This window comes from Arthrobacter sp. UYCo732, assembly GCF_040547265.1.
Taxonomy (GTDB): Bacteria; Actinomycetota; Actinomycetes; order Actinomycetales; family Micrococcaceae; genus Arthrobacter.
Genome location: NZ_JBEPPJ010000002.1, coordinates 109,285 through 157,350, shown reverse-complemented (window position 1 = coordinate 157,350; position 48,066 = coordinate 109,285). Strand labels below are relative to the sequence as shown.

Here is a 48,066-nt window from a genome sequence, read left to right as displayed (position 1 = left end):
GTGGATGAGATCCATGCAGCCGACCGGGATGAACTGGCAGCGCTGGCAGCGAACGTCCAGCACTTTATCCAGGACCGCCTGCCGATTGCCTTGATCTTTGCCGGTCTACCATCCGCAGTGTCAGATCTGCTCAACGAGGGCGTCGCGACATTTCTCCGCCGGGCCGACAAAATCGACCTCCACGCAGCTGCTGTCCGTGACGTCGAGGTTTCGTTCACCGAAACATTCAAAGCCGCGGGTATTGCTGTCACACCGGACCTGATCAGTCGGGCGGCCACGGCAACCGGCGGCTACCCCTTCCTCATTCAACTGGTGGGTTACTTCCTTTGGAGGGAGGCTGAGATACATCAGGACTCCCTCACCCCGGATGCCGTTGACCGGGCGATCGCCGCGGCTATCCGGCGCAACGAACGCGTGGTGATCGAAGCCGCCCTTGCCAATGTTTCCGGCAAAGACCTCGAGTTCCTTCACGCCATGGCTGTGGATGAGGGCACCTCAAGTGCCGCCGACCTGATACATCGGACAGGGTCAAGGCCGACGCTGGTCGCCAAGTACAGGACGAGGCTCCTGGCTGCTGGGCTCATCGAGTCAGCCGGCCATGGAAGGGTCGACTTCGCCATCCCCGGTCTCCGGCAGTATCTCCGCAAAAACCCACTGGACTGACGGGCCTCCGGGCACCGATCCGCTACCGTCCGCACACATGACGGGCATGGAAGCTACCGCACCTGTCTCAGCCGACCTCGAAGCCGTCACGGACCTGGTGATGAAACGCCAGCTCATCGATGTCCAGCGAGACCATGCCAAGGGCATCGTGAAGATGGTTCTGGAGTGCGCCGCAGAGGCGGCCGGCCCTGTTGTTCCCGCGTATAGGCCAACCGTCCGCCGGATCAATGTCACGGTCCAGGACATTTCCCTCATGGAGATTGGCCGCGGATTCTGCGATCACGTGGGCTATGTGACTGGTTGGGACGGCGGGCTCGTCCGGAGAGGCAGCGCGTATAGTGCGCCGAGCAATACCTCCGAGCCGAATCCGCCAAGCAACGAACTAAGCCACCTGATCGGGCACAATGTCGCCCTCTGGGTCACAGACGATGAGTTCTTCGCCATGCCGACGATCATCCAGTTCAACGACCTGGGGAAGCCGGAATGAAGCTGACCCTGACCGAAACGACCTGGGACCGGTCACTGGAACGCCGCTGGGACCTCAGCGACGCGGAACCCGTGCTGACCCACCCGCTGTATCCGACCGTGGAATTCATTCCCGTTGACCTGCGGGTGTGGTGGCAGGTTAGCAGCGGCCGATGGCCCTCCTCCTGCCGTTCGCATGCCTGGCCAGCCAAGGATAAAGACCGGGACCACACATTCGCTTCCTGGGACTCTTCCGGCGGCGGCTACCCAGCAGCCATGCCAGAGTGGGTACGGGAACTGGCCAAGGAAGTTCGGGCCGACCTGGACACCAACCGGACAACCCCGGACACCGGAACCGCCGACTTCTGGGGCTACGGCCTGGACCGCCGCTGGATTCTCGAGGAGGCCGCCCCGGTCGCCGACAGGCAGGGCCGCGCGTTTGTCCCCGTCGACCTGGACATCTCGTGGAATTACTACCCGGACCGGCCCGAGCGCGATCACCGGTACAGCATCTACGCCCATTCAGCTGGCCGCAGCGACCGGTCCACTGCGCAATGGGGCGGCACCCGCGCCTGGCACGACACCTACCTGCCTGGGTGGATCCGCGACCTCGCCGACGCCCAATACGAGGAGCTGGCGGCAACCGCGAAAGCCTCAACCGAAGTGCGGAACGCCGCGTGAGTCTCCCGCACCCGGACCGGTCCAGGGAAAGCCCCTGGGCAACCTGGCCTGACTCGATGCCCGAACCCGTCGCAAGTCATGAGTTTGAAAACGTTGGCGACGAAACCCGAAACCTGTACCGCGCCACCATGCCCAACGGCGCAACTGCCGAATGCTGGACGGTCCTCAACTCCTGGGACGGGGGACGAAGAGTACGGCTACACGGGAGACTGGGCGCCCTACGGACTCGCATACAACCCTGCGCTGGAATTCCTTGACGGCGAGGGCGCATCAGCCATCTTCTACTGTCTGGAACAGTGGCTTCTTATGGACCGCGGGGAAGCCTGCGAGACCTGCCGCTGCTCAGGACGAGTAGCCGCCTTCTTGTTCATGTCGGTCCAGGATTCATGGCAGTCATGTCCGACATGCCTGGGCACTGGCCGGATCCCCCACCAGCCCGATCAGCGCCCGATGGAATGCTGAGCCGCCCCGTCATCACCGGACTGACTTGCGGGCACTTTGATGGGTAGGTCCGCACACATGGTGAGACAAGCACCAGCCACAACGGAGGACCTTTGAGTATCGCCATGAACGACATCACCAGTCAGTACCGCACCATCGCGTCGACCCGTGACGTCATCGAACTGGCTGCCATCCTGCTCCATCCCGAACGTGAGCGCCCGGCCGTCGTCGTCTCGACCACGAAGAACGGCCCAATCATCAACCCGGCAGCCCTGGCCGCACGGCTAGGCAGCGACGTGGACGTCTACCTGCTCAGCTCGGCCAGCCTGGCCTATGACTTCCAGGACGCCATGCCCTTGGACACCTCGGTCTATGGAGGGGCGGCCCGCTGCTACCCGCCCGGCAACGGCTGGGCCAAGAACTCCGCCAAGTCGATGGTCCGCCTGGCCTACACCGAAGAGGAAGGCCGCTCGGCGATCTCCTTGCTGGTCGATGACGTCGCCGACATGGAGCCGCTGGTTCCAGTGAAGGCGACCACCTCCAGTGCGCCACGGCCCGCCACCGCCAGCCCCGTTGAAGGCATCGTCTCGGTGATCCTGGAGCCGGACGGCGTCCTCATCAAACTCGAAGACGGCATCGCCCGGATCGACACTTCGGTGCTTGCGCCCGGGATCAGCCCCGAACGCCTGTTCAGCCCCTCCCAGAAAGTCACCGGCACCGTCCGCGACGGCGTCTTCACGATCACCGATGGACTGCACACGCCGGCAGACGCGGCCGACCATGCCGATCGAGGCACAACTCAGCCGGCCCTGGTCATCTCGCAGAAAAGGGTCGTGTTGTTTCCCGGTCTGTCAGTGCGGCACGCCAATAATGAGCCGGTCGGATCGGTCATCGCCGTCCACGTCGGGCTCTCCGGGCGTGCGGACGGGAAGGCCTGGAAGCTGAGCACCGTCACCGACCCCGAGGAAGTCGCGGAGGCACTCCCCTTCATGATCGGCGGCGACCCGTGGATCCGCTTGGGCCAGCCCGCTCCCGCAGCTGCGACAGTGTCCACGGAACTGGAGACTTCCGAACTGGTGGCGCCGCCGGCACACCAACCGGCGACCGAAACAACCCCTGATCCCGCTGTCTTCGACCCGTTCTCTGCACTCGACGGGGTACGGTCCCGGCTCGAACATCTTTCCGCGGAAAACGCACGCCTGAGCCGCGAGCTCGAGGATCTCCTGATGGACTCTGCCGAGGAGCCTGACGGAATCCCACTGCCCTCCCCGGCCATGGCCGGCGTAGAAACGGAACGTCTGCGCGCCCAGGTTGCTCTACTGACCCGGGACCGCGCCGACAGGATCCGGGACCACCGCCGCGCCATGTCTGACGCCGATGATCTGGCCACCGAGAACGCCAGCCTGGCCCGGACGGTCAAGGGGCTGCGCGAGGACGTCCGCAAAGAACGGGCACGGGCCGACCGCGCCCGCCAGATGTCCCGCGACATTGATGACCTCACCGATCCAGGCCCACTCTTCAGCGATCCCGAGGACCAGTTCCGGCACGAGGTCTACCTTGAATGGGCCACCCGCATTCCGGCCGGCGCGAAGGCCGAAACGACACTCGCCGAGTACGGCCTGGCCGACGGGTTCCTGACCGCTGTCGATGACATCCAGGGCATTGACCGGGCCAAGATCATCGCGGTCGCCGTTGAGGTGCTGACCGGCCTCGCCGATTCACTCCCGGGCCGGGACATGCACCGGCTCCGGGACGGCGTCGCCGGCACGTCAACAGTAGAAGACCCGGTGCTGGGTACCGCCTGGCGGGTTGCTCTGCAGGTGAAAACCGCGTCGGCCCGTCGCATGCACTTTTGGCGCGGGACTGACGGGAAGATCGTGTTCGCCACTGTGGGGCTGCACGACGATATGGACATTTGAGCACGGGGAGGGGCCGGCCGGGTTCCGCACACATGAGGGGTACAACCAAGTCTTCCCCGGAAGGAAGGAACCCCCATGGACCAGCCCGATTTCGACAAGGCAGAGCGCACGATCGTAGGCCTGCTTTACGAGATGACCGACGCGCAGCGCGAATCGATCCTGTACACAGTCAAAGCCAAGACCAGCACCGTGAAGACCGTGCTGGTGTCCAGATATGATCTCAAGCGCGCGGTCAAGAGCGAGCTGAAAACCGACCCCACCGAGCCTGTCCTCGAATTGATGGAACGGTCGGCGATCTGGAAGGGCCTGGAGGAATCCCTCGCTGCTGCCGCGGCGCGAGAGATCAACGAAATGCTGGCAGGCTTCCGGCAGGGCTGACACCGCCCCGCCGCAGAGCAGGCGGAATGACCCCCTTCCCGTTGCCGGGGAGGGGGTCTTTCCTCTCCGCACACATGAGCTGCATGAGAACTCTTGATCGCAATTACCTGGCCGCCCACCCCACCGGTGAAGAGCCCGCCGTATTCACCCTGAACCTCACTCTCCCTGAGTCGATTGACGTGCCGAACAACCCGGACGGCACCCGTCCTCAGGTCACGCTCAAAGCCACATCAGACACCTACGGGAACCTTCTGGGGCTGCTCGGCTACATCCACGACGAAGAAGTCCACGACAACGTCTGGGCCATCCTTTTGGAGAACATCGACGAAGCGAAGCTGGAAGCGTTCGACACGCTTGAGGGAGCGGCTCCGTTCATGCGTGAGGCAGCTTCGGAAGTTGTGACACCGTTCCGCACCTTCACGCTGTCACTCGCGCTGGAGGCCGAGGAATTGTCAGTGGTCAGCGGCGTTCTGGAACTGACGGCACCGGACATGGTCAGCGCCGCAAAGGCATTGAAGTCCATGACCCGTCCGCACGTCCTGTCCGAGCTCGCCATTTCGTTCTCACCGGAGACTGAAGATTACGACGACTACGCAGGCGGCAACGAGGTCCTCGTCGTCTCCTGACCGACCAACGCTGAGAACCCGCCCACCCCTCTATGGGAGGCGGGTTCTCACGCGTGTCCGAAGACGGAGAGGGACTCTCCAAAGTCCGTACACATGAGGTGCATGGCAAAGATCAGCACCCCCAAAGATCTCCGCAACCTCGTCAAATTAGCCGAGTCCCAGGGCTGGGAATTCGACCGCACCAACTCCGGACACGTGAAGTTCTGCTCCCCCTACCGGGGGGAATCGCCGGTGTTCTACTCCGGCACCCCCGGTGATCGCCGCGCCCACAACAACCTCCTGGCCAAGCTTCGCCGCGCCGGGCTCGACATCCCCCGCTCGTTCGCATCCTAGGTGTGCGGCACTCCATGCCCCAAAGGTGGTTGAATCAGACCCGGCACCCTGGACTGAGGACGCCGCCGCCGAGAGGACCTTTTCTAATGACCCACAACCCCCGCTCCATGACCTGGGAGGAACGCTGCGCCCACCTGGCGACGTGGGTCAACCTCAACGGCCGCACACCCAGCCAGTTGAGCGAGGATGCCCTCGAGCGCAGTTGCTACGGCTGGCTGACAGAAAACCGGAAAAAGCTGCAGGCGGGGAAGCTCACTCCGACCCAGGAGCAGCTGTTCAGAGCGCTGCCAGTCTCTGTCGTCTCCCGCAACACCATCCACGACAGGATGGACGAGCTCGAGCGCTTTTACACCGCAAATGGACGCCTCCCGCTGACCACTGCTGTCGATTCCGAAGAGAAGTCCCTGGCGACTTTCCTCGTCGCCAACCTTCGCGCAAAGATCAAGAAGGGCGGCCTTGGCGCGGCGCTGCTCAAACGAGCAGAGGCGATCCCGGGCGTGGTGAGCTTCGCCCTCATCCCCGATCAGGAACAGACTCTGCATGAGCTGTCTGAGTATGCTGCCCGGAACGGGCATCTGCCTCCGTTCGGGGTTTCGGACAACAAAGAGGAATACCGGCTCAGCAGCTGGATTCGCAACAACACCAGGGGCAGGCCGGAAGACAAGTCGCCAACCCTTAGGGCGCGGCATGAAGCAATCCTGCTTCTGATGGACCGCTACCCGGCGGCTGCCGACATGGAACGCGAACGGGCGATCCGACGGCGTGAAGAGTGGCTTCGCGATCTGGAGGCTTACACCGAGGAGCATCAGCACCATCCACCCGGCACCAGAGGTGAGGGCGAGCACTTGAAGCGCCTGACCGCGGCCCTGACCGCCTTCCGTAAAGACCTGGGTGCGGGAAAACTCAGCGTCGAAGAGGAGGTCCGGGTCAAGGCGATCCTTACATTCCCAAGCATCCAGGACTACGAATGGCAGTCAAGCTTCGAAGCCCTCGTCGAATACGCCGCCTCGCACGACGGGCGGCTCCCTGGAACATGGGGCGAAGGAAAGCTCTTTTCCTGGCTGACCTTCCAGCGCCGCCAATACCGAAAAGGCACACTGGCTCGGGATCGGATTGAGAGGCTGCGGGTTATCGAGGGCGCCCTTCCCGCCGGCACCCATGCCGCGGAAGCCGGGGAACTGTAACTGCCGGGCGGCAACAGGATGGTCACCCTTCCTCAGCGGGTCGACTGATGCGGGCCGCCGCACACATGAGCTTCATGACCACTACCGTGACCGTCCATGACAGTGTTGCATTCCTGCTCGGCCGGGCCCGAGGGCACCTGAGCGTGGCAGCGATCCACCGGATGACCTACTACGCGCAGGGCTGGCATCTTGCCTGGGCCGGGACTGCGCTGTTCCACGAGGAGATCCGTATCCGGAATTCCGGTCCAGTGGCGCACGCCTTGTTCCCGTTCCAGAAGGACGGTGCCACCGAGACTGAGTGGCCCGCCGGCAACGCCGCGGCAATCACCGGACATTCTGCCGAGGTACTCAAGTACGTCTTCAACTCCTACGGCCATATGACCGGGATCAGCATGGGCGAACTTGCCCGCAAGGAAGCACCCTGCATCCTGGCGCTGGCTCGAAAAACCTCAGAGGACACCGAGCCGGTGATCGACCTGGCCGAGATGAAATCCTTCTTCAAAGCCCTCGATGACGCCCCCGAAGACCAGACGGCGTACGCGAACCGGTTCATGGCTCAGTACACCGACGAAACCTTGCGGGTCTGGCCGTGACCGCCGCCCCTGGCTCCCCAACCACCGGGCACACGCTGATCGGTCCCCGCTACGCGACCGCGTCGCTGCCCGATGACGACTACGCCGGCTGGCACTGGAAATGCAGCTGCGGCGCCGAAGCCAGCCCGTGGATCCAAAACTGGCCGGAGTCACGGGAAGAAGCCCAAGGAGAGTGGCGGCTGCATCTGGAGTAGCGGAACGGCTGATCTTGCGGTTGGCCTGCAGCCGGGTCCACAATGATCGGAAAATCCTCAGGAGATCGCCATGTGGTGGAGTTTCTGGATTGCCGTCGTGATTGGGCTTATATCTGCCATCCCGATCTGGAACCATCCCGACCACGAAAATTTCTGGATCATCCTGGGTGGCATAGCCACCGCCATCCAAAGCTCGGTGCAGACGGCCATGGCACCGCCCACGATCGTGCAGAGGTGCATTAGCGGTCCGATCCCCTTGTGCTACAAGGACAAGGCCAGGGCCGATGAGCTTCTCGGTAGCCCCTCGGAACAATTTTGGGGATTCATCGGCGGGATACTCGCTGACGTCGCCGGTGCCCTTACTGCCGGGGTTCTTGTCATCCTCGTCCTTTCGGTCTTCGTCGGAGGCTCAGCCGGCAGAAAGAAGCTTCACGAAGTCTTCTGGTGAGGTAGCCTGCCCGCTCCGCACACATAGGCGGCATGGAAACTCTCGAAGCCGTACGCGCGCTCGTCACCATAGAAACCGTCACCTCGCTCACGGAGATCGAAAACGCTGACTTCATCGCCATCGCCAAGGTGCGCGGATGGAACCTGGTTGTGAAAAAAGACGAGGTAGCCGCCGGCGACAAAGTGGTCTACTTCGAAATAGACAGCCATCTTCCCCTGGGAGACCCGCGCTTCGCGTTCCTGGAGCCCCGAGGCGCCAAGACTTTCAACGGGGTCCACGGCCACGTCCTCAAGACCGCCCGGATGCGGGGCATCTACTCCCAGGGCCTGGCCATGCCGGCCACCCTGTTCCCTGAATTGGAAACTCTGGCCGGCAGTGAAGACCTCGCCACCGCCCTCGGCGTCACCAAGTTCGAGAAGCCGATCCCCGAAGAAATCGCCGGGAAGGTATCAGGCGAGTTCCCGACCCGGTTTGCCCCCAGGACCGGCGCTGAGCGGGTCCAGAACCTGACAGACGTCTACGCCGACCTCCGCGCCAACTACGACTGGATCGCCACCGAGAAGATTGATGGTGAGTCCACAACCTTCATTAACCACGACGGCACCCTGCGGGTCGCCGGCCGTGAATGGGAGTTCTCCGCCCCGGCCAGCCCCGCTGAGGCCACTGCCCCTTGGAGGATCGCCGCCGAATACAACATCCTCGAACGCCTGCCGCAGGGCTACACCGTCCAGGGCGAGCTGTACGGCGCCGGAGTCCTCGCCAAAAACACCCTCAAGGAGGCTGGCAAGAAGTTCCTCGCATTCAACGTCCTGCGCGACGGTGTATTCGTCCCCCGGTCTGAATGGCCTGCCGCGATCGAAGAGATCGGCACCCCGGTCCTGGACCTCGAATTCCCGGCCACGGTTGATGAGGCACTCGCCCAGGTCGAAGGCATGAAATCCCTTCTGAACCCGGATGTCATGGCCGAAGGCATCGTCTGGCACAACACCGCCGGCGCCCGGATCTCCGAACTCCAAGGCCGGACCGGAATGAAAGCCATCAACAACAAATGGCTCGTCAAGAACTCCTAACGAAAGGCTCCACCATGTCCCAGTCACACGAAGACCACAACAAGCCCTTCCGCAGCCCCATCGACCTCACCGTCAGGCTTGTCGTCGGGTCGGTCGTAATCATCGGCGTTGCCGTCACCTTCGCTGTCTACGAGATCTTCTTCAATGGAGCCATCTCCTGACCTGAAAGGCTCCAAGATGCCCCAGCACAAAGTCACAACAGAAACCTCCGGGGACTCCACCCAGGTCACCGTCGACGGCGTCCTCTGGATGAGCATCGTCGGCGGTGTGATTACTGTCCGCCTGGCCAACGATGGCGTCCACATTGAGCGCGACGAGTCGGTGAACGGCATGACCATCACCCCGTACCACCCGCGGCTCGCGTACGTGGCCCCCGAGCTCCGCGACCAGATGCGCATCGAGCTCGGCCTCTAGCCCGGACGGGGAGCAGCTCTGGCGCCGCCGCACACATGACCGGCAGAACAGCTCTCCCGGCTCGAAAGGCATCACCATGGCACACCCTCAAGTCACCGTCGAAACCGTCAACGGCTCAACCCAGGCAACTATCGAAGGGCTGCTCCAGCTGACCGTCCTTTCCGACGGCTCGGTCCAAATAAACCTCGCCGGGAAGCACATCGAGGTCGAGCGGACCGGACTGCAGTACGTGGTCCGCCACGAGACCGATTCATCCCAGTACGGTGCGGCGATGGCATGATCGCCACCATCGTCGTCGCCACGGTGGCAATCACCACTCTGCTCACCTGGTTCATCATCGGCCGCCGGCAGGCGACCGATGCAGCCAGCGCATTTGCAGCTGTCTGGCGTGAAGGGTACCTGTCCGGTGTCGCCGACCAGGAGTACGCAGCGATGATCGACTTCAGCCATGACGGCTACGGCCGTGTCGGCCCCAACAGGGCCAACCCGTACCCCGGTGACGAGGAGCTCGCCGTCCATGCCTGACCCTCTCGTTCCGCGTCAGTTCGTACACCCTCGGAAGGTCCGGGGACGACAGCCCGGTCGTCCGTACACATGATTGGGCATGACATCCGTTGCAACCGAATCCCCGTCCTCAGCAAGCTCCTTCCAGTTCACCTCCGACTCCGAGGACTACGATTCCCCGACCAGCGGCGAAGTAGCTGTAGCCCTGATCGGCACAGCACTCCTGGCAGTCCCCGCCGCCATCATCGGACTCGCGGTCGTTCCCTTCATCCTTGGAGCCCGGGCGCTGCGGGACCTGGCCTCGCGGTGACCGCCTACCGCTTCGTCACTCTCACCTGCGATTCGTGCGGCGAAGTCTTCGACGACGGGGCTTCTTTGCGCATCCCTGAGGCACGCAGAAGAGCTGCATTTGAAGGAGGTTGGGCGACGGGTGCCGCCACCCGGCTCGGCAAGACGGATTACTGCCCCCGGTGCAAGGGCGAGGCGCCCAAGGAAAGCTGACAAGCGCGGGAACAGCTATCCTGGCCGCCGCACACATGATCGGCATGACAACCGACGCATCCCCCGCCAAGCCCATGTTCGAGCACTTCGTTCCCGAGGCGGAGCCACCTATCGGGACGGTCGCCTCTTTCCATTACAGCTTCCTTTCCGGCGGCGGATCATCCACCGGCTACCTGATGCGTGGACCCTCAGGCTGGTCAGCCCGGCCCAACCCCCAGCGGCATGACCTGAGCACCTGGGAAGGACTGACTGATCTGGAGGCACGCAACGCCGACATCCAACAGCGCAGGCCAGGAAGCACCGCGGTCTTCACTACCCTCGATGTCCGCATCCACGCAGCCCCGCCCGAGGACCGCGTCGGCGTCAAGGCGCGCCTGGTCAAGCTCCAGCACACCGTCTACTCGGCCGCCGAACGCGTCGGTATCCAGACCGAAGGCGCCTCGCATATCGACCTGGTCACCGCCATCACAAACCTCGCCGAGGTGAAGTCATGAGCTTCGGCGTGGGATCGATCGAGAAAATCGACGAGAAGGGCAGCCCCTTCGGGGCGACATGCCAATTCGGGTGCGCTCACACAGTGACTCCAGTGACCCGCCGGTCCATCACCATCGTCGAGGCCAGGAAGGTCCGGGACCTCTTCTCCGAGGGCTGGTCCAACTCCGGTCCGAGGGCAGCCAGTCTCGAGGCGTACCGCGCCGTCGATGCCGACGGGACCGAATGGCTGCGCGACTGGGAAGGGTGGACCGGCGACCGTCCCGGCTCCTGGAAGACGGCAGACGGCCGCCGCGCCGAGAGTGCCTCCGTCGCGGACCCCGGAAAAATCTATGGCAGCAAGGCCAGCGGCTACACGTTTACCGACCTGACCACCACTACGGAGACATGATGCAGACCGACACAGACACACCGCACCGGCCAGCCTGCGCCACAGGCAAAGACATCATCGCCCAAACTCTGGTGGTTCACTGGCCCCGACCCGTCGTCGAAGGTGGCCGGGCCGTCATCGTCGACTGCATGGGAGAAGGCTGTGGTTTCCAGTCCAGCCACGCGGACCTGGTCGGTGAGGACGCTATCTGGGGCGAACATGCCTGCCATGTCGCGGATCTGCTGGAGCAGGCCGGGATCGCCGAAACTGCCGATGTCGCCAAGACTGAACGGCTACGCCTGGCCGACAAGCTGGAGGAGGAAGCCGCCATTCGGAGCTCCATGCACTGGCTCCGCTGGAGCGCCGAGACGAACATCGGCTGGACCCAGGCGGCCAACCACCTCCGACACCCGACTGCCACGGCCGGGTAAGGCAGCGCTGTCAGGCCAGAGATGTATGAAGTCCAACGCGTCTGAACTTCCCAGTAGGTAGGCCTGGGCAGGTTACTTCGAGCCTATAGGCGATCAGGCAGGCCGACCACAAGCGTCCAGGCCCGGAGAGCTTCCGGCCAAGCTCCGCACACATGATGAGCATGGAAACCTCCACGAGCCTGCACGCCGCCCTTCGATCAGCGATCGACGCGCCCGGCGCCGTCACCAAATCACAGCTGGTTGCCTTGCTGGCGAAGTTCCCTGCACCCGAACTGCCCGCCGAGAACGACCTGGTCATTCGGGACGGCATTCTCTCCGTCGACCTTCGCGCATGCACCTGCGCTGCGTCCGGATGGAACGCCCCGGAAGGCTGCTCCCACGAACATCACTGCGGGCTTGAACCAATCATCGACATCAGCCTCGCCCTGAAGAGGGGAGGCTACCGTGCCTGAGCGCAGCGACCTTTCAGCGGCCTGGGTGAGCGGTGCCGACATCAACGCCGACATCTTCGGCGACGTCGATTCCACCGATTGTCCGTACGATGACCCCGAACTGGCCGCCGCCTGGCGCGACGGCACCGAAGCCCTCCGCGACTGGGACGGCAAAGCCGACCTGTCCGCGAACCCCCATGAAGACTGACCGAAGGAACGCCATGACCATCATTCCGAACGCCGACAACATCCTGCACCTCGACTTCGAAACCACCGGCTTTATGGACAACCCGAACACCGTTGTCCTTGAGGGTGCAGCCATCATCACCGATGGTGAGCTCAATGAACTCGCCGTCCTGGAAGGCATCGCGATCCACGCCACCGAGGAGGAGCTTTCCCATATGGGCCAATTCGTCCTGGATATGCACACCAAGACGGGACTGCTGGACCGGGTCCGCGCCTCCGATGTCTCCCGCACGCACTTCGACGACGTCCTGCACGCGTTTGCCGCCCCGTACTTCCCTGATAAGGGCACCACCCTCCCCGATGGGTCCAAGTATCGTGGCATCGTCATCAGCGGCAACTCGGTGAAATTCGACTTCGACGTCATCTCCAAATTCTTCATCCGGACCCGGAGCACCATGGACTACCGGGTCATCGACATCTCCGGTCTCGGTGAGCTCGCACACCGCTGGGACCGCGTCGGGTGGGAGGCAATGCCGGCCAAGCTCAGCGACCACACCGCCTTGACGGACATCCGCGAAGGCGTCAAGGAGCTGCGCTACTACCGCACCCGCCTGGGTCATATGACGGGCCGCCTCTGATGACCGGGCTTTTGAACACTCCCATGAGGAGAATAGGTGCCGTCGTAGCTGTTGGCTTGGTCGCGATCGTCCTTCTGTCCGTCCTGCTGGTTTTCCAGGCGACCCAACAGAACGAGCTCATCCGCCTCACGGGCAACTACGTCACCGACGGTGTGACAGTCGACGAGAGCAGGATCAACACCAGCTGGAGTGACGGCTTCACACTGTCGATTGCCAAGAACGGCGTGATCCACACCTGCAAGCACGTCCGGGCGGACGACCTCCACCAGGGCAAACCCATCACCTGCGAGGACGGGGCGGTAATCAATGCGAAGTGACCCATCAGGGTTCAGCCCGCTGACAGTCGCCGGGGACGGGTTCTTCGACGTCTACATCACTCTGGATCCGCCGCCGCATATGCGGTTCCCGCGCCACACGGACCGGGACCGGGTTCCCCAGGCGGTGACGCTGAAAGGGGCCGATCTGGAAGGCGGGCCGCGCGACGGCCGGACCGCCTTCGAGATCAATTCCTACGCGCCGCCCGGCGTCGTCGAATCAGACGGGGACAGGTGCCTTCTGGCCAGCCTCGAATTCCAGGCGGTCAACCTGTCCTCGTCCGCCGGCGGGCGGCTCTATCTGTGCGGGTTTCTTTCCGGTGCCGAAACGTACGACCAGGACGTCCACGACCGGATCATGGCAGGCACCCCGCTGCCGGAGATCGAGGAGCTCGCCGGCGACTACGGCGACGTCCGCTACTTGCCGCCCCGATACACCCCGCTGGAGGAATACTTCGGCTGGGAGGCAACGGTCCGACTCGTCCCCAGGACGGCCAGCGAAACCGCATGACCCGCCGCCGCCGGTGCAAACCGGCGGCACCCAACGGCCCATAGTTCAATCAGGTGTGGGTGAAGCAGGGCACAGGGCCGGATTCTAGACACTCCGGCACGCCGACATGCAAGCTCCAGAACACCGCGAGTGGTCGCGGAGATGAGGTTCAAATCCTCGAAGCCGACAATAGAATGTGCGCCTAGTGGGCGCTGTAGAGGAAGGCGAGATCGTTCAGCGTCTGCAGGGTCAGCTCCTGCGCGCGCTCGGCCGTTAGCTCTGTTGCGGTGAAGCGCTTGGCGTGCTCCTGGTCAAGTCCTGTGCGGACCATCTGAGCCCTGAAGAACACCTGGGTCACCGCCAGAAGTGCAGAGATGAGGTCTCTGCGCTCACGCCACATTCCCGACTGCCAGGCGAGCCGAACGTGCGCCCTGGCTTCATGGGATGCAGGGGCGGTGCGCGTCCCCACAAAAACCTCAGGCAACCAACCCAGTTGCCGGTTTTCAGCCCATCGGTAGCCGATGAGAAGAGGTCCCCGAGCTGAGCGGTAGGTGGCGGTGACGTTGAGAATCTTCCGACCGCCGTCCATTCCCGTGTAGCCCAACGTGATGTCGCCCAGCTTCTCGTGCTTGCACGCCTCGATGAACTCCTGGATGTCCTTGTCCCAGAGCCTGTCCGTTACACCGTTCTCCATCTGCCTCACCCCGGGACAACGCTACCGGGGCGAAGGCCTGCGCTCTCGGCGGCACGCTGCAGGTATTTCCAGATGCAGCGGGGACCGGCGCCTGCCCCGCCGCACACATGACCTGGCATGAGCATCCGAATCCGCAACATCCCCAACGACGACCTCGTCGCCCTGGCACCAAGACTGTCCGGACTGTACATCCAGACCGGGTCCACCGACCACAACGGCCGTCTCGTCTCCGGAAACATCCTGGACGCCAAGGTCATGGACGACGGCAGCCGCATCGCCATCAAGCTGACCCGCTACATGAACGGTCAGCACGTGCCCGACAGCATCACCGTCCCGGCCGGCACGGACCCTCTCGGCCGCCCCTGGCACACCGCGGTCCACGTCCGTGAAGGCAGCGACTTGCTCGCAGCTCTCGAAGCAGCCTGAACACCATGGATGTCACGAAATTCATCTTCCGCATAATCTTCAAGTCCGTGGCTTTCCTGGCTCTGGCCGCCGCAGCGTACTCGCTTTATTCCAACCCGGAGCACGAACTTCACGGATGGTACGTCGGCGCGATCATCTGGGCGATCCTTGTCGCGATGGACATCGGCGATGATCTGCAGCCGGAGAGCCGGGCACCCTGGAACCGCAGCTCCTAGTCAGGCAGCTTTCACGACCAGCAGCTCATCCCATTCGGTGGTGTACCGAGGGGACAAGGCCTGTCGCTTCATTCCCCAATCCGGTGCTTCGACCATTCCGGCACGACCCAGGCCGATGGCTCCGGTCCCGAAGCGGTCCATGATGTCCCCGAGCAGGGCACCGATGTGTTTTTCCTCGTGGGCGGTGGCGAAAACCGGCAGCTGCGGGGCGGCGCCGGCCGGCGAGAGCTCCGTAAGCATGACACCGGCGCGGGCGTAAGGAACCCCGTCGACCAGCAGGCCCTCCAACGCCCCTGTGGCGGCCTTGGTGAGCAGAACCGGGTCAGCGGTCGGCGCAGCCATTTTGACGGTCACAGAGGGGAACGAGGCGGCCTTCTCGTTGAAGTGGGAGGTGCCGGCGAAGCACGTCATCAGCTTCGCCTGCTGGTGGTCCTTCGCGAGCCGGATAGCGGCCTGCTGGGCGTAGATCGCCATCACCTCGTGCATCCGTGCCGCGGTGGTAACCGGCTTTGAAAACGACCGGGAGAAGATCAGCTGCTGCTTGGTCGCGATCTCGGTTTCCATCGGGATGCATGGGATGCCGTTGAGCTCCATAATTGTCCGCTGCATGAGCACCGAGAACTTCTTCCGCATCACCACCGGATCGGTGGCTTTCAGGTCGGCGATGGTGAAGATCCCGAGGGCGTTCAGCTTCTTCCCGAGCCGGCCGGCAATCCCCCAGATACCGGTCACCGGAACCTTAGACATGATCGCCTCGGCGTGGGCGGCCGGCAGCGTATCCCAGCTGCAGACGCCCTGGAGGGCAGGGTTCTGTTTGGCCACCCGGTTGACGAACTTGGCCAGCGTCTTGGTCGGGGCAATGCCGACGCAAACGGGCAACCCGGTGTTCCTGGCAATGGCAGCCTTGATCTCCACCCCGGTCTTCACGAGCTCCTCCGGGGTGCCTCGGAGTAAAGCAAATGCCTCGTCGATCGAGTAAATCTCGGTGACGGCTGCATACCGGCCAATGATCTCCATGACGCGGCTCGACATGTCGCCGTAAAGCTCGTAGTTGGAGCTGCGGTGGATCAGGCCAGTGCGTTTGGCGTCACCAACCAGTTTGAACCAGGGGTCACCGTTTTCGATGCCCAGCGCCTTGGCTTCGTTCGATCTGGCGACCACGCAGCCGTCATTGTTAGACAACACCACGACCGGCTTGTTTTCAAGGCTCGGGTCAAAGGATCTCTCGGCCGACACATAGAAGCTGTTCACATCAATAAGGGCCGTCCGCTCCACCCTGGATTGAGGATTTCGCATCGGATGCAGTTCAGCCATTTTCAGACGTGGTGCAGGCATCGGGTGACGACACCCCACACCGTTACTTCAGACAATTCCGGGACGATGATGTCCGGGTAGTCGGGGTTCTCCGCAGCCAGCCTGACACGGCCATGTTCAAGCCGGAGCCGCTTGATGGTCAGTTCCCCGTCGATGACCGCGATGACAACCTGGCCGTCAGCCGGAGTGATCGACCGGTCCACGACGAGTTCGTCGCCGTCGGCGATGCCGGCGCCGTCCATCGAATGTCCCGACACCCGGACCAGGAAGGTGCTGGTGACGTCGCGGATCAGGTGTTTGTTCAGGTCGATGCGGCCGGTGAAGTAGTCCTGTGCAGGTGACGGGAAGCCCGCCGGCACCGAGACCGGAGACACGAGCGGACCCTTGAGATCCGATGCAAAGACGTCCAGAGACGACAGGACGACGACGCTCATCGACGGCTCCCTCCTTGCTTTAATCGAATCTTTGTTCTCAACAGGCTTTTCCAAATGTGAACATCTCTTCGAACAAAATTATACGGCTGATGGCCTACTCCGGGCCCCGACCGTCCTTGATGCGGGTGAGCGGAGGACTGCGGTCCGCACACATGGGAGCAATGATCTCTGCTACCGATTCCCCCAGTCCGCCCCGTACTACCGACGCCGGTCCCCTGGAAGCCGAAACCAACCCCGCGCCCCAGCATCTCGGCACCTGTAACCGCTGCCACCACACCTACCTGCTCGGCACCAAATGCGGCACATCGGACCACAGGCAGTGAAGCGCCGCATCATGGTCCCGCTGCTGGCCTTGGCCGCCACCGCGGCCCTGATGACCGGATGCCAGTCGGCCGCCCCGGAATTCGACCGCGCCCTGGACGTCACCGCGCTTCCCGGCGACGGTGGAGATCGAGTCCGAGCCACCGAAGGGCAGACCCGCGGGCACTCTGCGGGCTTTGACCTCCATTTCGGGGCCGCCGCCTTCGGCCTGACATGCTCCACCGACGCCGACGGCGACAGTTCCCGCGGCATCGCCGCCGTGGTCTGCACGTGGACCAATGAGCCGCGGTGAGCCCGGAACCCGTCTCCGCACACATTACGGCCATGACTGCACCCACCACCCAGCTCACCGTCCGTCAGCTGATCGATGCCCTGAGCGCCATCCCGGACAACCCCCTGGTGATCATCGCCGGCTTCGGCACTGCCAACGTGCCCGGCAACCTCCGCCGGCACCGCGCCCACCTCCCGGATGTTGGAATCGAGGTTGTCTACGACCGAATGAACTCGGTCACCGTCAACCGCCTGACATTCATGTTGCACCAGCACGCCACCCAGCCGGTCAGCAAGTTCAACCCCAACCCGACCACCTTGGACTCACCCGTCTGGATCCGACCCAGCATGGAACACGAAAAGTCCTTCTTCGCGGTGACCCGGGTCGATTCATTCAAGGGCCATGCTGTCATCCGGGCCGAGAACGTCGCACCGGTCCAAGGGCCGTCCATTCAGCGCGTCAGTGATGAGGAGCTGCTGCGACGGAACTCCGAATTCACCCGTTCGCCGGACAAGGAACCCAACCTTGACGTCGAATCACCGGTGAACCGCTGGATCTTTCGCGCCATGCCGACGGAGCGGACTGCAGCCCGACTTCGTCTTGAAACAGCCCGTGCCGATCTTGAAAAGCTCGTGGCTGAGATCCCACAACTGGAGGCTGAGTGCGCCCAGTTCGACTATGTTCTCGGCGTCACCGACACACCGCCGGTTTCAGAACGGCCCGCCGCCGGCGCCTGATTCTCCCGCATGGGATCCTCCGGTGACGGCAACCTGACGACCCGCACACATCAGGACCATGCTGATCACCGACCTTCTCCTGACCTACGTCTCCTGGCTGTTCGCCGCCGTCATGTTCATCTGGCTGGGCTCCTACCTGTACAGAACCATCAGGAACACCTTCGCCCCCGACTGGGAGCAGACCATCGAGGGGGTCGGGGTCCCGACCCCCGTGCTCGTCAACATCCCGGCTCGCCCAATCCGCAAGCCGCGCATTCCGCTCACCCCCGCGGCCTGACCCCCACGTTCGGTGTCGGCGCCTAAGCGGTGAGCTGTGGCGGAGACTCCGCACACATGACGGCCATGACAACCACCTTGACCCGTCCGCGCCGCGCCGAAGCACTCCCCTTGACCGTTGACACCGCTCAGGTCTGGGGCGCGCTGCTCTCCTCCTATTCGGAAGACACCGGCGGGATCTCCGTGTGGTCCACCGAAGACGGGGCGCTTCGGTATGTCGAGCGTGTTCTTGGCGCCCAGCCGGGCATCGAGTTCGAGCTGATGACCTGCACCGGCTACGGTGTGTGGCGCTCAGTAGCCGATGGCCTCGGCATCCGTGAAGTCATCGCCAAACGCTGGTCAGCGTGAAGCCATTGTTCGCCGGCGTGCTGATCCTGTCAGCCCTGGCCCTGACCGGCTGCGCCGTGCCCTCCGGAACGGTCGAGGAGGAGGCTCCGGCCCCGGACAGCGTCAACATCCCAGTGGAGGAACCCCACAGCGCTTACCTCACAAAACCGATTGTCGAAGGAACCGAACTGCTGTGCCTCTCAAGAGGCAATTACGGCTCGACCTCCTGCAATTGGGAACTCTGGAACAAGGTACGGGAGAACCGATGAGCGGCACTGACCGGGACCAGCGCGGCCGACCGCATTCGTCTAAGTGCTGCCCGGAATCCGCCAACGGCGGCTGCATCTACTGCCACACCGGGGACCAAAAACCCATCCTTCGGCGCCGGGCCCGCCGGAGCGCAAAGCGCGCCACCCGAACCGAGGACCGATCATGAACTACGACAAGCTTCTTGTCGTCACCAGCGCCAGCTGGCTTGCCGAGGACCTTGCCGCCGCCGGCACCATCGACGTCGAACACACCCTCGGTCTTGAGGCCCCGATCCTGGACGGCAGGACAGCACTCTGGTGCTCCGGCATCTTCGCAGTCCGGATGTTTAAGACAGGGACCACTCATCCTTTCTTGTCCGCCGGCCCCGGCTGGCTGCCGACCGTTCCGGCCGGGTTCCTGCGCCGTGACGTATGGGCCGGGACTGTCGGGTACATGCCTTACCGTGGCGAGGACCCGATGTTCTACAAGTTCGCCGAGCATAAGCACGCCCGGGTACCCGCTGGTCTGTATCTGGTTGAAGACACTTTCCAACGCCATGTCCGTAACGTCTTCACTGACGCAGACCATATCGACAGTCTCCACTTCGTCGGGTCCGCTCCGATGAACTATGTCCGCGAATACCGGTGCTTCATCGCCCATGGAAAGGTGACCGCCGCGTCCTTCTATGTGGCGACCGTGCCCGGCATCGACGACAGCGCCGTCACTATCACGTGGGACGCCTACGAACCCGACCGCTCCCCCGACGCCTCCCTGGCCGCCGCATTCGCCCAACACGTCGTCCACGCCATGGGAGACAATCAACCTCCCGGCTACACCCTCGACGTCGGTGAAGACGAGGCCGGCAACTGGTCCGTCATTGAAGCCAACGCCGCCTGGTCCTCGAACATCTACCATGCGCCGGCCACCAGCGTCATCGAATCCATCCTGGCCTCCCAGGAACCCGGGAATGAACGATGGGCCTGGAAGCCTGACCAGTTGTTCCTGTCCCGATCCCGCCCCCTGCCGACAGGGGCGCCGCTCCGATGACACCCGCCACGCCCCGGCGTACCGCGGCCGAATCGCTTGAGGCGCTGCACTGGTTCCAGCAGGAGCACGGCAGGCTGCCCAAGGCCAACGCCACAGACCGAGCCGAGAAGACCTTGGCGAATTTCCTGTTCGGCACAGTCCGGTCACGGGAAAGACGCGGCACCCTCCTGACGGACCTTCGCGAACAGGCCGCCAGGATCCCCGGCGCCCTGACCTTGGACACCCATCCTGACCAGGACGAGGTCTTCGCAGACCTGAAGTCCTTCATTGCCGACACCGGACACGCGCCGCGGCACACCCGCACCGGAGTCCCGGCGCGGGAAGTGAGACTGCGGGCCTGGATCAGCAACAACGTTTACGGCGACCCTGCGACGAAGACGCCACGACTGCGCGCCCGGCACGAGGCCATCGTGAACCTCCTGACCGCCACACCGTCCTACGCCGAAAAGAACCTCGACGAGAGAATCACTGCTGCCGAGCAGTTTGTCAGGGAAAACGGCTACCGCCCGTCGGGTCGAGACATGTCGTGGTTGACCGAGTACGTCCAGGGAAAGTACCTGTTGAGCGGCCCGTTCGGTGCAGAGTCACAGCTCAACGACATCCGCGCCGCCCGCCTCAAAAGCATCATCGCCTCCCCCAGCCTTGTCGAACACCGCTGGAACGAGAACCTCGCCGCACTCACGAAATACGCCGCCGGCCACAGTGGCACCCTACCCGGGAACTGGAGCCATCCCCTCTTCGGATGGCTCACCGTCCAGCGACGCGAATACCGGCACGGCAGGCTGAGCCAGGCACGTGAACGAGTCCTCCGCGGGATTCCAGGGGTCCTGCCACAAGAGCGGCGCCTCGCGGAAGCAGCCTAATCCCGGGCGGAGAGAACCGGCAGTGTCTCCGCACACATTAGGGTGGACACGAACACCGACTGAACGGGGAACCTGATGGACACCGAAATTGCTGACGTCATCGACCACGACGTAGCCAGCCTGACCTGCGTCTGCGGCAACTCCGCATCCGACGAGGGCCTCATTGCCGCCAACTCGGACGGCTTCCCGGTCCACCTTGAAGAAGGTGAGGTCCCTGCCGGACTGGCCGCGTGGCCAGAGGATGAAGACATCCACACACTCTGCCCCGTCTGCGGCCGTGTGTACCGCAACTTCGACATCGAGCACGACAATGAGGCCCCCGTGGTCCTCACCGTCGATGTCGCCAAGGGCCCGATCGCTGAAGCCATCAAAGTCCACTGGGCCCTCACGTAACCGCGACATAGCAAGAACAGCCCATGCCGCTCCGGTGACATGGGCTGTTCGCACGTCCCCGTGTGGTGAGTGCCGCCCTCAAGTCCGCACACATGACCCGCATGGCAAGCCTTCGTACTGACCTGCGCAACCTCATCAAGGACCACCTGCCCTCGAAAAACCAAGAGGCCCAGGACATTCTGATGGAGCTGACCATACTCCTCACCCGGGAGGAACCGACCTACCAATACCGTCATCGCCCCGGATGGGACACCACCTGGTTGGACCTGGACGAATCCCAGGTCGCCCACGTCCTGCCGAAGGGCCACAGCGTCGAACGCCGCCTGGTGGCTGGCGACTGGGAGACCGTAACCGAGGTGCCCTCATGACCTGGAAAGCGGCCATCGCCCGGGCATGGAAGCTCCGCGGCCGCCGTCACATCATCCGCGCCATTGTCGTTGCGTCGGTCACCGGCATTGGCATCGGCTTCGCGACGGAACTTTCCCGCGGACTGCTGATCTGGGCTGCGCTGTCCGCCGTCATGTTCGCCATCAACATCGGCGACGATACCCGGTTGCAGCGCAAGGAAGCCCGCAAGGAGGCCGCCCGTGTTTCCGATTGACACCGACGCGCCGCGCCCGGAAATTCCGCACGCGGAACGGATCTTCGCAGCCTCCAAAGAACTCCATGACGCCTACGCCCGGGACGAAGAATGGACCCGGGACAAACCTCTCCACGAGGCCTACGTCCTCTTCTTCCTGGAGACCCTGAACGACGCCATCTCGGCCCTCAACGACCGGTGGAACCAGGCCGGCCGAATCGGCCCCTTCCCGGACTCCCTGGCCGTCTCCGACGAGCTGAAGCGGATCATCTGCCTGGAGGATGCCCAAGAACACGACTCGGCCCAGACAGGGGTGACGCCATGACGAAGGCGAAGGGGACTGACCCGCTGGGTGCACTGCACGCTGCGATGGCCCTGAGCTCGATGGACTGGGGCTCGGCCGCGGACACTGCCTGGATCTACGGCATCGCCGTCGGATGGGACGGGCCAGCCATGGCTGAACTGGCCGGCAAATTCGGCTGGACCGAGCAGAAGGTGACCAACCTGAGAAAGCTGCGCCGCTACTACCGCGCCGCCGAGCTCGCCGAAGAACGCCGGCGCGGCGCCGCCTCACCACTAACGAAGAAGGAACGACCGTGAGCCGTGCATCCAACAGCAAGATCCGTGAGTCGCACGAACAGGACCGCTGGAGGCCGGACTTCAAGGTCGTCGGCGTTATGGTCGCAGGATTCTTCGGGCTCGTCAGCCTCCTCGTCCTGGCCAGCTGGGGATCCAACGCTTTCGGGCTGCTGGCGATCATCATCGACAACGACGAGCACGGATAACCCCATGCCTACTAGAAGCGCTGGTGCCTGATCGGCGGGCAGAGGCTGAACCGATGGTTCTGCACGACCGACACCGACTGGCCCGAATCCTCCGAACGGCTCCTGCGCGAAGGCGCCACCTACACCACGATCTGGCTCCCGAAAGGCTCCTCATGACGTATACCCGACTCCTCGTTCTGGGCGATTCCCACGCCCCTGAGAAAGCTGCAGCTCACCTCGCATCTGCCGGGGTGCTCCCGGTCCAGGCAACCACTGGACGCATCCCTTCCAACCTGGAAGGGACCGCGATGTGGGTGGCCACGGGCAACGCCACATCCATCCGCAACGCAGGGGTGGACCTTCCGCTCCTCTCCCCCGGACCATCGTGGCTGGCCACAGTGCCCGGCAACCTTCTGTGCCGGAAGCTGATCTGCACCACCGTCGGCCAACTCGTGAACGAGTGGCACGGTCCCGGAGTGATCCGGCTGGCTGAACAGCAGTACGGAATCCTCGGGTTCGAGCGGGTCTACAACGATCCCAGGTCATTTATCGCCCAGGTCGGGAAGTACCATCACCGCGTCTCTGACCTCGTCGCCGGCGTCCACGTGGTCGTCTCAACCCCGGTCACCTACACGGACCGGTACCGCGTCTTCATCGCCAACGGCGAGATCTCCGCCTCGACCCGGATTGCCGCCTCACCGAATCCGGGCAAGCGGACAGATGCCTATGAAGGGAACAGCCCGGACCGGACGGCCGCAGCCCTGCATTTCGCGCAGAAGGTTATCGACGCCACCGTCTGGTACCAGCCACCCGGATTCCGAATCGATGTCGGCGCCACCGAGGACGGCGCCTGGCAGCTCATCAGCTCTGGACCGTCCTGGAGCGCGGATTTCCACGAGGCCAATCCGACGGGTGTCGTGAACGCGATCCTTGCCGGACAGGCCACCGATTACGACCACTGGAAGTGGACCCCGGACGACCTGTTCCGGCGCACCATCTTCCGCGCCTGGCCGGCCCCGGCTAACGCCGTCTGAGCCCGCACGACGATGATGATGACCACGATGATGACGACGGCCGTAACGACGACGACAACGACCATTACCGAATTGTTCCGTAGACGGTACGATTAATTTCATGGTGCTCAGCTCAGCGGAAGCCGCCGTCCGGCTCAACATTTCAGAACGAAGGGTTCGGGCCCTCCTGGAAGAGGGACGAATGCCGGCTCAGCGTGTCAGCGGCCGCTGGGTGATCGACGAGGCGGATGTCGCCAAGTATCAGCCGGGCCGCCCTGCCGGAAGACCGCTTTCGGAGCGCAGCGCCTGGCAGTTTGTCATCAAGGCCTGCAACAACGCGGACAGCTCCCTCGAGCAGGTCCTTTCCCCCATCGAAAAGCACCGGGTGAACGCTCGGCTCGAACGCCTGAAGGAATCCGCGGACCCGTTGAACCTCGTGCGTTCTCTGCTGTCCAAACGGGCCGAGAAGGCAGAGTTCTCCTCCAGCCCTGCGGACCTCGCCGAACTGCGGGAGGACCCGCGCCTTCGCCTGTCCGGGGTTTCCCACCCTGATTCGGGCCTGCTGTCCAACTCCGAAGTTGAAGCCTATGTCTGCCGCGAGGACTTCGACTCGCTGATCAAGGACTGGCTCCTCGTCAGGCCAAGCCCCGGCCACCGGTCCAATGTGGTCCTCCATGTGGCCGAGGAAGTCCCCGAGGAACTGCCTCCGCTGGTGATCGCGGCAGATTTGGCCGAACGGCCCGGGGTCCGCGAGCACGAAGCTGCACGCAATATTCTGGTGCGCGTCTATGCCGATTGAGCTTCCCGCGATGCTCGCCGAACAGCAGGAAGCCTGGCAGGCGGTATTCGAGATCCACGCAACCATGCCGCGCGGCTGGGTGCTGGTTGGCGGCCAGGCCGTGTACCTGCACGCGGTCGAACGCGGCGCCCCGATCGTCCGGCCGACCAAGGACGCCGACATGGCCCTGGACATCCGCGCCCGCCTACCCCACGATGCTTCGCGACTTCACCGCCCTCCTGGTCAGTCTCAACTTTGTATCCGCCGGCGAATCCCTCGAAGGACATCAGCACCGGTGGCTCCGAGGGGAAGCCATGGTGGACGTGCTCATTCCGAGGCACCTGGGCGAACGGGCCGACGGCCGGCGCGGCGTCACGGGCGGCACAACAATCGCCGCCCCGGCAACCCAGCAGGCCCTGGACCGTGCGGAAACCATCGACGTCAGCGCCGACTCAGCATCGGGGAACGTCAACCGCCCGACCCTCCTCGGATGCCTGCTCGGCAAGGCTGCCGCCCTCGGAATCATGAACGACCCCGGCCGGGAGCGGCACATAACCGACTTCCTCACTCTGGCCGCCGTCATCCGCGCCTCCGACCTGCGCGGCGTCACCTACAAGCCGGCGGAGCGCGACCATCTCGCCAACATGCTTGGCCACCTGGCCAACAACCCCCCCCCAAGACATTCGTCTGGTACCGGAGGGTGCGCCAGGGGTCGAGCGCTTACGCATGTCGCTGAACTGACGGACGGGGAGCGGTCGTTGTCTCTCCGCACACATGATCGCCATGACCTCGATAGACACGATCCTTGAATCCGTCGGCATCAACCGACAGGACCTCACCACCCAGGTAGACGAGCACCGGCGGATGTCCGGCGAGATGCGGCTCGTTCTGGCCAGCCATTTCCCCGTAGAAGACCTCGCGTGCGCAGTCGAACAGCTCGCCGCCCGCCTGACGGCCATCTCCGATGAAATGACCCACAACCTGGGGGACTACTACGTGGGCGGCCTCGCCGAGGATGTCATCGACATGGTGAACGACGCCGACCGCAAGGACGTTCTCGAGATTATGCGCCTCCATTTGGACCTCCCGACAGCTGACGGGCAGGGTTCGGCGCCGATCCTCAATACGGTCCCGATCTTTGGCTACCCTGACCTGAAGTGCGTCACCCACACCGTCCTGAACCACGCCGTGCGCACCTTCGACCACGCCAGCTACCTCGTCAACGTCAACACCGGCGAGGTCAGCACTGTCCCGCCGGAACAGACCGCAGTCCAGACAGCAGCTCTCCTCGCGCAGGGGGCTTCCAATGTCTGAGGCCGTCAGCGACATGCTCCCGTGCACCGAGATCGGATCCCTGGATGAGCTGTCCTCGCTCCCCCAGTACTCGGTCGTTCTCGTCCGTTCGAAAGCGCAGTCCAACTTCCGCACCGCGTGGACCCTGTCCATTACTTACGGCACCCGGACATGGCACTCATCAGCATGGCGGGCCGACCCCAGCGACAAGCAGTTGTTCGAAAACGCCAGCGAGCCCATCATCCTGCTGTACAAGCCGCTGGAACAGTTCGGCATCGGAACGCAGTTCGAAAAGGGATGGCTGGACAGCAAGAAACCGGTCACGGTCCATGACAGCCTCGCCGCCGCCGTCGGCGCACTCGAAGACGCATTGGGCACCGACCCGGACGCCGTGATCACGCACCGCATCCACCCGGGCCGCTGGAACCTGCACGAGTCCTGACTCTCTACCCCCACCGAAAGCGAGCAAGCCACCATGCCAGCAGATTCTGAAAACTACTACGCTCAACAGTCCAAGTTCACAGGCAACACCGTCATTGAGATTTCAGTTCCCTCAGGACGCCTGATCGCCACCGATGACTTGCGTTCGACAAATCACTTCGACATCGAGCCGCCATTTTCCATCAACTATGGATCCGGACTCGACGCTTGGGCGAAGGCGTTCGCGGCTCGCACTAACGCCGCTTACGCCTTTGTCGGCAACACCTGCCCCAGCGTCACCCGGAGGAACGATGGTTCGATCCAGGTTGTTACTCCCGCCTGGAGCGAGGACGAGGGCGGGGCTTTCAACGATGACGAGGTCGTCGTTGCGAAGATCTGCACCGACCTCTGGGCAACAATGCTCACTGACTACCAGAACTGGTTGGATCACGGCGGTCCGGAAGTCGCTGTCGCCAACGCCGACTTTGCGTTCGACACCTACACGGTCTTCGAGGTCACACCCGGCAAGTACCGCTGGACGGTGTACTCGCACAACGACCACTTCGACAGGGATGCCGAGGGCCGCATTACCTACGCCCGGCTGGAACTCCTCGACACCTACTGAGGAAACTCACGGGAGTGTGTGGTTGAAGGGTCTCCTCGCAGTTGGGACCGGGTGCCGGACTAAGTACCACGCGTGGCCGGTGACGCCCGAGACGCCAGCCGCACACATAGCCGGCACAGGAGTACCACCCGTTAGGAGTAAGCATGACCGTCATCATCGAATTCCCCCGTCAGGCCACGCAACCCACAGCAGCATCTGACATCAGTGATGCCGTCCTGCACGAGCTGCTCCGCAAAGCCGTCGTCGCGCACCGGGCCGGCGAGGCTAGGGTACCCGGGTCCCTCGGGCACCGGCATCACCTCGCAGTCGCCCTGGCCGTGCTGGAAGCAATCGAAATCGTGATGGAAGGCTGCAGTCTCGCCAACGAGCTCGAACAGACCATGACGGCCGGTATCAAGGACGTCAAGGTGTTGGCCCGTATCGCCCGGGAGTACGACGGTCCGGAGTCAGCCTGATCCAGAGATGCTCCACCTACCCCCGTCACCGGCCCAACCGGCGGCGGGGGTATTCTTTGCCCGGTGAGCTTCCCGGCCATTTCCGCACACATGACCTCTATGCCCTCATCCCACCTGCCCCAAACACAGCAGGCCCGCACCTTCAAACCGGGGTGGGCCGACGCCGGTCTGGCCCGCGAACGTCTTGCCCTGCTCCTTGACGCCGGGCTGACCATGGAGGCTGTCGCCGATCTGTGTGCCGTTCCCGTTTCCCAGATGTACGTCATCCGAAGCGGCCGCCGTGGAAAGCCCATGGCCAAAATCAGGCAGGTCACACTGAACGCGCTGCTGGCCATCCGGTCCAAAGACATTGCCGCCTACGATCTTCCCGCCGGGTCCAAGGTCCGGGGGGACGACGCCCGGCGCCAACTCCAATTCCTGTACTGCCTGGGCTGGTCCGTGGACGCGCTGCATGAACGAAGCGGCCTGGCCAAGAGTGCCCTTCGCGGGCTCCGCGACGGCGACGGCACCACTGAAGGTTTCCGGCACAAGGTCGATGCCCTTTACCGCACGCTCCGAGGCCAGGAAGCCCCGAGAGTCACGGGGATCGACAGAACCCGCAGCGACAACGCACTCGCCCGTGCCGCTGCCCAGGGGTGGAGCGCCGATGACGAAGAGCTGGCCGCATGATCCTCCCCATTTGTGATTGCCCGCGCACCAGACACGAGCACGGCACCCGCATCATGTACAACAAGCACCTCTGCAAGTGCCCGGCCTGCACCAAAGCAAACCGTGACTACACACGCGAGAACAACCAGAAAAAACGCGCAGCGGCTTCCGCGTTGCCCGTCTGCGCGTGCCCTATCGCCCGACACGAGCACGGAACCCGTGACATGTACGGATACCACAAGTGCCGCTGCACCCCCTGCGGGGAAGCCAACCGGGACTACAACAGACGATCGTCGGCGCTCAAACCCAAGCGTGAGATGGCCGATGCGAACCTGGCCCGCGCCCGCATCAACGTTCTCCGGAACGCCGGCATGACGACAGCGGAGATCGCCCACCTTTGCGGTGTCCACGCCAAGGTCATCGACTTCGCCCGCCTCGGACACAACGGCCGAAAACCCCTGAAAGTCAAGGCGAGCACCCTGCGGGCGCTGGAGGCAATCTCCTACCGCGACATCGCGACCTTGCCGAAGCCGGCCGGCCGAAAAGTCGACGGAGACCTGCCCCGGCGACAGATCCAGTCCCTCTACAGTCTCGGGTGGTCCGGCCGGGCCATCTCGGAATGCGCCGGCACGGCGCACACCAACATCAGCTGGCTGCTGACTGGGCGGGGAACCTCCGAGGAGGTGCGGGCGGCAATTGACTACGCCTACAACAAGCTCCGGCTGACACGTCCGCCAGAGGATACTCCCGTCGCCCGTTCCCAGGCCAACCGGGCGCGGAGCCGCGCTGCCGCTGAGGGCTGGTCAATTGACACTGCAGGGGATCACGAGTACGCCACGGCGGCCTGACCGGCGGGGAGGGGCCGGGGCCTCTCCGTACACATAAAGGGCATGACGACGACAACAACCCCTGCGCCCGCCGACACCGCGACCTGCGACAAGGTCCGCGACCCGCTCAAGGAACTGCCAGAGTTTGCCGGCAAGGTGTTGTGGACGTGCGAGAAGCCCCCCGGACACGACAACCGCGGCGCCCACCTGATGGTCAACGACAAGGGCCAGAAGACGCACTGGCGCGGCGCCGACAATGAGTAACCACGAGCTCGTGCCAGTCCAGTCGTTCAGCCGACACCACGTCATCGGAGCCCCCGAGCCTGAGGTGTCAGTCCATTACTTCACCGCTGTCGCGTCCATCGATGCCGATGTGTTGGCCCGTCACGGAACCAAACTCAGGGTGACCGGCCTGCCCGCCCCGACTGTTGAAGAGGTGCTGAAAGCAAGATCCGCAGTCAAGCTCTGGAATGCCAGCCGCTGCACCGCCGTCCGCGACCTGCTTGAAGGAACCCCGGACGCCGGCCAGGTCATCCAGTTCTGCGAGAAAGAGCATCACATGGATGTCCTCGCACACCGCATGACCAACGTGGACGGGAGCACAACTACGTGGCGACGGTAAGCCAACTGGACCTGGAATGCCTCGAGTATCAGACCGGGTTCCTCGGCGGTCTCGTTCTTTCTTCCTGGGGTGAGCCCGAGCAGATGAACCGCTACGCCAGCCGGTACGCCATCGTTCTGGCATCCCTTGGCCGCGTCAAGGAGAGCGACTACCAAGCCGGCATCGCCGCCACCGCTGCACGCTTCATCGGCCGCTCCGCCAGGAAAGCCTGGACCGAACGCCCCCGCCACCTCAGGCTCCTGGCCCGCCCCGGGGACCAGCATCGGTGGGAGCAGGCGCACACCGATGGGCTGTTCCTCGAAGCCGACGACCACCTCCGCCGAATCAGCGACGACGTTGCCGATTTCAGGGACAATATCGCGAATCACTTCGGCCCGTCGTCACCAGCCGCCGATGAGGTCGAGGAGGAAGTCCAACACCGCCGCACACATGACGGCCATGGAAACCATTGACCCGCGCATTGAAGAGATCTACGAGGCAGACCCCCAGTTGAGGTTCGTCGGAGCCGGCACCATCGCTGACGTCCTCAAGGCCGCAGCCACCGCTGGAATCATCCCGACCGCCACCGTCACCACCGAGTACGCCGCCGACATTCACCAGCCAGGCCTCCGGGTCCAGGAGGTCGGCAGCGGAACTCTCCGCGAAGTCGAAGCCTTCGTCAAAGTCCTCTCCCCCGTTCACAACCCGACCCTCCTGGCCCGCACCAAAACCAGCTACCCGGCACACACCACCGAATGGCAGCCCGTTCCTGAAGGCGCCCCGGAAGACTCCAATGACTAACGCCCGCGTCGAAGCCGCCGCGCGCGCAGACTTCAACCTCAGCCGGGGTCTTGCGGCCGATGACAGCTCCTGGGACGAAATCTCCGGGCCTACCCGCGACCAGGCCCTTGCCCGGGCCGAGACACTGTTGGCAGCCATCGACGCCGCAGATGACCGCGTCCGCCTCACTCTCCCCGAATTCCACGCCATCAGGGCCGATACCGCCCGTGACCTGAGCATGTCCCTCCACAGCAGCTGGGATGCAGACCAGCGTGCAGCCGCCCAAGCCGCCGGCGTCCCGGAATTCATCCAGGACTACACGGCGAAGTTCGAGGACCACTACGTGGAACCGGCTAACCACGAAGCGGCGATGGCATCCCTGATCCGTGAACGCCTCGCAGCCGCCCTCCGCACCACGGCCGACCACTTCGACCATGCCTCCCTCTCGGACATCGCTGCCGACATGGACCTTGACCCCGGCGTCTCCCCACGGTTCAAACGCATCATGATCCGAGGCTGCGCCGAGTGGCTCCGGACCCGCGCCGATGAGCTCAACGAAGGATCCCGGACCCCCTATTACCGGGTCAACACCCGGGCCGTCATTGACGAGGACTGCCATGCAGCGCTTCTCCGGGCTCTCGCGGAGGTCATCAACCGGTCCTTCCGGCTCGCCAGCATCGGCAAAATCGAGTCGTCGTTCATCATGACGGACCGGCTCATCGACGCCATCGAAGGCGCCGGTGCAACCATCCCCACAGAAAGCTGAGGTAAGCAACATGGAACGGTGGCCTTTCGGTGAACGTGGCGGCATGTCCGTCGCAGCGTTCTCTTCCGATGACCCCCTGATCTGCGCCCACCAGGCAGTCAGGCTCCAAATCCTGCTGAGGATGTGCGCCGGCCGGTACGAGGAAACCTGCATGATCCTGAACCGGCTCGAGATCGTCTACCTCTGCGCCGGCCGCCGCGAGGACGCCGACCGGGTCCACGCCGACAAGATCAAGCTCGCGCCACCCGCTTCGGGCGACTTCGGGGACGGGTTTTTCGACCGGATCCGATGGTGGTGGGATGTCCGCCGGACGGAGGCCCGCTTCCAACGCGGGCAGCTGCTGGTAGACGAACACCTCGCGGACCTGCAACGGCGCGCACCCTGGAAATCAGGACAGGACGCGGACGCTGTCTGGGGCATGCTTTGAGGCGCACCATTACAGCCGAGCCCCGGGAACCCGAATCATGATGCTGGTGGAGCAGGCGGTCCTGCCGCCGATCGTCCTTGATCAGCAGACCGCCATCAGCGCCGCCCTGGAACTGGCCTCCTCCTGGGAGACCCAGGCTGCCGGCCTCCACCGCACCGCCGACTACACCCGCACCCACGGAAGCTCCACAGTGGCCGACCGCTACGCCAAGCGTGGCCACAACCTGACCGGCATGGCCGCCGAGCTTAGGGCTGCGCTGAAAATGACCAAGGAGACTCCGTGAGCCAGAAGGCCTGGCGGTACGAAGTACTCGATGACGATGACCGTTGGGGCCTGAGAGCGGGCGACATCCTGATCGGTTTCCCGTATGTGCACGACCCCGGGAGCCGGTCCAACCCCGACGGGAAGGTCTCCATTCTCTGGCGCGAAGGCGACAACCACCGACCCGAATGCAGCCAGTACTGGTACAACCTCCGACAGCTCCGAGGAAGGGTGCTCATCGAATGGGACCCGGCAACCAAGGAATGGCGGGCCGGCTCCGCCCGGCGCCCGCTCTCACGGGCCAAACGCCACCGTCACGCATCCGCAGTGCGGACCACTACCCGCTAAACGTTGACGGTGAGCAGACTGAACAGCCCCGCACACATGACGGACACGGACACCACCCACTTAAGAAGGAATCCATGAGACTCTCCGTTCGCGGCGTCGCAATCGCTGCCCCGCTATCCCTGTCCTTCCTGGCCATCATCCCCGCCGCGGCACTTGCCGCCGACGCCCCGGCCCGGGCACTTGAACTGATGAGCATTCCTGCTTTCGGCATCGTCGTCGGCGCCCTGCTCGTCATCCTCACCGCTCGCATCGACCGTCGGGCAGAACCGCCGAACCATCGAAATAGAAAGTGAGCACATGAAACCCGGAAACCTCCTCTCATCATTCACTTTCGCCAGCGGCGCCCTGGCCGCGATCTCCCTGTTTGCGACCGCCGTCCGGAAGCTTCCCGGATCAGCTGAGGGTGGTTATGGCAACTGAGCGCGACATGTTGGATCTGCTCCTGGACCGGTACACGGCGATCCGCCGGGGCACCATCTCTGACCGCTGGGTCCGGGCCGAACACGTGAAGAGTTCGCTGGGCTATTCCGAAGGCGACCGAATCGCTGACTTCGTCGCGGGCGATAAGCACGGCGGCAATTCCTTCGGAGACAAGCTGGCCCTGCACGGCCACGAGGTGAAAGTCTTGAGGGCGGACTGGCTCAGCGAACTGCGCGACCCCGCCAAGGCCGACGCCATCAAGCGGCACATGCATCACTGGTGGCTGGTTGTTCCGGACGCCAACATTGTCAAACCCGGGGAACTGCCGGAGGACTGGGGCCTGCTGGTTCCCGGCGCAAACGGCAAACTCCGGGCCAGGAAGGGCGCGCCCAGGCTCACCCCGGAAGCGCCCCCACTGGCGTTCATCATCTCCCTGATGTCCGCCGCCGCCCGGACCGCCCACCGGGAGCCGCTCCGCCGGGACGCCCCGATCACCTACGCGCGCTCCGCCAACCGCTGTGGAGTCTGCATGGCGGTCTTCCCTTGCTCCATCCATCAGCCCCGCGAAGCCGCGGCGGCCCACACCCTGAAAGCAGCCTCATGACCGACGATTCGGACGACATGGCTCCCATCATGCTTTGGACAGGAGGGGGCCGTTCCTTGCGCCTGTACCGCCCGCTCACCCCCGAGCAGTGCCTCGTAAGGGACGTCCGCCGCGGCGGCTTCCCACTGCTCCGCAAGGAAACCTGCCGAGCCGATCAGCGATGCTGGACCGGCGTCCACACCTATCTGAAAACCCTCGTGGGCCAGCAGGTCGCCGACCTCATCCAGCCACGTCCCGTCGCCCGGCGGGCCGCCACCGCCTGAATGTCAGGCACCTCTGAAAGGATCCACCCATGACTACTCCCCGCATTGACGACATCATCTCCTCGCTGATCACCCCCGAGATTTCTGAGGAGATCCGCGGCCAGCTGCCCGAAGTGGACGGACTCAGCCACGGCCTGGCCAAAGCTGAGGACTTCCACAGCCTGCGGTCCTGGCCGGTCGGCGGCGCCCGGTACTACCTGGTGCACAACGACGACTCTGCCGTGCTGTTCCTGAACGAGACCCTGGTCGGTGTCGCCGAGTTCGACCGGAAGCTCCTGTCCAAGAAGCACCCGGAGAAGAGGTTCACCAGGGCCCTGGCCCCCGCGTTGGCAGAAGGCGGCCTCTAAGCGCCACCGCGTCACAGGGCCCGTTCACCGATGGTGGGCGGGCCTTCTGCGTCTCCGGCGGGGAGCGATCCCCCAGTTGCCCCACACATGAGCCCTGCGGGTGCTCATACCCCGCACCCGCCGAACAGAAAGCCGTCCATGGACAACCCGATCGTCTTGATCCTCCTGATCGCCCTCGCATGCGCAGCCGTCATCACCGGCGCCGTGCTCGCCGCCAACTTCTACCGCCGCCGGGCAGCAGCCACGCAGCGGGCAGCAGCCAGGACTACCGAACGCCCCACCTACGTCCCGGAACGGACGCAGTACGCTGCCACTCCCGCACCCCAGGCGGCCCCTGCCCGCTACGAGGCCCGGCCGGCCCAGCGGGCGATGCACGACAACTCCGGAGCTGACCTGGTCAACATCCTCCTCATGCAGCAGGCGCTAAGCAGTATCAACCACCACCACGAGCCTGCCGCTGACCGATCCGAAGAGCACCACGAGTCCCGTCAGGAAGAGTCGCCGGAATACACTCCGGAACCGGCCTCCAACTCGGCCCCGGAGCCCGCGTACACCGCACCTGAACCTGTCTCGTACACCCCCGACCCGACCCCCAGCGACAACAGCTCGAGCTACAGCGATTCAGGCAGCTTCAGCGGCGGCGACAGCGGAAGCTTCTAACGATGACGGAGAACCCATCCGGGCCGGACGACTACTACGGCATCCGCATCGCCGCCGGAGAAAACCTGGTCGACAGGTTCCCGCAAGTCGCCGTCCGCGCCCGGCTCTACCGGCTGGAAGACGACGGCGCTTCAGACCTGGCCCGCCGGAAACGGGCCGCCAAGGACAGTGCCGCCAACAGCAGGATGGCGATTGCGGCCATCGAAAAGCGGCAGGCCGGGAATGGAAAGTACCCGCCCATGGACCAGGAAAAAGCTGACCGCATGATCGCAGGCCATCGGAAGCGGATTGCCGAGCATGAGCAGGGCCTCAAACCCGCGGGGCCAGACGTCAACGTCGTCGCACCGGTGGCACGCAGGGTTGCACGTGAAGACCGCCGCCGAGCCAGGAAGCAGCGGGACTGACGACACAGGGGCTCTTCTCCCACGGATCGTCAGCGCCCGGTGCCACCATCGAAGTATGAGCGCTCCAACGGTGGATGCAGCAATTTGCGATCTCATGGACTGGGCCTGGAACTCGGTCGAGGAACTCCTCAAAAGACATGGGCTCCTCGGGGACGGTCTGGTCGTTGAGGACTACACCGGCATGATGTCCTGGCTTGAAGGACCGACCCGGTACACCGTGGTGCATTCCACCGTGATTGCCATCCTGTTCATGGACACCACCCCGGTCGATGCCATCGCGTTCCGCCGCGACCTCCTCGGTTCCGCTGACCCGAAGGTGTTCTTCGGCGCCTGATTCTTTCCGAGCGATGAGCCCGGAACGTGACGCCGCACACATTAGTGGCATCAGATCCATCGGCACCATCGGAAGGTCCGGGCCATGACACTCGAACACACAGAACTCAGCACCCTGGTCAGCACCGCGGACCTTGCTGACCTCAGCTCCCTCGCCGCGGTCGTTCACGACGCGACGGCCCGGATCAAGGAATACCACCCGGCCTACAGCTGGAAGTGGACCGATGAGATCGTCTGTCGTGGCTGCGGCGACTCCCTGGAGATCCCGTTCCTGACCAGCACCAAACCTGTCGCGGACCGGGTGTTCGCAGACCACCAGCAGTTCCATCTCCAGCACATGCTCAACGACGACCAGCGGTACGACGCCTAAGCGGCCGCCGCCGGGACACATGTCCCTTTGGCAGTCCGGCATCGGCGCCCGGACTCTATACTGGGTCCGGCTGCGCTGGGCAGCGCAAATACAGTCGTGTGGATTGGGGCCGATATGGGATTCAGGGTACGGAAGTCGTTCAAGATCGCACCGGGCGTCAGGATGACGGTCACTCCGAAGAGCCTTGGCCTGAGCGCCGGTGTCAAAGGCGCCAGGATCTCGACGAACACTTCCGGCCGCGTGACCCGGACCCTGAGCGTCCCCGGCACCGGAATCTCGCACGTCTCTTCCACCACCAGCCGGTCCGGAAACCGGACGCCGGCCCGCACTGGTGCCCGTTCCGCAGCGATTGCTGCCCCGGCCGTCTCGCCTAAAGCCCCGGTCCCCGGCCTTTTCGCACCCAAATGGGAGAAGGAACTCCACAAGGCCCTCATCGCCAAGCCGGACGCCACCGAACTGGCCCGCATCGGATCCCAGTTTGAGCAGGCCCGCCCCCTGGCGGCCCTCTTCGAGGTTGTCCGCGGCGCCATCCCCTCCGGCGACAACCACCGCGCCGTCGAGCTGATCGGATGGCTGTTCGGTACCGGGTACGACCCGGCCAAGGACGCCTTCGTCACCAAGTACCTCCCGGACCATGGCTTCCGCCTGGCCATCGCCGACGGCATCGAAGTGTCCCTGCCCCTGGACCGGGACTACATCGGTCTCATGCTCGCCGAACTCCAGCAGGACGCCGGTGACCTCGCGTCCGCCGTCGACGTCGTCGAGCAGCTGGAGCCGAGCACCGTCACCGCCGTGTCCCTGGCTGAACTGTATGCGGAGCTGGAACGCTGGGACGAGGTAGTGGACCTGACTGATGGCCTCACCAACGAGGACGAGGCGGCCACGTACCTGCTAATCCAGCGCGGCATCGCCTTCCGTGAGCAGGATTTTTTCGACGCCGCCCGCGAATCGTTCAAGGAGGCCTTGCGGATCCGGTCCCGCCCGGCCGAACTCCGCCAGCGTGCCCTGATCGAACGTGGCCTCACGTACTTGAGCGAAGGCAAACGCGCGATGGCCCGGAAAGACTTCGAAAAGGTCCTCTCCGAGAACAGCGCCTACCCCGGCCTGCGCGAGCACCTCGCCAACTTCCAGGACTAGGGCACCACCCGTTTGTCTGCCCTGCCACCGGGTCTTCGGCCTCCGCTGCTGCTGGCGGCGGCTAAAGCCGTGAAAGCCATTCCAAAGCCCGGTGCGATGCCGGGCGGGGCAATTTACGAGCCCAAGTGGGACGGCTTCAGGATTATCATCGCCACCGAGGATCACGGGGCCAGCATCTGGTCCCGTCAAGGCAGCGACCTCACCCGGTACTTCCCAGACCTGATCGCGGCCGCGGAAGACCAGATCCCTCCCGGCTGCATTGTAGACGGCGAAGCGGTCATCTGGACGGGCGGCCGGCTCGACTTCAACGCCCTCCAGCGCCGGATGGTGACCTCCAAGGCTGCGATGGAAGGCGTCGCCCGGGAGCTGCCCGCGTCCTTTGCTGCCTTCGATGTCCTTGCCGTCGCCGGCCACGACACCCGACGGATTCCGCTGCGCGACCGACGGACGCTGCTGGAAGAACTGACCGGCGGGTGGTCGCCACCGCTGAACCTCTCCCCCGCAACAACCGACCCCGTCCTGGCAGCGACCTGGTTCGAGGAAATGCCGGTCACCGGAATTGAGGGCCTGGTCATCAAGGGTGGCGCCCAGTCCTATGAGGGCGGTGTCAGGCAGTGGCTAAAGGTCAAGCACCGGGACCAGATTGACGCTGTGTGCGCGGCCGTCATCGGTCGGCGGGACCGGCCCTCCGCTGTGGTGATCGGATTGCCCATCAACGGCAGGCTCTGGATCGCCGGCCGGTCATCGCCCCTGTCCGCACCCAACGCCAAGGCCTTGGCCGCACACCTGCACATCCCTCGCGAGAACCACCCCTGGCCCGAGGTGATCACCCCAGGAATCCTGGACCGGTTCACCAAGGACAAGGACCCGATCCGCCTGACCCGGGTCGAACCCATCGTGGTGGAAGTCTCCGCGGACGTCGCATGGTCGGGACACTCATTCCGGCACCCGGTGCGGTATCTCCGCGTCCGCCCCGAACTTGACCCCGGCGCGGTTGAGCTGCCGCACCATCTGAAGCGCGGATAGCGGCAGGGAAAACCGGCTGCCGTACACATTGCCGACACCCGACCCGACTAAGGAGTCCCATGCCGATTCGCCAACACCCCCTGCTGCGCTACTACGCCGAGGCTTTGGACCACATCTCTCTCGCCTCCCTCGCGGGCTACAACTTCCCGCCGAAAAAGGAACTGATGTTGGCCTTCCACGCGGCGGTGGCGGCACTGCCGCCCATTCCGACCGGTGAGGATGGCCGGCACGACGAGATCCGGGGCGCCCTCGAAGCGGTCGCCTGGGGTGGCCGCCCGGACCGTGGGTCTTTCAGGACGCAGGCTCGATGGGCTGCCGGGCGCCTGGCCGACTACACCGCCAAACTCGCTACCATGGGCACCGAGATTCCGGCGCAGGTTGTGCCCGGGTCCGTGCTGCACTACTTCTCCGACGGCGTCGGCGACCAGGAGCGCTACGGGCTGGGTCACCGGCGCATCCTGGAGGTCACCGACTTTGGGATCACATTCCAGGTGGCCGATGGCGTCCATATCGGCGCTGTCGGGCAGTACACAGGAAGCGGTGACCCGGAGCATCTTGCCGAATACCTGCAGCCAGCCCAGGACTGCGGACCGGACTGCTGCCAGCAGCAGTAACTGGCCGCCGGGAAGTGCCAACGGCTGTGCCGTACACATTACTGCCATGACTCTCCTGTTCAGCAAGTCCGATCCGCGCGCCCCGATGCTCCTCGCCGTCTACGAAGGAACCGTCACTGTGGAGCCGGTTCCCGGGTTCAACACCTGGCACTCCTCCGCCGGGCCCCTCAATGACCACGCCCTGGACGAGCTGCTGAACGACAACCACATCGCCCCTGCCCCCGGCATCGGCGGCTCACCGGCCGCGGTGACCATTACCGGCACGGGCGAAGCACTCCTCATCATCCTGTACGGCATCACACCCAAGCCGTTCGTCCCCAAGGACGAGGTCCCGGAAGCGCCGCATGTTGTAGCTGGTGTGATGACGGATAAGCGGGCCAACGCCCTCTACGACGTCCGCCAGGGCTACGTCACTGCTGTTGGCACCGGGAAAACGGGCAAGACGAAATGGGCCTCCACCTCCCACGACCTGCCGACCGTTTCTCTTGACTGGCTGCTGGCCAACGGCCTCATCACCCACGCACCCGTGACGGCCGGCGGCAGCTCCACGGTCACGACAACGCCTCTCGGGGATGAGATCCTCTGGACGGCCGCGGGCGTGCCGCCGCTGGCCGTCACCCAAGTTTCCTTCGGGCTGTACGGGGAAGTCGACAAGGTACTGACTGCCGCCGGCGCCGGGAATGTCCGGAACATGCCTGTCATCGGCACCGACACCCCGCTGGTCCACATCCAGAGCTACGGGCCGCAGGACGAGGCGAAGGTCCTGAACGCCGCCGGCAAAGCTCTTCTGGAGCACGGCGGTTTCGACGTCAGGGTCGGCCGCGACGGCGCCGCGATCGTCCTGATCGTCAACGCCAACCCCACGGCCGCGCCAAGGGCCAACGTCTCCGACACCCACATCACCGATGTTCTGACCGCGTCCGGCTACTAGCCGGGGAGCGTCCCGCCAGGCTCCGCACACATCACAGCCATGACCGAACCAGTGAACACCCAGCCCGCCGGCACCCGCACTTTCCAGGCCTTCATCAGCGTCATCGCCGAGCCCCACCGGCGCCGTACCGTTGTGATGCTGAACGATGACGCCATGAAACTTCCCCTCAGCGACGTGGAGATCGCCCTTGGACCGGACGAGCTCTTCCTGGTGACCAGCGGCAATGGCGAAACCAGCTATTACGACGACCTGGACGCTGCCTGGTGGTCCGCCCGTCGCGCCGGTTGTGAGAGCACTCCCGACGCCATCCGGATCCTCAGCCCGCTGGAAAAAGACGGTATCAAGGTCTGGAACCTGACCCCCGTCCACCAGCGCGCCGTATCGGTGACCCGATGACCACCACTGCCGCCGAGTTCGACGACGCCCATCGCGGCTACGGCGAGCCCATCTCCGTCAATGACGCCGACGGCCGCATCTACGAGCAGGAGACGTGCCGCTGCGGGATGCCCCTCGGCATGCACCTGTCCCTGGAAGCCCACCGGGCCCAGGAGCTCGAACAGTACGTCCAGGTACGCAATGCGGAGGCGGCCGGCCACAACCACACCGCGGTCCTGACCCGGGTCCTTGCCCAGATCGCCGACCTCGACCGTGAGATGAACGCCTTCGACTCCATCCCAATACACATCCACGCCATCCTGGACCAGATCGGCACCGAAGGGGCCATCGACGCCGGGCTTCCCTACCCACGGGAAGACGCTGCGGCGGCTTTTGCCTGATGACCGGAGTGGAGGACTCCGCACACATAAGTCCTATGAGCGATTCAACAGCCCCCGAGCCACGCATCACTTCCTCCGAGTTCGACAACCTGATCGAGTCCACCGAAAAGACCTTCAACGGCTGGATGGAAAGGTTGACCAAGAACGGTCCGGCTGATGTCACGGCCGCCTCCGAGGTGGCTGCCGCATCGGCAAGGTACAACCACCTCGTCGCCATCAAGCGCGGCTACCTGACGCGCTAACGACGGTGAGCGTCCTGGCCGATGCCACACACATAGGTGCCATGACCACCATCGAAGCCTTCACCCAGATCACGCCCGGGCAGTCCGTCCGCAACATCATCCAGTCCGGCGCTCCGGCCTTTCTCAGTCCGGAGGCCGCTGCCGTTGATCTCCCTGACGGCCAGGAAATTGTTCGCGTCCGCCTGGACTTCAGCCGCTGCACCCGTTTCGTCCTGCTGACCCCGGCGGGAACGGAGAACTTCGATGAGTTTGCGGACGCAGTCGACGCTGCCCACAAACATGGCCTGCCCGCGGGCCGCAGTATCGAAGGTCTCGTCATCACCCACACCGCCGACGCTACGACCTTCAATGTCCTGCCGCTCACCGCCTTCGTCATCCAGTACGACCCGGCGCCCCGCGGCTCCCTCTCCGTGACCTCCCCCGAATAGGACTCCCATGAACGCCGCACTTGTCTTCAAGACCAAAAAACCCCAGCTGATCGCCGACTACCTCGCCAAGCGTGAAAAGGTCGTGTCCGACTGGCAGGCGAAGGTAGATGCCTTCAAGGCGTCCATCGGCGGCCGCGAAGTTTTCGGCACATCCTTCTTCGACGGCGGCTGGGCGGTCGCCGGCTACCGGGCCGCGAAGTACGGCGAGGAGCTGCCCGCAGGCTGGCGCTTCGATGGAGCCAGACTCGACGTTGTCCCCGCCAAGCGCACCCCTGAAGGTAAGGGTCACGTCGCCACGCTGGCTGGCCTTCGGCTTCCCGGCAACACCTTCCCCGGCTGCCCGGACATTCTCTTCGCGGAAGGATTCGGCATCTTCCCACGGGTTGAGACCGTCGGCGGCGACCATTTCCTGACCCTGTCCAGAGTTCCTCTGGAGGACCAGTCCAAGCGGATCGACCAGGACATCTGGGAGCAAGTGAAGCTCTCCGAATTCCACGCAGCCCTCGAAGCGGAAACCGAAACCGCGCAGGCCGCCTGATCCGGCGACACCACCCGCACAAAGAAAGCGCTCACCAATGCCCCAGACAGAAGACCATGCCCTCGCAGTCCTGAACGACTGGTTCGCCGGAAAAGGCTCCAGCGTCGCAGGTTCCACCGCCGACGCGTGGAACATCACCTCCTACCGGGACGCCTTCCTTTTCAGCTCCGGAGGCGGGCGCCGGTCCAATACCCTGTACGTCGTCCTCGGCCGGTCAGTGTGCCAGTTCGCGGCGAGTACAGGCTCCTTGGAGGACGCGTACCGGTCGATCGGCGGCACGCAATGATTCCGGCTCAGGTGCTCACGGCAGCCACCGACGAATTCCTGCGCCTGGACCGCAAGCCCTGCGAATGCCGGCGGTCCCCTTTCGATAAGCACACCGTCAACCCTCCCTGCCAAACACGGCGCCATACCACCGATCAGATCCGCCGTGCGCTTGAAGCCGCGGCCCCGCTGCTGTTCGCCCCGGTCATTGCCCTCATGGAGGACCCGGAACACTACGAAAGCCGCGGCCCGCACGACGGCTACGTCAGCGTCGAAAACCTCCGCCTGGTCATCAGCGCGGAGTGACCGCAGGGACCAAGGCCCGGTGAGCGATACCGGACACGCCCCACACATGAAGGCCATGGCTACCTTCACGAACCCGCACGTCCTTGCCCACCCCGTCCAGCACCGCATCACCCTGATCGAGTCAGCCGAGGATGTGGAGTACTTCGCCGGTGTGTGCCAGCGGAGTACTGAGGGCGCCGGTAACTTCGCCGCAGGCGTCTCCGAGCCCGGCCCTGCTTTTGGCTACTATCTCATCGAGGAGCTCAACGCTGACGGCGTGCCCTCCGGTCAGTTCAAGCTCATGAACGCCGATGCGTTCGCTGGCCGGTTCAACGAAGTCGGCGACCCTGGCCTGGAGTATGGCTACCGGGCAGTCGGCGCTCCGAACGTCTTTCATCATCCCTCCAGCCCGACCATCAATGATGCCCGCCGAGGTCTCCGGAACCTGCAAGGACTGCATCCGCTGGGCAACTTCGAGATCGTTTCCCGCCCCACCGGCTCCCGCGACGAATGGACTGTGGCCGGCCGCTAGGCTGCCGCGGACACGGAGAACATCATGACCGACCAGACCACCCCGGAACCCGAGCAGCATTTTGCAGCAGGCGGGTACAAATGCACGTGCGGGTTCGACGCACTGGCCGCCACCTACTACCGGCACAAGCCCGGCCACGACTACGTTCGGGAGCTCAACAGCCATTTCGACTGGGAGAGGGCACCTGCCGAGGATGCACGGAAGGACGCACTCCGGAAACAGTTCAACGGCGCCAAGGCCAGCATCGAGGACCGGAGCCTGCCCGGCGTCCGCTTCGGCTTCGGAGGAATCACCTTCGTCGTGGATGAAGTCAGGATGAGCGTCGAAGCGTTCGAAGCCCTCGCGGCGGTGGCAGTCCGGAACGTCGAAGACGAGTACGCCCTCAACTACGAGCGGCACTGAACCCGGCAGTCGCCACCCTGCCGCGCCCAACCAAGGAGACCACGTGACCACGAAACCCATTGCACCGCTAATATTCAAAGCCCTCCCGGAGAACGCCCGCCCCACTTCAGAAGCCTGGGTCGAGTGCTTCAACACCGGACTGGACGAGAGCGCCCTGACCCCATTGACGGAGGAATTCGACCATCCCCGGAACATGGCGGCCGATGTAGTCATCGTCGCCGGCCTGTTCCCCCTCTGCGTCGGAATGATGCTCTACTGCCTCAGCTCTCTAACCGGTATCAGCTTCAATTCCGGGCCTAATACTGACTTCCGTATTCCGGATGTGGTGCTGCTATCGATCCTCCCAGGCGTGGGCGTTGCCGCGCTGGGCTCGGCCTGGGCTGTCTTCCTGAAATCCACCAAGAACCGGAGGGCCAAGGCATGGAAACAGGCCCTCAGCGATGCCTGGCTGGCCCACGGCGGTCAGATCATCGCACTGAAGGACGTCCCGAAGTCTGTCCGGGAAGAAGTCACCGACGACCTTTGCAAGCTTGACGAGATCCGGCGCGGCCTGAACCGGCTCGACCCGGACGGTGACGAGCTCGACGACGCAAGGGACGCCATCGTGCGCTACATCGAAGCTTCGGATATTCCCCTCCTGGGGAAGCGCGCCGCCGCTGCCACCCACATCAAAGACCCCGCCGTCCGGCAGGCCGCCAAAGAATACGAACAGGCGGTGCAGGCCCAGGGCTTCACCCGGAAGCGCGTCGACCTTGCACTGGGGGCAGCATGGGACCTGCTTGACTCCCGCCGCCAGGAACGGACGGACGCCGACATTATCAAGCTGGTCCACGAGCGATGACGGTCTACGTCGACAATATGAGAATGCCGGCCACCGTCGGGCGCATCCGCGCCAACTGGTCGCATCTGACAGCAGACACCACTGAGGAGCTGGTCGAGTTCGCCGACCGGCTCGGGCTCAAGCGGTCCTGGATCCAGAATCCTGGTCACGCCTGGAAAGAACACTTCGACGTCACCGACACGAAGCGTGAACTCGCAATCCGGCTGGGTGCCCAACCCGTCACCCTGCAAGAAGCCTGCGCCCTGTGGGCTGCGAAGCGCGAAGCAGCCCGGGCAGCCTAAGCCGTGGCGCCGCACACATGAGCCACATGACAGAACCAACATCGTCCAAGACTGCGTTCGCCCCCGCCTGGCCCTACGTCTACAAGGTGCCTCGCCGCTGGCAGGTCATCGCCCCTTTCGAGCGCGTCAGTGTATTCAACCGCGGCCTCACGGCCGAGCAGCTCAAGCCGCTCACGGAAGAATTTCGACCCGCCGCTTCCCGGCTCCTCAAAGCGGCTGCCTATGCGCTCATTAGCTCCGGTGTTTTCCAGTTATTGCTCGTGCTGGTGACACTGTCCCTGGACGCAATCTTCTCAGTGGTCGAGGTCAGCGAAAGCACCGAACAGCGGGTGATTACGTCCCTCATCGCTGTGTTCAACGCCGCTCCCCAAGTGATCCACTGGGCGTCGGCGGTTGCCCTTGTCCTGCTGATCGCGTGCGGTGTGCAGTACCTGATCGCCTGGGCAAAGTGGCGCACATCGGTCATCGCAGCGTGGAACCGCCACAAAGGCCGGATCGTGCCCACCAGGGGACTCCCGGGTGAGCGGCGTGAGAAAGTCAACGCCCTCGGTAGCCGGCTCGAATCGGCCATGCCGGCTTTGGACGCGCTCAACCTGGCCCATTGCCACCTTGTCGCGGACGCCACCGACGCCATTTTCCGGTACATCGATCTGCCGGTCCTCAGTGAGGAGCGCCGCCGGGTGGCCCAATCGGATGTACAGAACGAGTCAGTACAGAAGGTCCGGGACGAGTATGAGACCGCGGTGGCCGCCGCGAAGGCTGCCCTGGAACACGCGGAGGATGCCGTCGCTGCCATCGAGGCGGCCACCGGACAGGTCCGGGACGACGCCGCAGATCAGCACATCATCGGCCTCGCGGAAAACATCCTTCGAGAGCCGACTTCCTGATGGCCGATAACAGCTTCACTCCCCGGGACCTTCTTGTCGGGCACCTGGCCGCACTCATCCCGGCACTGCCACAGTGGGTGTATGAGGCAGCCTCCGACGGGCTCCTCGGCCTCGGGTGGCGCCCGGCACCCGAGGGCTTCCGTCACCGAGGAGATCCTCACCGAGCACTCCTTCATGGAGCACGGTGACGGTGACGGCTGGAACGAACCCCGCAGCCACGAATACTCCTGTTCCTGTGACCAAGCCCAATATGGCCAATGGATGCAGAGGGACCCGGAGATGACCGGACTGAGCGTGTTCCTTAAAGAAGGCCGCCACGACGCCATGGCGCTCCATCACGCCCATGTGGCTGGACTCCTTCTTGCCGCTGGCGGAGGAGTCGCCTAGCCGGTGAGGGTTGATCGTTATGCCCCACACATGAGGGGCATGAACCCTTCTGGTGGTAACCCCTATGATCCCGCGGTCCGCTCCCTTGCTGGAGACCTCCTCGGCTACCTCCGACTGCCCGGCGGGACGATGCCGAGCGAGTTCAACTACAGCATTTTCGAGCTTTGGGCGAAAGCCGATGACATCAACAAAGAAAAGATCGCCGCGGGGTGGCCCTTCGTTGCTTTCGTTCTGCGAACCCACGACACCGACGGCGAAGACGGCCTGCGCCGCATCGCCGGAAACTAAGGAAGAAACCATGATTCACATCTTGTTCAAGCGCGCCTGGCCTACGTTGCTGGTCCTTTCTCTCCTGTCGTTCCTTGCGGGCATCTGGACCTCTGAGATGCTCTCAGAACGCTTCTACCTCAGCGGCTGGTGCTCCATCATCTTCAGCTTCCTCGTTCTGCTGCTGTCTGCAGTGACCCGCGGTCAGGCCCCCAGTATCGGACGCAAGAGCGGAGACAACAATGAACACTAACCCCGCGCTTCCCGAGATCACCCCGCTGGAGGAACGAGCCGTCCGCCGGTTCGAACACGACCGCGACTTCCACCTCCGCTGCTATGTCCGGGCGAAGCAACTGGAAGGCCTCCTCCCAGAGGTGCCCGGTGACTACTCCAGCGACCTCGGCATTCGCCTGCAGCACGCCATGCGGGAGCTTCAGACTGTCGACGAGGCGATCCATGACGATAACGCCATCGTCCGCGGCGCCCGGTACATCGGCGGCTCCCTTCTTGGCCTGCCCTACGATCTGGCATCCGTCCCGGAGCAGGAAGGCCTCAAGGCTGCCGCCCGCCGGGTCCTGGCCGCCGTTGAAGGCACCACAGATGGATGATCTGCTGCACCTCCTGAACAGTTTCATCGCCTCCGATCCCCGTCTCGGCATCTGGCGGCGCTACCCGGACATCAGTGAAGCAGAGGACGACCACACGGACAGCTGGGCCTGTGAGGAAGTCAGCGCCGAGTTCGCAGCCTTCGCCCGCGACCTGGGCTGGGACGCCGCAGTCGTTCACGGCGTGGACCCGGAAGCACCGCTCGCGTTCGACCACGCCTGGGTCCGGCTGACCCGAGACGGCGACGTCACGGACGTGGACTGGACCGCGCGGCAGTACCACAACCTGTTCATCCCTGACGGGCACGACCAGACAGTCCTGGACCTGCCGTGGCCACTGGCCTGGGACAAGGGTGTCGTCGGCATCAATGCCCACCTGATCGTCGGCGAATTCGCCGCAGTCACGAAGGAAGGCCAATAGTGGTCTACGCAGACATCGAGTCCCCTGAGCCCGTCGAAGCCACCCACTGGCTGTGGACACCCGGGGATCACTGGCATGCCATGCCCGAAACCGACATGGATGAATGGGCAGCTTCCAAGCGGATCACCGCGACCCGGTGGATGAAACGCCCCATCGACAAGGTCCCTGAGACCGGCTGGATCCACTACCGCGGCACGGACAACACCCCGCAGGCACGTCGGTTCTCCTACACGCCGGCGAAGCAGCACAGTCTCGACCTCCGGAAGACCCTCGGCGCGGTCCTGAACTACAACGACGAAGCCGTGGCCGCCGTGCTGGAGGATTTCGTCCTGGTGCCCAGGTCCTTCCTGCCGATTGCCGAGCTCGTCGACGACGTCGGGACGGTCCAGGCCGGCTCGGCGGTCTACCCCGTCACGATGGATACCGACCTGCTGCGCATGATGGCCGGCGCGCAACTGGCTGTCGCCGACTTCATCGATGGGCTCGGGGAGGAGAAGCGATGACGGCGGTACTGGATTTCATTGACGCCGCCGCGGTGGTCCTTGCCGGGCACGCCACCTACACGTGGAACAAGTCCGCAACCCGCATCCGCTGCGACGGGGCCGGCTGCGGAACCATTGTGGACGCCGACAATGAGGACGTGGCGATCATCCTTTTCGCCCGCCACCAGGCCGAGCAGCTGCCGGAACCGCAGGTCCCCTCAGTGGCCGTCCTCCCGGCTCCCGATCCGGTGCGGGACGTGCCGGACATACCCGAGACCATCGCGCCCGAACCAGTTACTCCCACGGACGACCCGCAGCACGAACCCGACCTTCCCGAACTTGAACCCGCAGGAGAACCCATGGAAACCGCCGTCGAGACCCTCCCCGAAGTGCCGACGAAAGTTCGCCGCGACACCAAAGCACTCACCGCCACCATCGCGGTGCTCAAGAAGGGTGACCGGGTCACTGCCGGGTTCAACCACCCGCGCTACGGCAGGTTCACCGTCCTGGGCACCGTCCTCAAGGGCGGCAGCGGGCTGGACCGCAACCAGCTCATTGTCGGCGGCTGGTACATCAACCTCAACGAGCGGGCCGCCAAATACCTGTGCGAGCTGAACATCATTGAAACCGCCGGAAACCACGAATTCGAGATCCCCAAGCCGTCCGAACTGACCGAGCACGTGGGTATCGGCAACTGAGCGTGGCCGCCGAGACCAGCAACCCGTACGGTGTCCGGCCCGGGCAGGTCTGGGTGGACCAGGACAAGCGTGCCGGCGGCCGCCGGGTCACCATCCTGACGGTGGGCGAGACGCACGCCACGGTGAAGAGCGTCCTGAGGACGAAGGTCCGGCTCACCCGGTTCCGCCCCACCAGCACCGGCTACCGACTGCTGCAGGACAAGCCGTGAGCAGACACCGCTACGACCGGCAGCGGGTCCTGGCCAACGAGCTGCGCCGGCTCAAACTTGCCCGCCAGCGGCCATGGGTCATCGGGCCGTACTACCGGGACGAGCTCTCGGCCATGCTCGACATCCCAATGGGCGACCCGCAGCACATAGAGGCAGGAAGGATCGCCGCCGAACGCTGGGCCAGGCGCCGGTCATAAGACGGGGCGGACAGGCTTCTGTTCAGCCGACGTAGTGTCCGTAATCGCAGATGTCGTTGCCCTGCCTGATCACGTGGCCTTCTCTGCATACCAGCTGGGGTGCCCTGGGCTTACCGCGCAGGGCATCGAGTGTGTCCTTGAGGCCCTGGCCTGCAGCCCGGCCGGCGTCCTGTACCGGCTCCCACCGGCCTTGCGGTGGCGGCGTCGTCGTGGTCTCGCGGGGTGGCGATGGCTTTCCCTTCAACCTGTCCCAAACAGACATTTCTATCCCTTTCCATTCGGCCCCAGCAGTAGCC

Annotated in this window: 94 protein-coding genes (1 of these 94 only partly in view); 90 read left to right on the top strand and 4 right to left on the bottom strand. The window is 64.2% G+C overall.

Translation table 11 applies throughout. From position 1 onward, the window contains the following. The 25 genes from ABIB45_RS04080 to ABIB45_RS03960 form a co-directional block, all read left to right on the top strand. Positions 1-663, top strand: partial view of an ATP-binding protein gene (locus ABIB45_RS04080; RefSeq protein ID WP_354214660.1) — the 3' portion only. 447 nt of this gene lie to the left of the window's left edge; only the last 663 of its 1,110 coding nucleotides appear in the window; its start codon lies off the left edge, out of view; it ends in the stop codon at positions 661-663. 46 nt (positions 664-709) lie between these two features. After that, positions 710-1,150, top strand: a complete 441-nt coding sequence (locus ABIB45_RS04075; RefSeq protein WP_354214659.1) for a hypothetical protein — start codon at positions 710-712, stop codon at positions 1,148-1,150. Then, positions 1,147-1,809: a hypothetical protein gene (locus ABIB45_RS04070; RefSeq protein WP_354214658.1), complete on the top strand. Its 663-nt coding sequence runs from the start codon at positions 1,147-1,149 to the stop codon at positions 1,807-1,809. Before ABIB45_RS04075 ends, ABIB45_RS04070 begins: the two co-directional genes overlap by 4 nt. A 566-nt stretch (positions 1,810-2,375) precedes the next feature. After that, entirely contained in the window at positions 2,376-4,169 is a 1,794-nt protein-coding gene (locus ABIB45_RS04065) for a hypothetical protein (protein WP_354214657.1), read from the top strand. A 75-nt stretch (positions 4,170-4,244) separates the two neighbouring features. Continuing rightward, positions 4,245-4,547 carry a hypothetical protein gene (locus tag ABIB45_RS04060; protein ID WP_354214656.1) on the top strand — a complete coding sequence of 101 codons (303 nt, stop codon included), beginning with the start codon at positions 4,245-4,247 and terminating at the stop codon, positions 4,545-4,547. Between the two features lie 83 nt (positions 4,548-4,630). Next, positions 4,631-5,173: a hypothetical protein gene (locus tag ABIB45_RS04055; protein ID WP_354214655.1), complete on the top strand. Its 543-nt coding sequence runs from the start codon at positions 4,631-4,633 to the stop codon at positions 5,171-5,173. A gap of 102 nt (positions 5,174-5,275) precedes the next feature. Further along, a complete protein-coding gene (locus ABIB45_RS04050; RefSeq protein ID WP_354214654.1) occupies positions 5,276-5,506 on the top strand; it encodes a hypothetical protein in 231 nt (76 codons plus the stop codon). An 86-nt stretch (positions 5,507-5,592) separates the two neighbouring features. Further along, positions 5,593-6,690, top strand: a complete 1,098-nt coding sequence (locus ABIB45_RS04045) for a helicase associated domain-containing protein (RefSeq protein WP_354214653.1) — start codon at positions 5,593-5,595, stop codon at positions 6,688-6,690. A gap of 74 nt (positions 6,691-6,764) precedes the next feature. Next, entirely contained in the window at positions 6,765-7,283 is a 519-nt protein-coding gene (locus ABIB45_RS04040) for a Panacea domain-containing protein (protein WP_354214652.1), read from the top strand. Further along, complete coding sequence (locus ABIB45_RS04035; protein WP_354214651.1) at positions 7,280-7,477, top strand: hypothetical protein; 198 nt, start codon at positions 7,280-7,282, stop codon at positions 7,475-7,477. The genes ABIB45_RS04040 and ABIB45_RS04035 overlap by 4 nt, the downstream gene beginning before the upstream one ends. 70 nt (positions 7,478-7,547) lie before the next feature. Beyond that, positions 7,548-7,925 (top strand): hypothetical protein, encoded by a 378-nt coding sequence (locus tag ABIB45_RS04030; protein ID WP_354214650.1) that lies wholly within the window; start codon positions 7,548-7,550, stop codon positions 7,923-7,925. 32 nt (positions 7,926-7,957) lie between these two features. Then, positions 7,958-8,995, top strand: a complete 1,038-nt coding sequence (locus tag ABIB45_RS04025; RefSeq protein ID WP_354214649.1) for an RNA ligase family protein — start codon at positions 7,958-7,960, stop codon at positions 8,993-8,995. Between the two features lie 14 nt (positions 8,996-9,009). Further along, positions 9,010-9,156 carry a hypothetical protein gene (locus ABIB45_RS04020; protein WP_354214648.1) on the top strand — a complete coding sequence of 49 codons (147 nt, stop codon included), beginning with the start codon at positions 9,010-9,012 and terminating at the stop codon, positions 9,154-9,156. A gap of 16 nt (positions 9,157-9,172) precedes the next feature. Next, positions 9,173-9,409, top strand: a complete 237-nt coding sequence (locus ABIB45_RS04015; protein WP_354214647.1) for a hypothetical protein — start codon at positions 9,173-9,175, stop codon at positions 9,407-9,409. Between the two features lie 76 nt (positions 9,410-9,485). After that, positions 9,486-9,689: a hypothetical protein gene (locus ABIB45_RS04010; protein ID WP_354214646.1), complete on the top strand. Its 204-nt coding sequence runs from the start codon at positions 9,486-9,488 to the stop codon at positions 9,687-9,689. Beyond that, a complete protein-coding gene (locus ABIB45_RS04005; RefSeq protein WP_354214645.1) occupies positions 9,686-9,934 on the top strand; it encodes a hypothetical protein in 249 nt (82 codons plus the stop codon). Before ABIB45_RS04010 ends, ABIB45_RS04005 begins: the two co-directional genes overlap by 4 nt. Positions 9,935-10,013: 79 nt before the next feature. Further along, positions 10,014-10,223, top strand: a complete 210-nt coding sequence (locus tag ABIB45_RS04000) for a hypothetical protein (RefSeq protein ID WP_354214644.1) — start codon at positions 10,014-10,016, stop codon at positions 10,221-10,223. Positions 10,224-10,458: 235 nt separating this feature from the next. Beyond that, positions 10,459-10,908, top strand: a complete 450-nt coding sequence (locus tag ABIB45_RS03995) for a hypothetical protein (protein WP_354214643.1) — start codon at positions 10,459-10,461, stop codon at positions 10,906-10,908. Continuing rightward, entirely contained in the window at positions 10,905-11,297 is a 393-nt protein-coding gene (locus ABIB45_RS03990; RefSeq protein WP_354214642.1) for a hypothetical protein, read from the top strand. Before ABIB45_RS03995 ends, ABIB45_RS03990 begins: the two co-directional genes overlap by 4 nt. After that, a complete protein-coding gene (locus tag ABIB45_RS03985; RefSeq protein ID WP_354214641.1) occupies positions 11,294-11,707 on the top strand; it encodes a hypothetical protein in 414 nt (137 codons plus the stop codon). The genes ABIB45_RS03990 and ABIB45_RS03985 overlap by 4 nt, the downstream gene beginning before the upstream one ends. Positions 11,708-11,868: 161 nt before the next feature. Then, positions 11,869-12,159, top strand: a complete 291-nt coding sequence (locus ABIB45_RS03980; RefSeq protein ID WP_354214640.1) for a hypothetical protein — start codon at positions 11,869-11,871, stop codon at positions 12,157-12,159. After that, a complete protein-coding gene (locus tag ABIB45_RS03975) occupies positions 12,152-12,346 on the top strand; it encodes a hypothetical protein (RefSeq protein ID WP_354214639.1) in 195 nt (64 codons plus the stop codon). The genes ABIB45_RS03980 and ABIB45_RS03975 overlap by 8 nt, the downstream gene beginning before the upstream one ends. A 13-nt stretch (positions 12,347-12,359) precedes the next feature. Beyond that, a complete protein-coding gene (gene orn / locus ABIB45_RS03970; RefSeq protein WP_354214638.1) occupies positions 12,360-12,962 on the top strand; it encodes an oligoribonuclease in 603 nt (200 codons plus the stop codon). Between the two features lie 23 nt (positions 12,963-12,985). Continuing rightward, complete coding sequence (locus ABIB45_RS03965) at positions 12,986-13,279, top strand: hypothetical protein (RefSeq protein WP_354214637.1); 294 nt, start codon at positions 12,986-12,988, stop codon at positions 13,277-13,279. After that, positions 13,269-13,787 (top strand): hypothetical protein, encoded by a 519-nt coding sequence (locus ABIB45_RS03960; RefSeq protein WP_354214636.1) that lies wholly within the window; start codon positions 13,269-13,271, stop codon positions 13,785-13,787. Before ABIB45_RS03965 ends, ABIB45_RS03960 begins: the two co-directional genes overlap by 11 nt. Before the next feature lie 181 nt (positions 13,788-13,968). Here the strand turns inward: ABIB45_RS03960 and ABIB45_RS03955 are convergent, their stop codons facing one another. Then, the gene (locus tag ABIB45_RS03955; protein ID WP_354214635.1) at positions 13,969-14,460 is read right to left on the bottom strand and encodes a hypothetical protein; all 492 of its coding nucleotides are present in this window, start codon (positions 14,458-14,460) and stop codon (positions 13,969-13,971) included. Between the two features lie 117 nt (positions 14,461-14,577). On the opposite strand from ABIB45_RS03955, the gene ABIB45_RS03950 reads away from it, so the two are divergent. Both ABIB45_RS03950 and ABIB45_RS03945 read left to right on the top strand, forming a co-directional pair. Then, positions 14,578-14,886, top strand: a complete 309-nt coding sequence (locus tag ABIB45_RS03950; RefSeq protein WP_354214634.1) for a hypothetical protein — start codon at positions 14,578-14,580, stop codon at positions 14,884-14,886. 5 nt (positions 14,887-14,891) lie between these two features. Then, positions 14,892-15,101: a hypothetical protein gene (locus tag ABIB45_RS03945; RefSeq protein ID WP_354214633.1), complete on the top strand. Its 210-nt coding sequence runs from the start codon at positions 14,892-14,894 to the stop codon at positions 15,099-15,101. Here the strand turns inward: ABIB45_RS03945 and ABIB45_RS03940 are convergent, their stop codons facing one another. Together ABIB45_RS03940 and ABIB45_RS03935 are read right to left on the bottom strand one after the other, a co-directional pair. Next, complete coding sequence (locus ABIB45_RS03940; RefSeq protein ID WP_354215036.1) at positions 15,102-16,397, bottom strand: Y-family DNA polymerase; 1,296 nt, start codon at positions 16,395-16,397, stop codon at positions 15,102-15,104. A 20-nt stretch (positions 16,398-16,417) separates the two neighbouring features. Next, the gene (locus tag ABIB45_RS03935) at positions 16,418-16,849 is read right to left on the bottom strand and encodes a LexA family protein (protein ID WP_354214632.1); all 432 of its coding nucleotides are present in this window, start codon (positions 16,847-16,849) and stop codon (positions 16,418-16,420) included. A gap of 295 nt (positions 16,850-17,144) precedes the next feature. On the opposite strand from ABIB45_RS03935, the gene ABIB45_RS03930 reads away from it, so the two are divergent. The 63 genes from ABIB45_RS03930 to ABIB45_RS03620 all read left to right on the top strand — a co-directional run bounded on the left by ABIB45_RS03930 (position 17,145) and on the right by ABIB45_RS03620 (position 47,770). Then, on the top strand, positions 17,145-17,462 hold the full coding sequence (locus ABIB45_RS03930) for a hypothetical protein (protein WP_354214631.1): 318 nt from the start codon (positions 17,145-17,147) through the stop codon (positions 17,460-17,462). Then, entirely contained in the window at positions 17,459-18,178 is a 720-nt protein-coding gene (locus ABIB45_RS03925; protein ID WP_354214630.1) for a hypothetical protein, read from the top strand. The genes ABIB45_RS03930 and ABIB45_RS03925 overlap by 4 nt, the downstream gene beginning before the upstream one ends. Before the next feature lie 58 nt (positions 18,179-18,236). Further along, positions 18,237-18,455 carry a hypothetical protein gene (locus ABIB45_RS03920; protein WP_354214629.1) on the top strand — a complete coding sequence of 73 codons (219 nt, stop codon included), beginning with the start codon at positions 18,237-18,239 and terminating at the stop codon, positions 18,453-18,455. Positions 18,456-18,511: 56 nt separating this feature from the next. Further along, a complete protein-coding gene (locus tag ABIB45_RS03915; RefSeq protein WP_354214628.1) occupies positions 18,512-18,802 on the top strand; it encodes a hypothetical protein in 291 nt (96 codons plus the stop codon). Continuing rightward, entirely contained in the window at positions 18,799-19,050 is a 252-nt protein-coding gene (locus ABIB45_RS03910) for a hypothetical protein (RefSeq protein WP_354214627.1), read from the top strand. Before ABIB45_RS03915 ends, ABIB45_RS03910 begins: the two co-directional genes overlap by 4 nt. A gap of 163 nt (positions 19,051-19,213) precedes the next feature. Next, entirely contained in the window at positions 19,214-20,077 is an 864-nt protein-coding gene (locus ABIB45_RS03905; RefSeq protein WP_354214626.1) for an ATP-grasp domain-containing protein, read from the top strand. Next, positions 20,074-20,940, top strand: a complete 867-nt coding sequence (locus ABIB45_RS03900) for a Helicase associated domain protein (protein WP_354214625.1) — start codon at positions 20,074-20,076, stop codon at positions 20,938-20,940. Before ABIB45_RS03905 ends, ABIB45_RS03900 begins: the two co-directional genes overlap by 4 nt. 75 nt (positions 20,941-21,015) lie before the next feature. Beyond that, complete coding sequence (locus tag ABIB45_RS03895) at positions 21,016-21,333, top strand: hypothetical protein (RefSeq protein WP_354214624.1); 318 nt, start codon at positions 21,016-21,018, stop codon at positions 21,331-21,333. 92 nt (positions 21,334-21,425) lie between these two features. Then, positions 21,426-21,701, top strand: a complete 276-nt coding sequence (locus ABIB45_RS03890; protein ID WP_354214623.1) for a hypothetical protein — start codon at positions 21,426-21,428, stop codon at positions 21,699-21,701. Then, the gene (locus ABIB45_RS03885) at positions 21,698-21,934 is read left to right on the top strand and encodes a hypothetical protein (protein WP_354214622.1); all 237 of its coding nucleotides are present in this window, start codon (positions 21,698-21,700) and stop codon (positions 21,932-21,934) included. The genes ABIB45_RS03890 and ABIB45_RS03885 overlap by 4 nt, the downstream gene beginning before the upstream one ends. Then, the gene (locus ABIB45_RS03880) at positions 21,921-22,238 is read left to right on the top strand and encodes a hypothetical protein (RefSeq protein ID WP_354214621.1); all 318 of its coding nucleotides are present in this window, start codon (positions 21,921-21,923) and stop codon (positions 22,236-22,238) included. Before ABIB45_RS03885 ends, ABIB45_RS03880 begins: the two co-directional genes overlap by 14 nt. Beyond that, positions 22,235-22,513 (top strand): hypothetical protein, encoded by a 279-nt coding sequence (locus tag ABIB45_RS03875; RefSeq protein ID WP_354214620.1) that lies wholly within the window; start codon positions 22,235-22,237, stop codon positions 22,511-22,513. The genes ABIB45_RS03880 and ABIB45_RS03875 overlap by 4 nt, the downstream gene beginning before the upstream one ends. Continuing rightward, on the top strand, positions 22,510-22,698 hold the full coding sequence (locus tag ABIB45_RS03870) for a hypothetical protein (RefSeq protein ID WP_354214619.1): 189 nt from the start codon (positions 22,510-22,512) through the stop codon (positions 22,696-22,698). The genes ABIB45_RS03875 and ABIB45_RS03870 overlap by 4 nt, the downstream gene beginning before the upstream one ends. Before the next feature lie 152 nt (positions 22,699-22,850). Further along, positions 22,851-23,711, top strand: a complete 861-nt coding sequence (locus ABIB45_RS03865) for an ATP-grasp domain-containing protein (protein ID WP_354214618.1) — start codon at positions 22,851-22,853, stop codon at positions 23,709-23,711. Between the two features lie 100 nt (positions 23,712-23,811). Next, positions 23,812-24,489, top strand: coding sequence for a helix-turn-helix domain-containing protein (locus ABIB45_RS03860; RefSeq protein WP_354214617.1), 678 nt, complete (start codon positions 23,812-23,814; stop codon positions 24,487-24,489). 194 nt (positions 24,490-24,683) lie between these two features. After that, on the top strand, positions 24,684-25,277 hold the full coding sequence (locus ABIB45_RS03855; protein WP_354214616.1) for a hypothetical protein: 594 nt from the start codon (positions 24,684-24,686) through the stop codon (positions 25,275-25,277). Then, complete coding sequence (locus ABIB45_RS03850; protein ID WP_354214615.1) at positions 25,252-25,782, top strand: hypothetical protein; 531 nt, start codon at positions 25,252-25,254, stop codon at positions 25,780-25,782. The genes ABIB45_RS03855 and ABIB45_RS03850 overlap by 26 nt, the downstream gene beginning before the upstream one ends. Continuing rightward, a complete protein-coding gene (locus ABIB45_RS03845) occupies positions 25,775-26,203 on the top strand; it encodes a hypothetical protein (RefSeq protein WP_354214614.1) in 429 nt (142 codons plus the stop codon). Before ABIB45_RS03850 ends, ABIB45_RS03845 begins: the two co-directional genes overlap by 8 nt. Positions 26,204-26,236: 33 nt before the next feature. Then, positions 26,237-26,806 carry a hypothetical protein gene (locus ABIB45_RS03840; RefSeq protein ID WP_354214613.1) on the top strand — a complete coding sequence of 190 codons (570 nt, stop codon included), beginning with the start codon at positions 26,237-26,239 and terminating at the stop codon, positions 26,804-26,806. 143 nt (positions 26,807-26,949) lie between these two features. Beyond that, positions 26,950-27,261, top strand: coding sequence for a hypothetical protein (locus ABIB45_RS03835; RefSeq protein WP_354214612.1), 312 nt, complete (start codon positions 26,950-26,952; stop codon positions 27,259-27,261). 99 nt (positions 27,262-27,360) lie between these two features. Beyond that, complete coding sequence (locus tag ABIB45_RS03830; protein ID WP_354214611.1) at positions 27,361-27,930, top strand: hypothetical protein; 570 nt, start codon at positions 27,361-27,363, stop codon at positions 27,928-27,930. Beyond that, on the top strand, positions 27,927-28,757 hold the full coding sequence (locus ABIB45_RS03825; protein WP_354214610.1) for a hypothetical protein: 831 nt from the start codon (positions 27,927-27,929) through the stop codon (positions 28,755-28,757). Before ABIB45_RS03830 ends, ABIB45_RS03825 begins: the two co-directional genes overlap by 4 nt. Before the next feature lie 42 nt (positions 28,758-28,799). Continuing rightward, positions 28,800-29,000: a hypothetical protein gene (locus ABIB45_RS03820; protein ID WP_354214609.1), complete on the top strand. Its 201-nt coding sequence runs from the start codon at positions 28,800-28,802 to the stop codon at positions 28,998-29,000. Then, positions 28,993-29,358 carry a hypothetical protein gene (locus ABIB45_RS03815; RefSeq protein ID WP_354214608.1) on the top strand — a complete coding sequence of 122 codons (366 nt, stop codon included), beginning with the start codon at positions 28,993-28,995 and terminating at the stop codon, positions 29,356-29,358. Before ABIB45_RS03820 ends, ABIB45_RS03815 begins: the two co-directional genes overlap by 8 nt. Next, complete coding sequence (locus ABIB45_RS03810) at positions 29,346-29,810, top strand: hypothetical protein (protein ID WP_354214607.1); 465 nt, start codon at positions 29,346-29,348, stop codon at positions 29,808-29,810. Before ABIB45_RS03815 ends, ABIB45_RS03810 begins: the two co-directional genes overlap by 13 nt. Then, complete coding sequence (locus ABIB45_RS03805; protein ID WP_354214606.1) at positions 29,797-30,138, top strand: hypothetical protein; 342 nt, start codon at positions 29,797-29,799, stop codon at positions 30,136-30,138. The genes ABIB45_RS03810 and ABIB45_RS03805 overlap by 14 nt, the downstream gene beginning before the upstream one ends. After that, a complete protein-coding gene (locus ABIB45_RS03800) occupies positions 30,131-30,883 on the top strand; it encodes a hypothetical protein (protein WP_354214605.1) in 753 nt (250 codons plus the stop codon). Before ABIB45_RS03805 ends, ABIB45_RS03800 begins: the two co-directional genes overlap by 8 nt. Positions 30,884-30,893: 10 nt before the next feature. Beyond that, entirely contained in the window at positions 30,894-31,310 is a 417-nt protein-coding gene (locus ABIB45_RS03795; protein ID WP_354214604.1) for a hypothetical protein, read from the top strand. A gap of 37 nt (positions 31,311-31,347) precedes the next feature. After that, positions 31,348-31,593, top strand: coding sequence for a hypothetical protein (locus ABIB45_RS03790; protein ID WP_354214603.1), 246 nt, complete (start codon positions 31,348-31,350; stop codon positions 31,591-31,593). After that, positions 31,590-31,919 carry a hypothetical protein gene (locus tag ABIB45_RS03785; protein ID WP_354214602.1) on the top strand — a complete coding sequence of 110 codons (330 nt, stop codon included), beginning with the start codon at positions 31,590-31,592 and terminating at the stop codon, positions 31,917-31,919. The genes ABIB45_RS03790 and ABIB45_RS03785 overlap by 4 nt, the downstream gene beginning before the upstream one ends. A gap of 74 nt (positions 31,920-31,993) precedes the next feature. Continuing rightward, on the top strand, positions 31,994-32,212 hold the full coding sequence (locus ABIB45_RS03780) for a hypothetical protein (protein WP_354214601.1): 219 nt from the start codon (positions 31,994-31,996) through the stop codon (positions 32,210-32,212). A gap of 116 nt (positions 32,213-32,328) precedes the next feature. Then, on the top strand, positions 32,329-32,943 hold the full coding sequence (locus tag ABIB45_RS03775) for a hypothetical protein (RefSeq protein ID WP_354214600.1): 615 nt from the start codon (positions 32,329-32,331) through the stop codon (positions 32,941-32,943). Then, entirely contained in the window at positions 32,940-33,206 is a 267-nt protein-coding gene (locus ABIB45_RS03770; RefSeq protein ID WP_354214599.1) for a hypothetical protein, read from the top strand. Before ABIB45_RS03775 ends, ABIB45_RS03770 begins: the two co-directional genes overlap by 4 nt. 29 nt (positions 33,207-33,235) lie before the next feature. Further along, positions 33,236-33,553 carry a hypothetical protein gene (locus ABIB45_RS03765; RefSeq protein WP_354214598.1) on the top strand — a complete coding sequence of 106 codons (318 nt, stop codon included), beginning with the start codon at positions 33,236-33,238 and terminating at the stop codon, positions 33,551-33,553. A gap of 138 nt (positions 33,554-33,691) precedes the next feature. Continuing rightward, complete coding sequence (locus ABIB45_RS03760) at positions 33,692-34,213, top strand: hypothetical protein (protein WP_354214597.1); 522 nt, start codon at positions 33,692-33,694, stop codon at positions 34,211-34,213. Between the two features lie 2 nt (positions 34,214-34,215). Beyond that, entirely contained in the window at positions 34,216-34,617 is a 402-nt protein-coding gene (locus ABIB45_RS03755; RefSeq protein ID WP_354214596.1) for a hypothetical protein, read from the top strand. A gap of 55 nt (positions 34,618-34,672) precedes the next feature. Next, positions 34,673-34,951 (top strand): hypothetical protein, encoded by a 279-nt coding sequence (locus tag ABIB45_RS03750; RefSeq protein WP_354214595.1) that lies wholly within the window; start codon positions 34,673-34,675, stop codon positions 34,949-34,951. Between the two features lie 84 nt (positions 34,952-35,035). After that, complete coding sequence (locus ABIB45_RS03745; RefSeq protein ID WP_354214594.1) at positions 35,036-35,320, top strand: hypothetical protein; 285 nt, start codon at positions 35,036-35,038, stop codon at positions 35,318-35,320. Between the two features lie 114 nt (positions 35,321-35,434). After that, positions 35,435-36,457, top strand: a complete 1,023-nt coding sequence (locus tag ABIB45_RS03740; RefSeq protein ID WP_354214593.1) for a DUF4236 domain-containing protein — start codon at positions 35,435-35,437, stop codon at positions 36,455-36,457. A gap of 69 nt (positions 36,458-36,526) precedes the next feature. After that, positions 36,527-37,483: an ATP-dependent DNA ligase gene (locus ABIB45_RS03735; RefSeq protein ID WP_354214592.1), complete on the top strand. Its 957-nt coding sequence runs from the start codon at positions 36,527-36,529 to the stop codon at positions 37,481-37,483. Positions 37,484-37,542: 59 nt separating this feature from the next. After that, a complete protein-coding gene (locus tag ABIB45_RS03730; protein ID WP_354214591.1) occupies positions 37,543-38,097 on the top strand; it encodes a hypothetical protein in 555 nt (184 codons plus the stop codon). A gap of 46 nt (positions 38,098-38,143) precedes the next feature. Then, entirely contained in the window at positions 38,144-39,028 is an 885-nt protein-coding gene (locus ABIB45_RS03725; RefSeq protein ID WP_354214590.1) for a hypothetical protein, read from the top strand. 39 nt (positions 39,029-39,067) lie between these two features. Next, positions 39,068-39,424, top strand: a complete 357-nt coding sequence (locus ABIB45_RS03720) for a hypothetical protein (protein ID WP_354214589.1) — start codon at positions 39,068-39,070, stop codon at positions 39,422-39,424. Continuing rightward, on the top strand, positions 39,421-39,804 hold the full coding sequence (locus tag ABIB45_RS03715) for a hypothetical protein (protein WP_354214588.1): 384 nt from the start codon (positions 39,421-39,423) through the stop codon (positions 39,802-39,804). Before ABIB45_RS03720 ends, ABIB45_RS03715 begins: the two co-directional genes overlap by 4 nt. A 35-nt stretch (positions 39,805-39,839) precedes the next feature. Continuing rightward, positions 39,840-40,046 carry a hypothetical protein gene (locus ABIB45_RS03710; RefSeq protein WP_354214587.1) on the top strand — a complete coding sequence of 69 codons (207 nt, stop codon included), beginning with the start codon at positions 39,840-39,842 and terminating at the stop codon, positions 40,044-40,046. A 41-nt stretch (positions 40,047-40,087) separates the two neighbouring features. Then, positions 40,088-40,474 carry a hypothetical protein gene (locus ABIB45_RS03705; protein WP_354214586.1) on the top strand — a complete coding sequence of 129 codons (387 nt, stop codon included), beginning with the start codon at positions 40,088-40,090 and terminating at the stop codon, positions 40,472-40,474. Positions 40,475-40,481: 7 nt separating this feature from the next. Next, on the top strand, positions 40,482-41,012 hold the full coding sequence (locus tag ABIB45_RS03700) for a hypothetical protein (protein WP_354214585.1): 531 nt from the start codon (positions 40,482-40,484) through the stop codon (positions 41,010-41,012). Between the two features lie 37 nt (positions 41,013-41,049). After that, positions 41,050-41,298, top strand: a complete 249-nt coding sequence (locus ABIB45_RS03695) for a hypothetical protein (protein ID WP_354214584.1) — start codon at positions 41,050-41,052, stop codon at positions 41,296-41,298. A gap of 11 nt (positions 41,299-41,309) precedes the next feature. Beyond that, a complete protein-coding gene (locus tag ABIB45_RS03690; protein WP_354214583.1) occupies positions 41,310-41,582 on the top strand; it encodes a hypothetical protein in 273 nt (90 codons plus the stop codon). A gap of 55 nt (positions 41,583-41,637) precedes the next feature. Next, positions 41,638-42,093 (top strand): hypothetical protein, encoded by a 456-nt coding sequence (locus tag ABIB45_RS03685; protein WP_354214582.1) that lies wholly within the window; start codon positions 41,638-41,640, stop codon positions 42,091-42,093. A gap of 24 nt (positions 42,094-42,117) precedes the next feature. Further along, the gene (locus tag ABIB45_RS03680; RefSeq protein WP_354214581.1) at positions 42,118-42,495 is read left to right on the top strand and encodes a hypothetical protein; all 378 of its coding nucleotides are present in this window, start codon (positions 42,118-42,120) and stop codon (positions 42,493-42,495) included. Between the two features lie 43 nt (positions 42,496-42,538). Then, positions 42,539-43,336 (top strand): hypothetical protein, encoded by a 798-nt coding sequence (locus tag ABIB45_RS03675; RefSeq protein WP_354214580.1) that lies wholly within the window; start codon positions 42,539-42,541, stop codon positions 43,334-43,336. Then, a complete protein-coding gene (locus tag ABIB45_RS03670) occupies positions 43,333-43,617 on the top strand; it encodes a DUF4031 domain-containing protein (protein ID WP_354214579.1) in 285 nt (94 codons plus the stop codon). The genes ABIB45_RS03675 and ABIB45_RS03670 overlap by 4 nt, the downstream gene beginning before the upstream one ends. A 26-nt stretch (positions 43,618-43,643) precedes the next feature. Continuing rightward, positions 43,644-44,504: a hypothetical protein gene (locus ABIB45_RS03665; protein ID WP_354214578.1), complete on the top strand. Its 861-nt coding sequence runs from the start codon at positions 43,644-43,646 to the stop codon at positions 44,502-44,504. Between the two features lie 81 nt (positions 44,505-44,585). Next, positions 44,586-44,891: a hypothetical protein gene (locus ABIB45_RS03660; protein ID WP_354214577.1), complete on the top strand. Its 306-nt coding sequence runs from the start codon at positions 44,586-44,588 to the stop codon at positions 44,889-44,891. 39 nt (positions 44,892-44,930) lie between these two features. Beyond that, the gene (locus tag ABIB45_RS03655; RefSeq protein ID WP_354214576.1) at positions 44,931-45,179 is read left to right on the top strand and encodes a hypothetical protein; all 249 of its coding nucleotides are present in this window, start codon (positions 44,931-44,933) and stop codon (positions 45,177-45,179) included. A 10-nt stretch (positions 45,180-45,189) separates the two neighbouring features. Further along, complete coding sequence (locus ABIB45_RS03650; protein WP_354214575.1) at positions 45,190-45,411, top strand: hypothetical protein; 222 nt, start codon at positions 45,190-45,192, stop codon at positions 45,409-45,411. Beyond that, entirely contained in the window at positions 45,401-45,766 is a 366-nt protein-coding gene (locus ABIB45_RS03645; protein ID WP_354214574.1) for an LIM domain-containing protein, read from the top strand. The genes ABIB45_RS03650 and ABIB45_RS03645 overlap by 11 nt, the downstream gene beginning before the upstream one ends. Next, positions 45,759-46,184, top strand: coding sequence for a hypothetical protein (locus ABIB45_RS03640; protein WP_354214573.1), 426 nt, complete (start codon positions 45,759-45,761; stop codon positions 46,182-46,184). The genes ABIB45_RS03645 and ABIB45_RS03640 overlap by 8 nt, the downstream gene beginning before the upstream one ends. Beyond that, entirely contained in the window at positions 46,184-46,687 is a 504-nt protein-coding gene (locus ABIB45_RS03635) for a hypothetical protein (protein ID WP_354214572.1), read from the top strand. Before ABIB45_RS03640 ends, ABIB45_RS03635 begins: the two co-directional genes overlap by 1 nt. Then, the gene (locus ABIB45_RS03630; RefSeq protein ID WP_354214571.1) at positions 46,684-47,364 is read left to right on the top strand and encodes a hypothetical protein; all 681 of its coding nucleotides are present in this window, start codon (positions 46,684-46,686) and stop codon (positions 47,362-47,364) included. Before ABIB45_RS03635 ends, ABIB45_RS03630 begins: the two co-directional genes overlap by 4 nt. 2 nt (positions 47,365-47,366) lie before the next feature. Beyond that, positions 47,367-47,573 (top strand): hypothetical protein, encoded by a 207-nt coding sequence (locus ABIB45_RS03625; RefSeq protein WP_354214570.1) that lies wholly within the window; start codon positions 47,367-47,369, stop codon positions 47,571-47,573. After that, complete coding sequence (locus ABIB45_RS03620) at positions 47,570-47,770, top strand: hypothetical protein (RefSeq protein ID WP_354214569.1); 201 nt, start codon at positions 47,570-47,572, stop codon at positions 47,768-47,770. The genes ABIB45_RS03625 and ABIB45_RS03620 overlap by 4 nt, the downstream gene beginning before the upstream one ends. 22 nt (positions 47,771-47,792) lie before the next feature. Here the strand turns inward: ABIB45_RS03620 and ABIB45_RS03615 are convergent, their stop codons facing one another. Beyond that, on the bottom strand, positions 47,793-48,032 hold the full coding sequence (locus tag ABIB45_RS03615; protein ID WP_354214568.1) for a hypothetical protein: 240 nt from the start codon (positions 48,030-48,032) through the stop codon (positions 47,793-47,795). Positions 48,033-48,066: the final 34 nt, after the last annotated feature.

Excerpts from the sequence above, each read along its gene's own strand:
- ABIB45_RS03845 (WP_354214614.1), top strand. The coding sequence starts at position 25,775 with ATGTCTGAGGCCGTCAGCGACATGCTCCCGTGCACCGAGATCGGATCC.
- ABIB45_RS03795 (WP_354214604.1), top strand. The coding sequence starts at position 30,894 with ATGGAACGGTGGCCTTTCGGTGAACGTGGCGGCATGTCCGTCGCAGCG.
- ABIB45_RS03825 (WP_354214610.1), top strand. The coding sequence starts at position 27,927 with ATGATCCTCCCCATTTGTGATTGCCCGCGCACCAGACACGAGCACGGC.
- ABIB45_RS03855 (WP_354214616.1), top strand. The coding sequence starts at position 24,684 with ATGCTTCGCGACTTCACCGCCCTCCTGGTCAGTCTCAACTTTGTATCC.
- ABIB45_RS03900 (WP_354214625.1), top strand. The coding sequence starts at position 20,074 with ATGACACCCGCCACGCCCCGGCGTACCGCGGCCGAATCGCTTGAGGCG.
- ABIB45_RS03980 (WP_354214640.1), top strand. The coding sequence starts at position 11,869 with ATGGAAACCTCCACGAGCCTGCACGCCGCCCTTCGATCAGCGATCGAC.
- ABIB45_RS04030 (WP_354214650.1), top strand. The coding sequence starts at position 7,548 with ATGTGGTGGAGTTTCTGGATTGCCGTCGTGATTGGGCTTATATCTGCC.
- ABIB45_RS03940 (WP_354215036.1), bottom strand. The coding sequence starts at position 16,397 with ATGCGAAATCCTCAATCCAGGGTGGAGCGGACGGCCCTTATTGATGTG.
- ABIB45_RS03615 (WP_354214568.1), bottom strand. The coding sequence starts at position 48,032 with ATGTCTGTTTGGGACAGGTTGAAGGGAAAGCCATCGCCACCCCGCGAG.
- ABIB45_RS03740 (WP_354214593.1), top strand. The coding sequence starts at position 35,435 with ATGGGATTCAGGGTACGGAAGTCGTTCAAGATCGCACCGGGCGTCAGG.
- ABIB45_RS03660 (WP_354214577.1), top strand. The coding sequence starts at position 44,586 with ATGAGGCAGCCTCCGACGGGCTCCTCGGCCTCGGGTGGCGCCCGGCAC.
- ABIB45_RS03750 (WP_354214595.1), top strand. The coding sequence starts at position 34,673 with ATGAGCGCTCCAACGGTGGATGCAGCAATTTGCGATCTCATGGACTGG.
- ABIB45_RS03990 (WP_354214642.1), top strand. The coding sequence starts at position 10,905 with ATGAGCTTCGGCGTGGGATCGATCGAGAAAATCGACGAGAAGGGCAGC.
- ABIB45_RS04025 (WP_354214649.1), top strand. The coding sequence starts at position 7,958 with ATGGAAACTCTCGAAGCCGTACGCGCGCTCGTCACCATAGAAACCGTC.
- ABIB45_RS03805 (WP_354214606.1), top strand. The coding sequence starts at position 29,797 with ATGGAAACCATTGACCCGCGCATTGAAGAGATCTACGAGGCAGACCCC.
- ABIB45_RS03705 (WP_354214586.1), top strand. The coding sequence starts at position 40,088 with ATGACCACCATCGAAGCCTTCACCCAGATCACGCCCGGGCAGTCCGTC.
- ABIB45_RS03645 (WP_354214574.1), top strand. The coding sequence starts at position 45,401 with ATGAACACTAACCCCGCGCTTCCCGAGATCACCCCGCTGGAGGAACGA.
- ABIB45_RS03895 (WP_354214624.1), top strand. The coding sequence starts at position 21,016 with ATGGACACCGAAATTGCTGACGTCATCGACCACGACGTAGCCAGCCTG.
- ABIB45_RS03685 (WP_354214582.1), top strand. The coding sequence starts at position 41,638 with ATGGCTACCTTCACGAACCCGCACGTCCTTGCCCACCCCGTCCAGCAC.
- ABIB45_RS03835 (WP_354214612.1), top strand. The coding sequence starts at position 26,950 with ATGACCGTCATCATCGAATTCCCCCGTCAGGCCACGCAACCCACAGCA.
- ABIB45_RS03755 (WP_354214596.1), top strand. The coding sequence starts at position 34,216 with ATGACGGAGAACCCATCCGGGCCGGACGACTACTACGGCATCCGCATC.
- ABIB45_RS03650 (WP_354214575.1), top strand. The coding sequence starts at position 45,190 with ATGATTCACATCTTGTTCAAGCGCGCCTGGCCTACGTTGCTGGTCCTT.
- ABIB45_RS03820 (WP_354214609.1), top strand. The coding sequence starts at position 28,800 with ATGACGACGACAACAACCCCTGCGCCCGCCGACACCGCGACCTGCGAC.
- ABIB45_RS03920 (WP_354214629.1), top strand. The coding sequence starts at position 18,237 with ATGCTGATCACCGACCTTCTCCTGACCTACGTCTCCTGGCTGTTCGCC.
- ABIB45_RS04010 (WP_354214646.1), top strand. The coding sequence starts at position 9,486 with ATGGCACACCCTCAAGTCACCGTCGAAACCGTCAACGGCTCAACCCAG.
- ABIB45_RS03780 (WP_354214601.1), top strand. The coding sequence starts at position 31,994 with ATGAGACTCTCCGTTCGCGGCGTCGCAATCGCTGCCCCGCTATCCCTG.
- ABIB45_RS03710 (WP_354214587.1), top strand. The coding sequence starts at position 39,840 with ATGAGCGATTCAACAGCCCCCGAGCCACGCATCACTTCCTCCGAGTTC.
- ABIB45_RS04040 (WP_354214652.1), top strand. The coding sequence starts at position 6,765 with ATGACCACTACCGTGACCGTCCATGACAGTGTTGCATTCCTGCTCGGC.
- ABIB45_RS03760 (WP_354214597.1), top strand. The coding sequence starts at position 33,692 with ATGGACAACCCGATCGTCTTGATCCTCCTGATCGCCCTCGCATGCGCA.
- ABIB45_RS03670 (WP_354214579.1), top strand. The coding sequence starts at position 43,333 with ATGACGGTCTACGTCGACAATATGAGAATGCCGGCCACCGTCGGGCGC.
- ABIB45_RS03955 (WP_354214635.1), bottom strand. The coding sequence starts at position 14,460 with ATGGAGAACGGTGTAACGGACAGGCTCTGGGACAAGGACATCCAGGAG.
- ABIB45_RS04055 (WP_354214655.1), top strand. The coding sequence starts at position 4,631 with ATGAGAACTCTTGATCGCAATTACCTGGCCGCCCACCCCACCGGTGAA.
- ABIB45_RS03860 (WP_354214617.1), top strand. The coding sequence starts at position 23,812 with ATGGTGCTCAGCTCAGCGGAAGCCGCCGTCCGGCTCAACATTTCAGAA.
- ABIB45_RS03840 (WP_354214613.1), top strand. The coding sequence starts at position 26,237 with ATGCCAGCAGATTCTGAAAACTACTACGCTCAACAGTCCAAGTTCACA.
- ABIB45_RS03775 (WP_354214600.1), top strand. The coding sequence starts at position 32,329 with ATGGCAACTGAGCGCGACATGTTGGATCTGCTCCTGGACCGGTACACG.
- ABIB45_RS03930 (WP_354214631.1), top strand. The coding sequence starts at position 17,145 with ATGCGGCACATCGGACCACAGGCAGTGAAGCGCCGCATCATGGTCCCG.
- ABIB45_RS03800 (WP_354214605.1), top strand. The coding sequence starts at position 30,131 with ATGACTAACGCCCGCGTCGAAGCCGCCGCGCGCGCAGACTTCAACCTC.
- ABIB45_RS03680 (WP_354214581.1), top strand. The coding sequence starts at position 42,118 with ATGACCGACCAGACCACCCCGGAACCCGAGCAGCATTTTGCAGCAGGC.
- ABIB45_RS03995 (WP_354214643.1), top strand. The coding sequence starts at position 10,459 with ATGACAACCGACGCATCCCCCGCCAAGCCCATGTTCGAGCACTTCGTT.
- ABIB45_RS03850 (WP_354214615.1), top strand. The coding sequence starts at position 25,252 with ATGACCTCGATAGACACGATCCTTGAATCCGTCGGCATCAACCGACAG.
- ABIB45_RS04045 (WP_354214653.1), top strand. The coding sequence starts at position 5,593 with ATGACCCACAACCCCCGCTCCATGACCTGGGAGGAACGCTGCGCCCAC.
- ABIB45_RS03720 (WP_354214589.1), top strand. The coding sequence starts at position 39,068 with ATGACCGAACCAGTGAACACCCAGCCCGCCGGCACCCGCACTTTCCAG.
- ABIB45_RS04020 (WP_354214648.1), top strand. The coding sequence starts at position 9,010 with ATGTCCCAGTCACACGAAGACCACAACAAGCCCTTCCGCAGCCCCATC.
- ABIB45_RS03985 (WP_354214641.1), top strand. The coding sequence starts at position 11,294 with ATGATGCAGACCGACACAGACACACCGCACCGGCCAGCCTGCGCCACA.
- ABIB45_RS03890 (WP_354214623.1), top strand. The coding sequence starts at position 21,426 with ATGACCCGCATGGCAAGCCTTCGTACTGACCTGCGCAACCTCATCAAG.
- ABIB45_RS04060 (WP_354214656.1), top strand. The coding sequence starts at position 4,245 with ATGGACCAGCCCGATTTCGACAAGGCAGAGCGCACGATCGTAGGCCTG.
- ABIB45_RS03905 (WP_354214626.1), top strand. The coding sequence starts at position 19,214 with ATGAACTACGACAAGCTTCTTGTCGTCACCAGCGCCAGCTGGCTTGCC.
- ABIB45_RS03640 (WP_354214573.1), top strand. The coding sequence starts at position 45,759 with ATGGATGATCTGCTGCACCTCCTGAACAGTTTCATCGCCTCCGATCCC.
- ABIB45_RS03965 (WP_354214637.1), top strand. The coding sequence starts at position 12,986 with ATGAGGAGAATAGGTGCCGTCGTAGCTGTTGGCTTGGTCGCGATCGTC.
- ABIB45_RS03915 (WP_354214628.1), top strand. The coding sequence starts at position 18,512 with ATGACGGCCATGACAACCACCTTGACCCGTCCGCGCCGCGCCGAAGCA.
- ABIB45_RS04075 (WP_354214659.1), top strand. The coding sequence starts at position 710 with ATGGAAGCTACCGCACCTGTCTCAGCCGACCTCGAAGCCGTCACGGAC.
- ABIB45_RS04015 (WP_354214647.1), top strand. The coding sequence starts at position 9,173 with ATGCCCCAGCACAAAGTCACAACAGAAACCTCCGGGGACTCCACCCAG.
- ABIB45_RS03885 (WP_354214622.1), top strand. The coding sequence starts at position 21,698 with ATGACCTGGAAAGCGGCCATCGCCCGGGCATGGAAGCTCCGCGGCCGC.
- ABIB45_RS03730 (WP_354214591.1), top strand. The coding sequence starts at position 37,543 with ATGCCGATTCGCCAACACCCCCTGCTGCGCTACTACGCCGAGGCTTTG.
- ABIB45_RS03960 (WP_354214636.1), top strand. The coding sequence starts at position 13,269 with ATGCGAAGTGACCCATCAGGGTTCAGCCCGCTGACAGTCGCCGGGGAC.
- ABIB45_RS04050 (WP_354214654.1), top strand. The coding sequence starts at position 5,276 with ATGGCAAAGATCAGCACCCCCAAAGATCTCCGCAACCTCGTCAAATTA.
- ABIB45_RS03830 (WP_354214611.1), top strand. The coding sequence starts at position 27,361 with ATGCCCTCATCCCACCTGCCCCAAACACAGCAGGCCCGCACCTTCAAA.
- ABIB45_RS03765 (WP_354214598.1), top strand. The coding sequence starts at position 33,236 with ATGACTACTCCCCGCATTGACGACATCATCTCCTCGCTGATCACCCCC.
- ABIB45_RS03945 (WP_354214633.1), top strand. The coding sequence starts at position 14,892 with ATGGATGTCACGAAATTCATCTTCCGCATAATCTTCAAGTCCGTGGCT.
- ABIB45_RS03665 (WP_354214578.1), top strand. The coding sequence starts at position 43,644 with ATGACAGAACCAACATCGTCCAAGACTGCGTTCGCCCCCGCCTGGCCC.
- ABIB45_RS03745 (WP_354214594.1), top strand. The coding sequence starts at position 35,036 with ATGACACTCGAACACACAGAACTCAGCACCCTGGTCAGCACCGCGGAC.
- ABIB45_RS03935 (WP_354214632.1), bottom strand. The coding sequence starts at position 16,849 with ATGAGCGTCGTCGTCCTGTCGTCTCTGGACGTCTTTGCATCGGATCTC.
- ABIB45_RS03715 (WP_354214588.1), top strand. The coding sequence starts at position 39,421 with ATGACCACCACTGCCGCCGAGTTCGACGACGCCCATCGCGGCTACGGC.
- orn (WP_354214638.1), top strand. The coding sequence starts at position 12,360 with ATGACCATCATTCCGAACGCCGACAACATCCTGCACCTCGACTTCGAA.
- ABIB45_RS03655 (WP_354214576.1), top strand. The coding sequence starts at position 44,931 with ATGAACCCTTCTGGTGGTAACCCCTATGATCCCGCGGTCCGCTCCCTT.
- ABIB45_RS03770 (WP_354214599.1), top strand. The coding sequence starts at position 32,940 with ATGACCGACGATTCGGACGACATGGCTCCCATCATGCTTTGGACAGGA.
- ABIB45_RS03790 (WP_354214603.1), top strand. The coding sequence starts at position 31,348 with ATGATGCTGGTGGAGCAGGCGGTCCTGCCGCCGATCGTCCTTGATCAG.
- ABIB45_RS03695 (WP_354214584.1), top strand. The coding sequence starts at position 41,050 with ATGCCCCAGACAGAAGACCATGCCCTCGCAGTCCTGAACGACTGGTTC.
- ABIB45_RS03865 (WP_354214618.1), top strand. The coding sequence starts at position 22,851 with ATGACGTATACCCGACTCCTCGTTCTGGGCGATTCCCACGCCCCTGAG.
- ABIB45_RS04000 (WP_354214644.1), top strand. The coding sequence starts at position 10,014 with ATGACATCCGTTGCAACCGAATCCCCGTCCTCAGCAAGCTCCTTCCAG.
- ABIB45_RS03815 (WP_354214608.1), top strand. The coding sequence starts at position 28,993 with ATGAGTAACCACGAGCTCGTGCCAGTCCAGTCGTTCAGCCGACACCAC.
- ABIB45_RS04005 (WP_354214645.1), top strand. The coding sequence starts at position 9,686 with ATGATCGCCACCATCGTCGTCGCCACGGTGGCAATCACCACTCTGCTC.
- ABIB45_RS03630 (WP_354214571.1), top strand. The coding sequence starts at position 46,684 with ATGACGGCGGTACTGGATTTCATTGACGCCGCCGCGGTGGTCCTTGCC.
- ABIB45_RS04065 (WP_354214657.1), top strand. The coding sequence starts at position 2,376 with ATGAACGACATCACCAGTCAGTACCGCACCATCGCGTCGACCCGTGAC.
- ABIB45_RS03950 (WP_354214634.1), top strand. The coding sequence starts at position 14,578 with ATGAGCATCCGAATCCGCAACATCCCCAACGACGACCTCGTCGCCCTG.
- ABIB45_RS03700 (WP_354214585.1), top strand. The coding sequence starts at position 40,482 with ATGAACGCCGCACTTGTCTTCAAGACCAAAAAACCCCAGCTGATCGCC.
- ABIB45_RS03875 (WP_354214620.1), top strand. The coding sequence starts at position 22,235 with ATGACGAAGGCGAAGGGGACTGACCCGCTGGGTGCACTGCACGCTGCG.
- ABIB45_RS04070 (WP_354214658.1), top strand. The coding sequence starts at position 1,147 with ATGAAGCTGACCCTGACCGAAACGACCTGGGACCGGTCACTGGAACGC.
- ABIB45_RS03725 (WP_354214590.1), top strand. The coding sequence starts at position 38,144 with ATGACTCTCCTGTTCAGCAAGTCCGATCCGCGCGCCCCGATGCTCCTC.